Annotated in this window: 50 protein-coding genes and 1 pseudogene (1 of these 51 cut by a window edge); 20 read left to right on the top strand and 31 right to left on the bottom strand. The window is 69.3% G+C overall.

Annotated elements, in window-relative coordinates; translation table 11 throughout:
• A protein-coding gene (locus tag ACIBTM_RS11445) for a transglycosylase family protein (protein WP_395876391.1) crosses the window boundary here: on the top strand, positions 1–237 show its 3' end. The gene continues 393 nt to the left of window position 1, outside the view; the window shows 237 of its 630 coding nt (coding positions 394–630); its start codon lies off the left edge, out of view; it ends in the stop codon at positions 235–237.
• A 217-nt stretch (positions 238–454) separates the two neighbouring features.
• Here the strand turns inward: ACIBTM_RS11445 and ACIBTM_RS11440 are convergent.
• The 5 genes and pseudogenes from ACIBTM_RS11440 to ACIBTM_RS11420 form a co-directional block, all read right to left on the bottom strand.
• Positions 455–1371, bottom strand: a pseudogene (locus ACIBTM_RS11440) (molybdenum cofactor biosynthesis protein MoaE).
• The gene (gene moaC / locus ACIBTM_RS11435; RefSeq protein ID WP_395876390.1) at positions 1368–1838 is read right to left on the bottom strand and encodes a cyclic pyranopterin monophosphate synthase MoaC; all 471 of its coding nucleotides are present in this window, start codon (positions 1836–1838) and stop codon (positions 1368–1370) included. Before moaC ends, ACIBTM_RS11440 begins: the two are co-directional and overlap by 4 nt.
• A 190-nt stretch (positions 1839–2028) precedes the next feature.
• On the bottom strand, positions 2029–3576 hold the full coding sequence (locus ACIBTM_RS11430) for an alpha/beta hydrolase (RefSeq protein ID WP_395876389.1): 1548 nt from the start codon (positions 3574–3576) through the stop codon (positions 2029–2031).
• 306 nt (positions 3577–3882) lie between these two features.
• Complete coding sequence (locus tag ACIBTM_RS11425; RefSeq protein ID WP_395876388.1) at positions 3883–5283, bottom strand: NAD-dependent malic enzyme; 1401 nt, start codon at positions 5281–5283, stop codon at positions 3883–3885.
• A gap of 260 nt (positions 5284–5543) precedes the next feature.
• Positions 5544–5726, bottom strand: a complete 183-nt coding sequence (locus tag ACIBTM_RS11420) for a hypothetical protein (protein WP_016337576.1) — start codon at positions 5724–5726, stop codon at positions 5544–5546.
• Between the two features lie 93 nt (positions 5727–5819).
• On the opposite strand from ACIBTM_RS11420, the gene ACIBTM_RS11415 reads away from it, so the two are divergent.
• Complete coding sequence (locus ACIBTM_RS11415) at positions 5820–8063, top strand: helicase-associated domain-containing protein (protein ID WP_395876387.1); 2244 nt, start codon at positions 5820–5822, stop codon at positions 8061–8063.
• A 37-nt stretch (positions 8064–8100) separates the two neighbouring features.
• Here the strand turns inward: ACIBTM_RS11415 and ACIBTM_RS11410 are convergent, their stop codons facing one another.
• The 7 genes from ACIBTM_RS11410 to ACIBTM_RS11380 form a co-directional block, all read right to left on the bottom strand.
• Positions 8101–8433, bottom strand: a complete 333-nt coding sequence (locus tag ACIBTM_RS11410; RefSeq protein WP_395876386.1) for a hypothetical protein — start codon at positions 8431–8433, stop codon at positions 8101–8103.
• Positions 8434–8850: 417 nt separating this feature from the next.
• Positions 8851–9432 (bottom strand): DUF742 domain-containing protein, encoded by a 582-nt coding sequence (locus tag ACIBTM_RS11405; RefSeq protein WP_395876385.1) that lies wholly within the window; start codon positions 9430–9432, stop codon positions 8851–8853.
• 3 nt (positions 9433–9435) lie between these two features.
• Entirely contained in the window at positions 9436–9855 is a 420-nt protein-coding gene (locus ACIBTM_RS11400; RefSeq protein WP_005156190.1) for a roadblock/LC7 domain-containing protein, read from the bottom strand.
• A 428-nt stretch (positions 9856–10283) separates the two neighbouring features.
• Positions 10284–10892, bottom strand: coding sequence for an ATP/GTP-binding protein (locus ACIBTM_RS11395; RefSeq protein ID WP_007033392.1), 609 nt, complete (start codon positions 10890–10892; stop codon positions 10284–10286).
• Entirely contained in the window at positions 10873–11658 is a 786-nt protein-coding gene (locus ACIBTM_RS11390) for a DUF742 domain-containing protein (protein WP_378371744.1), read from the bottom strand. Before ACIBTM_RS11390 ends, ACIBTM_RS11395 begins: the two co-directional genes overlap by 20 nt.
• Positions 11659–11683: 25 nt before the next feature.
• Positions 11684–12142, bottom strand: a complete 459-nt coding sequence (locus tag ACIBTM_RS11385) for a roadblock/LC7 domain-containing protein (protein WP_085939650.1) — start codon at positions 12140–12142, stop codon at positions 11684–11686.
• Positions 12143–12162: 20 nt separating this feature from the next.
• The gene (locus tag ACIBTM_RS11380) at positions 12163–15273 is read right to left on the bottom strand and encodes a nitrate- and nitrite sensing domain-containing protein (protein WP_395876384.1); all 3111 of its coding nucleotides are present in this window, start codon (positions 15271–15273) and stop codon (positions 12163–12165) included.
• Between the two features lie 649 nt (positions 15274–15922).
• On the opposite strand from ACIBTM_RS11380, the gene ACIBTM_RS11375 reads away from it, so the two are divergent.
• The 5 genes from ACIBTM_RS11375 (at position 15923) to ACIBTM_RS11355 (ending at position 20875) form a co-directional block, all read left to right on the top strand.
• Positions 15923–16954 carry an ABC transporter substrate-binding protein gene (locus ACIBTM_RS11375; protein ID WP_395876383.1) on the top strand — a complete coding sequence of 344 codons (1032 nt, stop codon included), beginning with the start codon at positions 15923–15925 and terminating at the stop codon, positions 16952–16954.
• Positions 16955–17261: 307 nt separating this feature from the next.
• Complete coding sequence (locus ACIBTM_RS11370; protein ID WP_395876784.1) at positions 17262–18206, top strand: ABC transporter substrate-binding protein; 945 nt, start codon at positions 17262–17264, stop codon at positions 18204–18206.
• Positions 18207–18214: 8 nt separating this feature from the next.
• Positions 18215–18985 carry an ABC transporter permease gene (locus tag ACIBTM_RS11365; RefSeq protein ID WP_395876382.1) on the top strand — a complete coding sequence of 257 codons (771 nt, stop codon included), beginning with the start codon at positions 18215–18217 and terminating at the stop codon, positions 18983–18985.
• Complete coding sequence (locus ACIBTM_RS11360) at positions 18982–19815, top strand: ABC transporter permease (RefSeq protein ID WP_395876381.1); 834 nt, start codon at positions 18982–18984, stop codon at positions 19813–19815. The genes ACIBTM_RS11365 and ACIBTM_RS11360 overlap by 4 nt, the downstream gene beginning before the upstream one ends.
• A gap of 190 nt (positions 19816–20005) precedes the next feature.
• Complete coding sequence (locus tag ACIBTM_RS11355) at positions 20006–20875, top strand: ABC transporter ATP-binding protein (protein WP_395876380.1); 870 nt, start codon at positions 20006–20008, stop codon at positions 20873–20875.
• Positions 20876–21791: 916 nt separating this feature from the next.
• Here ACIBTM_RS11355 and mdlC read toward each other — a convergent pair.
• The 3 genes from mdlC to ACIBTM_RS11340 all read right to left on the bottom strand — a co-directional run bounded on the left by mdlC (position 21792) and on the right by ACIBTM_RS11340 (position 26851).
• A complete protein-coding gene (gene mdlC, locus ACIBTM_RS11350) occupies positions 21792–23375 on the bottom strand; it encodes a benzoylformate decarboxylase (RefSeq protein WP_395876379.1) in 1584 nt (527 codons plus the stop codon).
• Positions 23376–23463: 88 nt separating this feature from the next.
• Positions 23464–24141, bottom strand: a complete 678-nt coding sequence (locus tag ACIBTM_RS11345; RefSeq protein WP_395876378.1) for a copper homeostasis protein CutC — start codon at positions 24139–24141, stop codon at positions 23464–23466.
• 16 nt (positions 24142–24157) lie between these two features.
• Complete coding sequence (locus tag ACIBTM_RS11340; RefSeq protein ID WP_395876377.1) at positions 24158–26851, bottom strand: nitrate- and nitrite sensing domain-containing protein; 2694 nt, start codon at positions 26849–26851, stop codon at positions 24158–24160.
• Positions 26852–27042: 191 nt separating this feature from the next.
• Here ACIBTM_RS11340 and ACIBTM_RS11335 point away from each other — a divergent pair, with 191 nt between their 5' ends.
• The gene (locus tag ACIBTM_RS11335; protein WP_395876376.1) at positions 27043–28002 is read left to right on the top strand and encodes an ABC transporter substrate-binding protein; all 960 of its coding nucleotides are present in this window, start codon (positions 27043–27045) and stop codon (positions 28000–28002) included.
• Here ACIBTM_RS11335 and ACIBTM_RS11330 read toward each other — a convergent pair.
• Positions 27999–28634: a hypothetical protein gene (locus ACIBTM_RS11330; protein WP_395876375.1), complete on the bottom strand. Its 636-nt coding sequence runs from the start codon at positions 28632–28634 to the stop codon at positions 27999–28001. The genes ACIBTM_RS11335 and ACIBTM_RS11330 overlap by 4 nt on opposite strands.
• 85 nt (positions 28635–28719) lie before the next feature.
• Here ACIBTM_RS11330 and ACIBTM_RS11325 point away from each other — a divergent pair, with 85 nt between their 5' ends.
• The 3 genes from ACIBTM_RS11325 to ACIBTM_RS11315 all read left to right on the top strand — a co-directional run bounded on the left by ACIBTM_RS11325 (position 28720) and on the right by ACIBTM_RS11315 (position 32248).
• A complete protein-coding gene (locus ACIBTM_RS11325) occupies positions 28720–30366 on the top strand; it encodes a DNA repair helicase XPB (protein ID WP_395876374.1) in 1647 nt (548 codons plus the stop codon).
• Between the two features lie 258 nt (positions 30367–30624).
• A complete protein-coding gene (locus ACIBTM_RS11320; protein WP_395876373.1) occupies positions 30625–31380 on the top strand; it encodes a DUF4253 domain-containing protein in 756 nt (251 codons plus the stop codon).
• 52 nt (positions 31381–31432) lie between these two features.
• Positions 31433–32248: a DUF72 domain-containing protein gene (locus ACIBTM_RS11315; RefSeq protein WP_395876372.1), complete on the top strand. Its 816-nt coding sequence runs from the start codon at positions 31433–31435 to the stop codon at positions 32246–32248.
• Between the two features lie 115 nt (positions 32249–32363).
• Here the strand turns inward: ACIBTM_RS11315 and ACIBTM_RS11310 are convergent, their stop codons facing one another.
• Positions 32364–35186, bottom strand: a complete 2823-nt coding sequence (locus ACIBTM_RS11310; RefSeq protein ID WP_395876371.1) for a BTAD domain-containing putative transcriptional regulator — start codon at positions 35184–35186, stop codon at positions 32364–32366.
• Between the two features lie 57 nt (positions 35187–35243).
• Between ACIBTM_RS11310 and ACIBTM_RS11305 the strand changes: the two genes are divergently transcribed.
• Positions 35244–36188 (top strand): o-succinylbenzoate synthase, encoded by a 945-nt coding sequence (locus ACIBTM_RS11305; protein WP_395876370.1) that lies wholly within the window; start codon positions 35244–35246, stop codon positions 36186–36188.
• A 57-nt stretch (positions 36189–36245) separates the two neighbouring features.
• Here the strand turns inward: ACIBTM_RS11305 and ACIBTM_RS11300 are convergent, their stop codons facing one another.
• The 4 genes from ACIBTM_RS11300 to ACIBTM_RS11285 all read right to left on the bottom strand — a co-directional run bounded on the left by ACIBTM_RS11300 (position 36246) and on the right by ACIBTM_RS11285 (position 39576).
• Positions 36246–37154, bottom strand: coding sequence for a M23 family metallopeptidase (locus tag ACIBTM_RS11300; protein WP_395876369.1), 909 nt, complete (start codon positions 37152–37154; stop codon positions 36246–36248).
• Between the two features lie 157 nt (positions 37155–37311).
• Complete coding sequence (locus tag ACIBTM_RS11295) at positions 37312–37932, bottom strand: hypothetical protein (protein ID WP_395876368.1); 621 nt, start codon at positions 37930–37932, stop codon at positions 37312–37314.
• Positions 37933–38011: 79 nt separating this feature from the next.
• Complete coding sequence (locus ACIBTM_RS11290) at positions 38012–38806, bottom strand: transporter substrate-binding domain-containing protein (protein ID WP_395876367.1); 795 nt, start codon at positions 38804–38806, stop codon at positions 38012–38014.
• Positions 38806–39576, bottom strand: a complete 771-nt coding sequence (locus ACIBTM_RS11285) for a DNA polymerase beta superfamily protein (RefSeq protein WP_395876366.1) — start codon at positions 39574–39576, stop codon at positions 38806–38808. The genes ACIBTM_RS11290 and ACIBTM_RS11285 overlap by 1 nt, the downstream gene beginning before the upstream one ends.
• Before the next feature lie 128 nt (positions 39577–39704).
• On the opposite strand from ACIBTM_RS11285, the gene ACIBTM_RS11280 reads away from it, so the two are divergent.
• Positions 39705–39929: a PspC domain-containing protein gene (locus tag ACIBTM_RS11280; RefSeq protein WP_007033414.1), complete on the top strand. Its 225-nt coding sequence runs from the start codon at positions 39705–39707 to the stop codon at positions 39927–39929.
• 206 nt (positions 39930–40135) lie between these two features.
• Complete coding sequence (locus ACIBTM_RS11275; protein WP_395876365.1) at positions 40136–41830, top strand: hypothetical protein; 1695 nt, start codon at positions 40136–40138, stop codon at positions 41828–41830.
• A 157-nt stretch (positions 41831–41987) separates the two neighbouring features.
• Here ACIBTM_RS11275 and groL read toward each other — a convergent pair whose 3' ends face one another.
• The 5 genes from groL to ACIBTM_RS11250 all read right to left on the bottom strand — a co-directional run bounded on the left by groL (position 41988) and on the right by ACIBTM_RS11250 (position 46988).
• Positions 41988–43616 (bottom strand): chaperonin GroEL, encoded by a 1629-nt coding sequence (groL, locus tag ACIBTM_RS11270; RefSeq protein WP_005164277.1) that lies wholly within the window; start codon positions 43614–43616, stop codon positions 41988–41990.
• A gap of 249 nt (positions 43617–43865) precedes the next feature.
• Positions 43866–45305: a serine/threonine-protein kinase gene (locus ACIBTM_RS11265; protein WP_395876364.1), complete on the bottom strand. Its 1440-nt coding sequence runs from the start codon at positions 45303–45305 to the stop codon at positions 43866–43868.
• Positions 45306–45361: 56 nt separating this feature from the next.
• Positions 45362–45568 carry a cold-shock protein gene (locus ACIBTM_RS11260; RefSeq protein WP_005164266.1) on the bottom strand — a complete coding sequence of 69 codons (207 nt, stop codon included), beginning with the start codon at positions 45566–45568 and terminating at the stop codon, positions 45362–45364.
• A 114-nt stretch (positions 45569–45682) separates the two neighbouring features.
• Entirely contained in the window at positions 45683–46306 is a 624-nt protein-coding gene (locus tag ACIBTM_RS11255; RefSeq protein ID WP_063277719.1) for an AIM24 family protein, read from the bottom strand.
• A 4-nt stretch (positions 46307–46310) separates the two neighbouring features.
• Positions 46311–46988 (bottom strand): TIGR00266 family protein, encoded by a 678-nt coding sequence (locus ACIBTM_RS11250; protein WP_037335581.1) that lies wholly within the window; start codon positions 46986–46988, stop codon positions 46311–46313.
• Positions 46989–47062: 74 nt separating this feature from the next.
• On the opposite strand from ACIBTM_RS11250, the gene glp reads away from it, so the two are divergent.
• Entirely contained in the window at positions 47063–48265 is a 1203-nt protein-coding gene (gene glp, locus ACIBTM_RS11245) for a gephyrin-like molybdotransferase Glp (RefSeq protein WP_395876363.1), read from the top strand.
• 15 nt (positions 48266–48280) lie between these two features.
• Here the strand turns inward: glp and ACIBTM_RS11240 are convergent, their stop codons facing one another.
• Both ACIBTM_RS11240 and ACIBTM_RS11235 read right to left on the bottom strand, forming a co-directional pair.
• Complete coding sequence (locus tag ACIBTM_RS11240) at positions 48281–49525, bottom strand: MFS transporter (protein WP_395876362.1); 1245 nt, start codon at positions 49523–49525, stop codon at positions 48281–48283.
• A complete protein-coding gene (locus ACIBTM_RS11235) occupies positions 49522–50085 on the bottom strand; it encodes a winged helix-turn-helix domain-containing protein (RefSeq protein ID WP_395876361.1) in 564 nt (187 codons plus the stop codon). The genes ACIBTM_RS11240 and ACIBTM_RS11235 overlap by 4 nt, the downstream gene beginning before the upstream one ends.
• Positions 50086–50166: 81 nt before the next feature.
• On the opposite strand from ACIBTM_RS11235, the gene ACIBTM_RS11230 reads away from it, so the two are divergent.
• The 3 genes from ACIBTM_RS11230 (at position 50167) to pssA (ending at position 52629) form a co-directional block, all read left to right on the top strand.
• Positions 50167–50448, top strand: coding sequence for a GlsB/YeaQ/YmgE family stress response membrane protein (locus tag ACIBTM_RS11230; RefSeq protein ID WP_395876360.1), 282 nt, complete (start codon positions 50167–50169; stop codon positions 50446–50448).
• 477 nt (positions 50449–50925) lie between these two features.
• Positions 50926–51654 (top strand): phosphatidylserine decarboxylase, encoded by a 729-nt coding sequence (locus tag ACIBTM_RS11225; RefSeq protein WP_016337612.1) that lies wholly within the window; start codon positions 50926–50928, stop codon positions 51652–51654.
• Positions 51655–51657: 3 nt separating this feature from the next.
• Positions 51658–52629, top strand: coding sequence for a CDP-diacylglycerol--serine O-phosphatidyltransferase (gene pssA, locus ACIBTM_RS11220; protein ID WP_395876359.1), 972 nt, complete (start codon positions 51658–51660; stop codon positions 52627–52629).
• A 310-nt stretch (positions 52630–52939) separates the two neighbouring features.
• Here pssA and ACIBTM_RS11215 read toward each other — a convergent pair whose 3' ends face one another.
• Positions 52940–53581 carry a TetR/AcrR family transcriptional regulator gene (locus ACIBTM_RS11215; protein WP_395876358.1) on the bottom strand — a complete coding sequence of 214 codons (642 nt, stop codon included), beginning with the start codon at positions 53579–53581 and terminating at the stop codon, positions 52940–52942.
• Positions 53582–53662: 81 nt separating this feature from the next.
• Between ACIBTM_RS11215 and ACIBTM_RS11210 the strand changes: the two genes are divergently transcribed.
• Entirely contained in the window at positions 53663–54277 is a 615-nt protein-coding gene (locus ACIBTM_RS11210; RefSeq protein WP_395876357.1) for a nitroreductase family protein, read from the top strand.
• Positions 54278–54290: 13 nt separating this feature from the next.
• A complete protein-coding gene (locus ACIBTM_RS11205) occupies positions 54291–56573 on the top strand; it encodes an AAA family ATPase (protein ID WP_395876356.1) in 2283 nt (760 codons plus the stop codon).
• 59 nt (positions 56574–56632) lie between these two features.
• Here ACIBTM_RS11205 and ACIBTM_RS11200 read toward each other — a convergent pair whose 3' ends face one another.
• The gene (locus tag ACIBTM_RS11200; RefSeq protein ID WP_395876355.1) at positions 56633–57265 is read right to left on the bottom strand and encodes a LytR C-terminal domain-containing protein; all 633 of its coding nucleotides are present in this window, start codon (positions 57263–57265) and stop codon (positions 56633–56635) included.
• Entirely contained in the window at positions 57262–57573 is a 312-nt protein-coding gene (locus tag ACIBTM_RS11195) for a DUF3263 domain-containing protein (RefSeq protein ID WP_005160574.1), read from the bottom strand. The genes ACIBTM_RS11200 and ACIBTM_RS11195 overlap by 4 nt, the downstream gene beginning before the upstream one ends.
• Positions 57574–57671: the final 98 nt, after the last annotated feature.

The raw sequence follows: 57671 nt of genomic DNA, 5'->3' as shown, positions 1-57671 counted from the left end.
AAGGTGACCCCGAAGAAGTCGACCGCGCCGGTCCAGAAGCAGGCCCCGGCCCCGGCCGCGAACGTCGCCAACTCGAACCCGGCGGGTGACTACACCGTCGTGGCCGGCGACACGCTGTCGAAGATCGCTTCCAAGTTCAACGTCCAGGGCGGCTACCAGAAGCTGCAGGAGCTGAACAAGGAATACGTGCCGAACGCCGACTTCATCGTCGTCGGCCAGAAGCTCGCCACCAAGTGAGCTCTTGAGCACCAGTAAGTCGTGATGCCCGCGGGATTCCCGCGCGGCCACGTCGCGACTGACAAGGCCCCACCGCGCCATTCCCCCGGCGGTGGGGCTTTGTCGTGTCCGGGGCCGGATCGCGCCTCCAGATGTCATGAAAGGGTCGTTCAGGACGAAAGACGTCCTGAACGACCCTTTCATGACACTTGACGGGCCCGGCTCACGAACGAGCCCCCTACGGCGAGTTGACCCATTCGTCGCTGCCGTCGCTGAAGTGCTGGTGCTTCCACACCGGCAGCCGCGCCTTGACCTCGTCGACCAGCTCCGAGCAGGCGGCGAAGGCCTGCCCCCGGTGCTCGGCCGCCACGGCGCACGCCAGCGCGACGTCCCCGATGGCCAGCGCGCCCAGCCGGTGGCTGACGGCGACCGCCCGCACGCCTTCCCATTTCCCCGAGAGGTCCTTGACGACCTCCGCGAGCACGTCGGCGGCGCTGGGGTGCCCTTCGTAGGCGAGCCTCTCCACCGACCGCCCGCCGTCGTGGTCCCGGACGACACCGCCGAACGTGACGACGGCGCCCGCGGCCGCGTCGTCCACCAGCCGGGCGTGTTCTTCGACCGAAAGCGGCTCGTCGACCACCGCGATCCGTGCGACCCGAACGCTCACTGCTGTGCCTCCCGTGGGTGGTCGCCGCCCGCCAGCTGGTCGACGGCGTGGTCGAGGATCCCGTCCAGTACGCCCAGGCCGTCCTTCACCCCGCCGCGTGAACCGGGCAGGTTCACCACGAGGGTCCGGCCCGCGACGCCGGCGACGCCGCGCGAGAGCACGGCCGTGGGCACCTTGGGCAGTCCGGCGGCGCGGATCGCGTCCGCGACGCCGGGGAGTTCGTAGTCGAGGACGGCGCGGGTGACGTCCGGGGTGCGGTCCGTCGGCGAGATGCCGGTGCCGCCGGTCGTCACGATCACCTGGACCCCGGCCGCGACGGCGGCACGCAGGGCTTCGCCGACCGGCTCCCCGTCTTCGACGACGACGGGCGCGGGCACTTCCCAGCCCCGTGCGGCGAGCCAGTCCGTGATGACCGGGCCGGTCGTGTCCTCGTAGACGCCCTTCGCGGCGCGGTTCGACGCCACGATCACCCTCGCGACCCGGTTCACGGCCGCTCCCAGGTCCCGGTCTTGCCGCCGTCCTTGCGGATCAGGCGGACATCGTCGAGGGTCGCCGCCGGATCGACGGCCTTGATCATGTCGTGCAGGGTCAGCCCGGCGACGGCGACGGCGGTCAGCGCCTCCATCTCGACGCCGGTCCGGTCGTTCGTCTTCGCGGTCGCGGTGATGTGCACGGCGGTCTCGCCGAGGGTGAACTCGACCTTCACCCCGGACAACGCGATCTGGTGGCAGAGCGGGATCAGCTCGGGCACCTTCTTCGCGCCCATGATGCCCGCGATCCGGGCGGTCGCGAGCGCGTCGCCCTTGGGGAGCCCATCCGTCGCCAGCAGGCCGAGCACCTCGGCCGTGGTGTGCACGGTGCCGCCCGCCAGCGCGGTGCGGGCGGTGGGCGTCTTGCCGGAAACGTCGACCATACGGGCGGCGCCCGTATGGTCGACGTGGCTGAGTTCACTCACGCCCAGCAGGCTAGTCCTCAGTACCTGTTGGCGGAGCCGAGGTCCGCTCGACGAGGCACCCCGCGCGTGAACCCGCTCGGCCGAAGGCCTCGCTATCGCGGTGGCAGGCGCCCTGCCGGCCCACCGTGCGGTGGATTACCGGCCGGCGCCTGCCGACGCCGATCGCGATCGCGGGTTCACCTCGGAAGATTCAGAACATCCGCTGCTTCGAGCGAACCTCGTCGAGGGCCTTCTCCCGTTCCTGCCGCTGCTCCGGGGTCATCGAAGCGAAGAGCCCGCCCTTGTCCGCGGCGCAGGCCGTGTCGCGCACGGGACGCTTGCCTTCCACGAGGAACTGGTTGACGGCGTTGTTGCCGCAAGCGTTCTCCGAGCTCAGCCAGACCCCGTGCCCGCCGTCGTCGACGGACACCATCCGCGCCCGGTCGCCCAGCGCCCGCCGCATCTCCCTGGCCCCGCTCAGCGGGGTGGCCGGGTCACGCAGGTTCTGCACCACCAGGATGTTCGACGGTCCCCGGTCGCCGATCCGCACCTGCGGCTCGATCGGCTCGGACGGCCAGTAGGCGCATGCCCAGATGTTCGCCGCCGCGGCGCCGAACATCGGATACTTCACCCGGTCCTTCTCGACGTTGCGCTGGTAGGTCGCGACGCTCTCCGGCCAGTTCACGTCGTTGCACACCACGTGCAGCTGCGCGGCCAGCAGCTGCGCCACGTCGATCTGCTGAGCCTGGGCGGCCTGCTTCACGACGCCTTCGGTGTCGAGCGCCTGCCACTGCTGCGCCAGCGTCGGGAAGGTACTGGTCGAGTACAGCGAACCGAAGGTGCCCATGCGGAACGCCGCGCCGTCCACACCCGGGACCGCGCCGCCGTCGAGCTTGGCGACGAGTTCGTAGAACTTCGCCGTCACCTGCTGCGGTGTACGGCCGAGCCCGTAGCTCGCGTGCCGTGCCGCCGCCCACTTCGCGAAGTCCGGGAAGCGGTCCTGGAACCCCTCCGCCAGCCGACGGGACCCGGTCGTGTCGAGCCCGCCCGGACCGGTCGCGCTGTCGAGCACGACGCGATCGGTCTGCCTCGGGAACAGCGTCGAATACACGGCGCCCAGGTACGTGCCGTACGAGACGCCGTAATACGAGAGCTTCTCCTCGCCAAGGGCCGCCCGGATGCGATCCATGTCGCGGGCGGTGTTGGCCGTGGTGATGTACGGCAGGTTCGCCGCCGTCTTCGAATCGCCACACTGCTTCGCGACGCCCTCGACGTACTTCGCGCGTTCCGCCACCTCCGCGGCGTCGCGCGCGTACGGCGGAACGTTGCTGACCTGCTGCTCGGGCTTGAGGTCGCAGGTGACCGGCGTACTGCGGCCGATCCCGCGCGGATCGAAGCCGATGATGTCGTACGCGTCGAGCACACTCGACGGCATGCCCGCCGCCCGCAGCCCCGCGGGCATGGTCAGCCCGGGCCCGCCGGGGCCACCCGGGTTGGTGAGCATGATGCCGCGCCGCTTCGCCGGTTTGGTGCTGGCGAGCTTGGAAACGGCGATGTCGATCGTCTTCCCGCCCGGGTCCCGGTAGTCGAGCGGGACCTTCAAGGTGGCGCATTGCACGCCGGGCGCGGCCGCGTCCTCCGGACACGGCCCCCAGCTGACAGCCGAAACCGCGGCGGACGCCGTGACCGGTACGAGTACCGCCATGGTGACCGCCGCGGCGGTGAGTGCCCCGATCCTGCTCAGGACAGAGCGATTCATCCCCAACCCCCGTCATGATCGACTTCTTGGTCGAAGTCGAGCCTATGAGCGGGCCATCGGCGGAGTCGTCACCCTGAAGTCGGCCTCGGGGTCGGTCTCAGTGATGACGAGCCCTCCGAATGGAGCAAGGGACCTTTGCTACCACGCCCGGCAACGGAGTCTCCCCAAGGGCGCCTCGCGCCCGACGGAGACTTCACCGCCGAGCGCCCTCTTTCGGGCCGAAGGCCCACGGAAACACGATGAAGGGGCGCCCTCCGCTCTCAACCTGAGTTGCAAGCGGAACGGCGCCCCTTCGGCGGGTTTTCGTCAGCGCTCGGCAGACTTCACGGCCTTTGCCGCCTTCTTGACGGCATCGGCCACCGCGGGGGCGACGGCGTTGTCGAACACGCTCGGCACGATGAACGAAGCGTTCAGCTTGCCGTTGTCCACGACGTCCGCGATGGCGTCGGCGGCCGCGAGGAGCATCGAGTCGTCGATGTGGTGCGCGTGCGCGTCGAGCAGGCCGCGGAAGACACCGGGGAACGCGAGCACGTTGTTGATCTGGTTCGGGAAGTCGCTGCGGCCGGTGGCGACCACGGCGGCGTGCTTCTGCGCCTCCAGCGGGTCGATCTCCGGGTCCGGGTTGGCCAGCGCGAACACGACGGCGTCGGACTTCATGGTCGCGACCTGCTCGGCCCCGAACAGGTTCGGCGCGGAGACCCCGATGAACACGTCGGCGCCGACGAGCGCCTCGTGCAGCGTGCCCGCCTGCTGCTCGGAGTTGGTGTGCTCGGCGATCCACGTCAGGTTCTCGTCGAGGTTGCCGCGCGCGGAGTGCACGATGCCGTCGATGTCGGCGGCCACGATGTCGCCCGGGTTCTTGCGCAGCAGCAGGCGGATGATCGCCGAGCCCGCCGCGCCGACGCCGCTGACGACGATCTTGCAGTCTTCGATGTTCTTCCCGACCACGCGCAGGGCGTTGCGCAGCGCGGCGACCACGACGATCGCGGTGCCGTGCTGGTCGTCGTGGAAGACCGGGATGTCGAGCTGCTCACGCAGGCGCTTCTCGATTTCGAAGCAGCGCGGCGCGGCGATGTCCTCGAGGTTGATGCCCGCGTACACCGGTGCGAGCGCCTTCGCGATCATGATGATCTCTTCGGTGTCCTGGGTGTCCAGGCAGACCGGCCACGCGTCGACGTCGGCGAATTTCTTGAACAGCGCCGCCTTGCCCTCCATCACCGGCAGCGCGGCGGCCGGGCCGATGTTGCCCAGCCCCAGCACCGCGGAACCGTCGGTGAGCACCGCGACGGTGTTGCGCTTGATGGTCAGGCGGCGCGCGTCCTCGGGGTTCGCCGCGATCGCCTGGCAGACGCGGGCGACACCCGGCGTGTACGCGCGGGAGAGGTCGTCACGGTTGCGGAGCGCGACCTTGGGGCTGACCTCGATCTTGCCACCGAGGTGGATCAGGAACGTCCGGTCGGAGACCTTGCGCACGCGGACGCCCGGCAGCGAGTCCAGGGTCTGCGTGATGTCCTGCGCGTGGTTCTCCGACAGGGCGTTGGCGCTGATGTCGACGACGATCGACTCGGGGTGCGACTCGACGACGTCGAACGCGGTCAGCACGCCGCCGACCCGGCCGACGGCGGTCGTCAGGTCACCCGCCGCGGTGGACGACGCGGGGGCCTCCACCCGGACGGTGATCGAATATCCGGGACCGGGAACCGGCATGGCACTACCCCCGCTGAGGAAAGCTCGAATAGGTCGATCGAAAACCTACTCCCGTGACGACCGCCACGAACCCTCGCAGGGGGTGACTGACGAGTAGCTCGCGCTTACGGAAACCCGCCGAAGGGGCGGTTCGAACCTGCCTCGCGTCTTCGCGCGAGGCGGCCCCTTCATCGGGTTCCCGTGGGCCTTCGGCCCGAAAGAGGCGCGCGAGAGGGCCTGTGCGGGCGTTGGACGCCCTCGGCAGGCCAGGCCAGTAACCTCTACCGGTTGATCTCGGTCTCGGGGTGCACGTACGGCACCGTGTCGAGGGGGAAGGTCACGTCGCCGAACGGGGACAAGGCGCCCTGCCGATCGGACGCGAGCTCGGTGACGGGGTGCTCCCCGTCTTCACCGGGCCACGTGGGGTCGATGCCCGCGCGCTTCTTGTTATCGCCCTTCGCCACAACGTCCTCCAGAGCATGGTCAAGCCGTTCTCGAGGGACAGTCTGCCCGAACGCGGCTGCCGGGCCACCACCCGCCCGGTATCCTGGTCCTCTATGCCCGCGCCATCCCTGGCGGACTGGCTGCGCCAGGAGTCCGACGACGCCCTCGCCGCGCTGCTGCGCACGCGTCGCGACCTGTCCACGCCGCCCCCGTCCGACACCATCGTGCTCGCCACCCGGGCCGGCACGCCGGGCTCCGTCGCGCGTGCCTGCGAAGACCTCGACACCTTCACCCTCGCCGTCCTCGACGCCCTCCTGCTGGCCGGGGCGGACACCGGTCCGGTCGCCGCCGCCGAGGTCGCGCGGCTCGCGGGCACGGAGATCGGCGAGGCGCTGACGCTGCTGCGCAAACGGGCCCTGGTCTGGGGCGAGGACGACGCGCTGCGCGTCCCGCCGTCGGCCCGCGACGCGCTCGGCCCCTTCCCCGCCGGGCTCGGGTCGTCGTCCCCCTCGCTCGCCGGAACGGATATCAAGACCGCGCTCGCGGAGGTCGGCGAGGACGAACGCGCCCTGCTGACGACGCTGGCCGCCGGGCCGCCGATCGGCCGCACCCGCGACGCGTCGGCCGACGTCCCGCTGGAGCGGGCGCAGAACCCCGTCCAGCGCCTCCTCGCCAGGGGGCTGCTGCTGCGCCGGGACGACCAGACCGTCGAGCTGCCGCGCGAGATCGGGATCGCGCTGCGCGGCGGGGTGGTGTTCGAGCAGGCGTCGCTGCGCGAACCGGAACTCCCCGTCCATCCGCACCAGCAGTCCACTGTGGACACGACGGCGGCCGGCGAGGCGATGGAGTTCTTGCGCCAGACCGAAAACATGCTTCGCGCCTGGTCGGAGACACCACCGCCGGTGCTGAAGTCCGGCGGGCTCGGCGTCCGCGAACTGAAGAAGCTCGCGAAGGATCTCGACGTCGACGAGGCACGGGTGACCCTGCTGGCGGAGATCGCCGTCGGCGCCGGATTGGTGGCCGACAGCGAAGCGACCACGCCGGAGTGGGTGCCGACGACGCTCACGGATTCGTGGCTCGCGTCGCCGACCGCGCAGCGCTGGATGACGGTCGCGCAGGCCTGGCTCGAACTGCCCCGGCTACCCGGTCTCGCCGGCGGACGGGACGCGAAGGACAAGCCGATCGCGCCGCTTTCGGAAGACCTGCGCCGTCCGCTGGCGCCCACTTCGCGGCGCCGGATCCTCCTCGCACTGGCGGCGCTGCCCGAAGGCGCCGGCGTGAAGAGCACCGACGAACTGGTCGCCGCGCTCGCCTGGCGCGCGCCGAGGCGGGGCGGACGGCTGCGGGACGAGACCGTGCGCTGGACGATGGCCGAAGGGGCCGCACTCGGCCTGATCGGCCTCGGCGGGCTCACCACGGCGACCCGGGCGCTCCTGGCCGACGATCGCCCCGGGGCGATCGAGGCGATACTCGACGCGCTGCCGCGTCCGGTGGACCACGTCCTGGTCCAGGCCGACCTGACCGTGGTCGCGCCGGGACCGCTGGAGGCCGAACTCGCGGCCGAGATGACCGCCGTCGCCGACATCGAATCGGCCGGGCACGCGACCGTCTACCGGATCACCGAGACGTCCGTGCGGCGCGCGCTCGACACCGGGCGCACCGCGGGCGAGCTGCACGCGTTGTTCGCCGCCCGATCGGCGACGCCGGTGCCGCAAGGACTCACGTATCTGATCGACGACGTCGCCCGGCGGCACGGGCGGCTGCGCGGCGGGGCCGCCGAGTCGTTCCTGCGCTGCGACGACGCGTCCCTGCTCGCCGAGGTCATGGGCAGCCCCGTCGCGACGGAGTACGGCTTGCGCATGATCGCGCCGACAGTGCTCATCAGCGCGTATCCGCTCGCCGAAGTCCTCGACGCGCTCCGCGCCGCAGGGTTCGCTCCGGCCGCCGAAGGGCCCGATGGACGCGTCATGGACATCAGACCGTCCGGACGCCGCCTGCCCGCGAAGGCGCGTGCCGCGCGTCGCGCGCCTGGTGAGCCTGCCGGGCTGACCGACGAGCAGGTCGGCAAGATCGTCGCGCACGTCCGGGCAGGCGACGCCGCTTCGGCGCGCCGCCGGGGCGAGACGGTGCGCGCTCCGCAGGGAGGCGGCGCCGGGGACACGTCCGCGACGCTGGCGTTGCTGTCCCAGGCGACCATGGAACGCCGCGAGGTGTGGATCGGGTTCGTCGACTCACGAGGGACGGCGAGCCAGCGGGTGGTGCGGCCGCTGCGGGTCGGCGGCGGTGTCCTCGAAGGGACCGACAACGAGCGCTACCCGCTGCACCGGATCACGTCGGCCGCCTTGGTGGAGGACTGACCACTCCGCGTTCAGTCCTCTAAATGCGGTATGGCAGCTACGCGAGCTGCTCGGTGCGGAGGTCCTTCAGCACCATCGACATGGCCTCACCGTGTGTCGGCCAATCCGGCGTCCCGATCCCGACCGAATGCAGAGCGGACCGGACGGCGGCGTGAGCCTTCGCGATCGAGTGCGAGAGGTCGTCGCCGGAAACGTCGGCCTCGATCTCCATGACCGCTCGTCCGCCATCCGCGGAGACCGCGCTGTCCACGAATCCGTCGAGGCAGCGTTCTTGCTCGAGCAGCGCTCGCATCACCTTGTCGCAGTAACCGAAGAGATCACCATCGCCGTCGGCGATGAACACCCAATGCGCGTGAACCGTCACACCCATCAGTAACTCCCTTCGATCTGGTAGCAAGGTTGACGAAGCAGCCAGGACACCGCGTTCTTTCCGTAGTTGGCACCGCTCGGCGTCAGGTGGATCCAACGCTGATGCTGCCCACAAGGACATCGGACGGTGTAGTAGGTCGGCGGATCCAAGATCCTCCATCCTGCCCGATGAAAGTGCTCCAGAACAGCTTCCAGATCCTTCCTAGGATGCTTTCTCCAGTACCCCACCGGCTACTCCTCGACCAGGTTAACGCAGATCAAGAAGACCGGCGTCACGCTGAGATCCCGTTCACGGACGATCCTGGTTCTATCGGGAAGCGGCACAGTCTGCTACCAAAAGTGCCAGCACATCACCGCAAAGTAGTCAACTTGAGGGCGACTTGCACCGAAGCGCATTCAGAGGACTGAATGCGGGGAGTCAGAGGGCGCGAAGGCCTTGAAGCACCCGCTCCATGAAGGCGCGCGAAGAGGAATCCCCAAGGATCAGCTCCGTCTGGTGGATCAGCACCAGGCTGGCGTCCGCCATGTCGCCCACGAGCACCTTCACCACGCCCAGCGGCAGCCGCAGATGCGCGGCGATCTCCGCGATCGAGCGGGTGTCCAGGCAGAGGTCGCAGATCTGCCGGTGCTCCGGGGTCCGCACGCCGCGGTACCGGCGGCCGTCCTCGCTGGTCGACACCAGCGCCTCCAGCGCCAGGTCGTGCGCGGTACGGGTGCGCCCGCCGGTGCGGGTGTAGGGCCGGACCCGGGAGCCCGAAGCCGGCACGTAGACCGCGGCGGGCGCGACGTCAGCGGCCACGGGACGCGGAGGCGCCTGACGGATCGGCGAAGGCATCGGCGCGGGAGGCGGCTCCGGCGGCGCGGCCGGACGCCGCGGCATGACCGTGCTGATCGAGCTCAGCTCGAACCGGCTCGGCGAATCGAAGGCCTCGCGTTCGGTGCCCTGATAGAGGGAGTCCCAGCCGGAGGGGTCCGGTTCGGTGAATCCGCTGATCTTCATCGGTCACCCACGTACGCCACCCTGCAGTTGTGCCCGCAGCTCGGGGGTGATCTGCTGGCCGACCCGCTCGACGAGCAGCGTCATCTCGTAGGCCACGGTGCCGATGTCACACGTCGGCGCGGCCAGCACGGCGAGTGACGAGCCGTCGGCGACCGACATGAGGAAGAGGTAGCCGCGTTCCATCTCGACGACGGTCTGGTTGACCCCGCCCGCGTCGAAGCAGCGGGCCGCGCCGGCGGTGAGGCTGATCAGCCCGGAGGCGACCGCGGAGAGCTGTTCGGCCCGTTCCTGCGGCAGCCCGTCCGACGGCGCGAGGAGAAGCCCGTCCGCGGAGACCAGCACGGCGTGTGCCGCACCGGGAACCCGGCGCGCGAAATCCGTGATGAGCCAGCCGAACGAGCTTTGCTGCCCGGATGCCGTCACAAGTCCCTCCTCGCTGCGTCAAGACCACCTGGGCGGCGTGGTCCGGGCGTCTCCCGCCGACCAGCACCGATCCTGGTACCGGCGAGCCGAAAGACGCCTCCACCCAGCGTATTCGTCCCGCCGATCGTGTCGAGCCCGCCACCCGGCCGACGTCGTTAACCGAACGTAAACGTCCAGCCGCTCACCGCGTCGACCCATCGCGAACCACGCATTCGTGGGTCACCCTGTGGTGGCCTGGCGCGACCAGGTGTGAACCGGCGTCCGCGCAGGTCACCGGCGTTCCGACCACTCGATCGGGTGCCACCGGCGCCGGATCGCGTGGAAGGGGTCGCCTCGCGTTCGATCCGACCGGTGACGCCACTCCCCGAAGCGGGTGAAGCCTGCCGAGTTCACCCCAACGGCCGCATCCGCCCCGGGCTTTTGTCCCTTTACCCCGCGCGCAACGCCGAATCGTGTGCGATGGCGTGCTGCACGACCGAGATCAACACCTGCTTGGCGGACTCACGTTCCCGGGCGTCACAGGCCATGATCGGCACGGACGGTGAGATCGTCAGCGCGTGCCGGACGTCCTCGATCTGGTGGTGCAGCAGCCGGTCGAAGCAGTTGATCGCCACGACGTACGGCAGCTTCCGGTTCTCGAAGAAGTCGATCGAGGGGAACGCGTCGGCGAGCCGCCGCGTGTCGACCAGCACGACGGCACCGATGGCGCCGACCGCGAGGTCGTCCCACATGAACCAGAACCGGTGCTGGCCCGGCGTACCGAACACGTACAGCACCAGGTCCGAGTCCAGCGAAATCCGGCCGAAGTCCATGGCCACGGTCGTCGTCGACTTGTTCGGGGTGGCCGAATTGTCGTCGACGCCGGTACTGGCCTCGGTCATCATGGCCTCGGTGGTCAGCGGATCGATCTCCGAAACCGCTCCGACCAGCGTGGTCTTCCCCGAGCCGAATCCGCCAGCGACCACGATCTTGGCCGACGAAGTCGGTCCGGTCACCTGCGGCGCATTCGCGTCGGAGTCAAATTCTCCGAAGCCCACTGAGCACCCTCTCCATGAACTCGATACTCGGCCGGTCACCCACGTTCTGGCTGGCGCTGTGCACCAGGACCAGACCGAGGCCGGCCACGTCTCCGATCAGCACCCGGACCACGCCGAGCGGCAGGCGCAACAGCGCCGCGACTTCGGCGACGGACCGGGTGTCCAGGCAAAGGTCGCAGATCGACCGGTGTTCGGGGACGCGTACCCGGTCGAGCACACGTCCCTGTTCGCTGGTCGAGATCAACGCCTCGATGGCAAGGTCGTACGTCGGCTTGGTCCGTCCCCGCGTGCGGAAGTACGGCCGGACCAGGCCGGAGGATTCGACGTCGGTGGTGTACTGCTCGTCGACGAACTCGTTCTGCGCCTGCTGCGGCAAGGCCGCGGCGAGCGGGTCGGCGGCGGCCGCCGCCGCCCGGCGCTCCTCCTCCTTGTCGAAGGAGAACTTGGCGAACTCGCCCGAGTCGTACAGCGGACCGCTGCCACCACCGAACAGTTCCGCCCCGGGGCCGCCGAGGAGGCGTTCCCGGTAGTCCGAGACGCTGAAATCGGCGGGTCCCTGACCCGCGTTCGAATCGGTCAGCCAGCGGGAGGCCTCGTCCGGGGACACGGGGTCGTTGTCCGACCCCTGTGCCCGTCGCGATCGCCATTCGCGGTCGACCCGGTCCCGGAAGGACGTCCAGTCCTCCCGGCCGTCGTCTCGTTCCGACCACCCGCCGGAGAAGTCGTCACCGAGCCGGCCATCGCCCCTCAAGCGCCCGTCGTCCACGGCATTCTCCTCGGTTCCCGGTCGCTCAGCGGCGGACCGACGCGCCCTGCAGCTGCGCGCGCATCTCCGGTGTCAGCTGTTGCCCCACCCGTTCCACCAGCAGGGTCATCTCGTAGACGACCAGGCCGATGTCGCTCTCCGGCGATCCGAGGACCGCCAGGCAAGAACCGTCGGACACCGACATCAGGAAGAGGAAGCCGTTGGCCATCTCGACCACCGTCTGCGCGACCGTGCCGCCCTCGAACACCTTCGCCGCACCGCGCGCGAGGCTCGTGAGCCCCGACGCGACCGCGGCCAGCTGATCGGCCCTGTCCTTGGGAAGTCCCTTCGAGGATGCCAGCAGCAAACCGTCCGCCGACACCACCACGGCATGCGCCGCGCCCGGGACCCGGTGCACGAAATCCGTGATCAGCCAGGCAAAGCTGCTCGTGTGTCCTTTACCCTGCGCCTGGCCGCCAGGCTGCGCCGGACCACCCGGCTGCATCGCACCCGCCCGTGTCACTGTCACTCCTTACTGCTGTCATCGGCAGAGGTATCCCTGCCGGTCACCGGAACGCCGTTGTCATCCAGCGCATCGAGCGGGCGTTCCTTCAACGCGTGCCGTCCCGACGTGTAGCCCTTCTGGAAGCTTGCCATCCGACTCCGCGCCGCCGTCGCCGAGCGGGCGATCGCGCCCGTGCCCGGCATTCCGGAGGTCTTGTCGGCGAACGAGTCTTCCTTCTTCGGCTCGTTCCCGCCGATCGAGCCGGGGACGAGGTACTGGTTCGGCACCCGTTTGGGCAGGCCCGCCGGGGTGATCTCGTCGTTCCGGTCTTCGTACAGGACCTGCGCCGCCTGCCAGCCGTCGTCCGACGCGCTGCGCCAGCCATTGTCCTGGAGCACCGTCTCCGGCGGAACACTCTGCGGTGTCCGAGTGGGCAATGCCTCCCCGGAAGTGTCCTCGACCGCGGGCTCCGCCGCTTCGGCGCCACCGCTGGGGGTCCGCACGGGCAGCTCGGACCCGACCGGCTCGGTGTAGGTCGTCGGGGTGTCGCCCCCGGCCTCGTCGCCTTCGCTGAACCAGCGCGAGAGCACCGACTGGTAGATCGGCAGCCGCCGGGTGGGGACGTCGTCATCGAGCGCCGACTTGCCCGCGTCCGAAGGCTGGCTGGTCTCTTCAGGCTTGTTCTGCGGCTCGACCGGCGTGTACTTCGGCTCCCGCTTCGGCAGCACCAGCGACGCGAACTGGGTCTCGGTGCCGCTGGAGGCGCCGTCGCCGTTCGTTTGCGTGATGTCTTCGGCCGTCGGCCACGCCGGGGTCTCTTCGACGGGGGCCGCGGGGCTGAGGAACGGACCGGCCGCGTTCTTGCCCGCGACCAGGTCGTCGAGGCTGATCGGCTGGTCGAGCGGGACGAGCCCGCCCTGCTGCGCGACCGGTTGCGGAGCCGGCGGCTTCGACGGCGGCGGCGGGGTCATCTCCAGGCCGCGGTCGGAGGCGGGGATGTTCGGCAGCGAGGTCGACATCTCGGACACCGACGGCATCGAAGGTATCGACGTTTCCGAGCGGTTCGCCGGCGGCGGGGTGTTGCGCGCCCCTGGCCGCATCTGCGTGAGCAGCTCGGCGGGCACGACGACCCGCGCGATCACGCCGCCCTCGATGTCCTCGTTCTCCCGGAGCCGGACCTCGATGCCGTGGCGGCGCGCCAGGCGCGCGACCACGTACAGGCCCATCCGCCGGGTCACCGAGACGTCCAGGTCCGGCGGGTCGGCCAGGCGCTGGTTGACCTCGGCGAGCCGCTCCTCGGTCATGCCGACACCGTGGTCGGTGACCTGGATGGCGAGTGCCTTCTTACGGGTGATCACCGCGCGGACGGTCACCTTCGTCTCCGGCTCGGAGAAGTAGGTGGCGTTGTCCAGCAGTTCCGCGAGCACGTGCACGAGGTCGTGGATCGTCAGGCCCTGGACGGCGACCTCGGGGACGATCCCGATCTCGATCCGGGCGTACTGCTCGATCTCCGAGACCGCGGCGCCGATGACGTCGGCGGCGGGCACCGGCTTGGGCACCGACTTCGCGAGACCGGCGCCCGAGAGCACCAGGAGACTTTCACCGTTGCGGCGCAGCCGCGTGGCGAGGTGGTCCAGTTCGAACAGGCTGGCCAAGTGGTCCGGGTCCTGCTCGTCGGCCTCCAGCCGGTCGATCACGCCCAGCTGGCGTTCCACCAGCCGCTGCGACCGGCGGGACAGGTTCACGAAGATGCCGTTGACGTTCTCGCGCAGGAGGGCCTGCTCGGCGGCCATCTTGACGGCCTGTTCGTGGACGACGTCGAACGAACGCGCCACTTCACCGATCTCGTCACGCGAAGTGACGGGCACCGGCTCGACCGACCGCTTCGAGGCGTTGACCGGGTCCGGGTCGTCCAGGATCGCTTGCACGGTTTCCGGCAGTCGTGTGTAGGCCACGTCGAGCGCCGTCTTCCGCAGCACCCGCAGCGGGCGCAGCATCAGGCGGGCGATGACGAGCATCAGGAACAGCGCCGCGAGCAGGGCCAGCAGCACGACCGCGCCGCCGATCCAGGCCGAGTTGATCGCGTCGGTGGCCAGGCCGTCGGCCTGTGCCCGCAGCTGGCCGAGCAGGTTGGTCTCGACCGCGCGCAGCTTGTCCAGCGCGACCCGGCTGTCGTTGCCGAGCGCGACGTTGTCGATCGCCGGCGGCTCGTTCTGCTGGTGCAGCGAGAACGCCATCGTGGTGATGCGGCGCCGGTCGTCGACCTCGGGACCGGAGAAGGTGTCCGAATAAAGCTGCCGCTGTTCGGGGCTGGCGTTGTTGATGAAGGCCGCCGTCGAGGCGTCACCGCTCGCGACCGCCGAGCGGGCCTGGTCGAACAGGTCGCCGGGGAAGCCGGAGCGGAAGGAGGCGATCAGCAGCGCCGCGTCACCGCGGGCGATGAACTCCTTGCTCTCACTGATGGCCTGCACGGTGACGCCGAGCCGGAGCACGTCGCGGTTGGCCACCGCGGTGGCCACCTCGCGGCCGAGCTGGACCAGCGAGTCGAGGATGCCGGAGTAGGCGATGAGGATCGGGGTGTCGCCCAGCAGCGAGGTGTTCATCGCGCCGCGCAGGGGGCGCAGGGCGTCGAGCCGCTGGAGACCACGCGAATAGCGGTCCCTCGTGTCCTGGTCGTCCGGATTGATCTGGTTCGCCGAGGCACGCAGGTCGTCGACCGCGCGGTCGACCTTGGCGATCTGCGCGTCGAGACCGTTCTGGCGCGACGGGTCACCGGAGGCGATCTTGGCGACGGCGAGCGCGCGTTCGCTCTGCAGCTCGTGCACCACGAGGGTGATCTTGTCGGCGAACGCGACCTGGTCGGCCGTGTCCTGGAACCGAGCCGCTTCGCTGCTGTCGTCGATCACGCGGAGCGTGCCGAGCGCGAGCGCGGTCAGCGTCGGGATGATCAGGACGGCCGCGAGCTTCGATCGCAGACGCCAGTTACGCAGGCCCAGGAACGACCCTGCCTTCCCACCAGGACCGTCTCCGGTTTCCCGCGCAGGGGTCCCTCCCACCCCCGCGGTGTCTTCGTTCGGCACCGCCGCACCACCATCATCTTCATTCGGGCCGGGAAAGCCCATTTTGGACATGCCGTTCTGCTGCTGCCTGGGTCGGTTGTCGGAGACCACTACCCGCACGCTCCTGCCACCCGGCAGGGAGACGTTGGACGCGAGTGCTCACTCTGACGAATGAGGAAGTCGTCTTTGACGCAGTCTCTCAAGTGCACTTGGCCGAAATCCCGCCTGACGTCATTGGTCTATTCGGCCTAACCCGCCAGTGCGCGGGCGCGCACCAGTGAAGCACGGTCGTGTCCGACATCAGGATCGCGTTCGACACAGAGTGCCTTGCACCTCGGGAAAGGTCCAGAGCGTTCGGCCATCCAAGGCACTCTCTTTCACTACATCAGTGGTCCACACCTCACTACCGGTGCATGAGGGTAGCGAACGGGCGGCCCAGATGTAACCCTTCGGTCAAGACATACGAGAAGGCCCCGGACGGCCCTTGACCCGTCGGCGCTCAGTTGTCAACAAGTCCCCGGCGCGAACACGCCCAGTTGTGTTCACTTCTGACAAACAACCTGTTCGGGTGATCGTTACCACTTGGGATCATGGGATGACCACCCATTGTGAGCACAGTGTGTGTTCTCTACAGTGGGCCCGTGACTCGACAAAGAGTCACTTCCGAATTCCACATCAGGCCACGTCATCACGTGGCCTCCCCCTCGATCAGGAGCACCACTTGCTTTCGAAGAAGGCCTTGAGCGCCCGCCTCGGGCGGCCGTCTCGTGGAATGGCGAGGGCGATCGCATTCGCGATGGCGGCCGTCGTCACGACGTCGGTCGGTGGCTGCGGCCTGCTCGGCGGTGACGATTCGTCCTCTTCCGGCGGCTCGGGGAACCTCGAGAAGTCGAAGATCAAGGTCGCCGTGATGTCGACCATCGACCTGGCCCCGCTGCGCCTCGCCCAGGACGGCGGCTACTTCAAGAACGAGGGTCTCGACGTCGAGGCCGTCGAGGCGGGCACCGGCCAGATCTCGCTGACCAAGCTGATCGGCGGCGAGGTCGACATCGCGTACGCGAGCTACACGCCGTTCTTCATCGCGATGAGCAAGAACACCGCCGACATCAAGCTGGTCGCGGACGCCTCCTCCGCCGGTCCGAAGAGCACGATGCTGGTCACCCTGCCGACGTCTTCAGTGAAGAGCGTCAGCGACCTGGCGGGCAAGAAGATCGGCATCACCGCGCCGAACACCGTCTCGGACACCCTGTCCAAATCGGTCATGAAGGACCACGGCGTCGACGCCAGCAAGGTCCAGTGGGTGCCGATCCAGCTGCCGAACGTCGGCGCCGCGCTCAAGAACGGCGACATCGACGCCGGCTTCCTGACCGAGCCGTTCATCACCCAGACCGCGAAGCAGGCGGGCACCGTCCCGGTCGTGGACACCGCCACCGGCGCCACCCAGGACTTCCCCACCGCGGGCTACGGCTCGCTCGGCAAGTTCGTGTCGGAGAACCCGAAGACCGTGGCCGCCTTCCAGCGCGCCATGCAGAAGGCCACCCGGGACGCGGCGGACCGCTCCAAGATCGAGCCGCTGCTGGTCAAGTACGCCAAGATCGACCAGGACACCGCCGCGCTGACCACGCTGCTGACCTTCCAGTCCACCCTGGACCCCCGCCGCATCCAGCGGGTCCCGGATCTGCTCCTGCAGATGGGCGCGATCCCGACCAAGATCGACGTCGGCCCGATGATCGCGGCGCAGGCCACCAGTTGACGACGCGGCATTACTTCTAATAGTCACATTTCTCGGAAATTGATCACTGAAAGTAATGATGTCCAAGCGGGTGATCAGGTGATCGGGCGAATGGCCTAAAATGATCACCCGCTCACGACACCCATTGTGAGCAGGTGGGCAAATCTCTAAGGTGACCGCGTGCCTGGCGGAATGAAGCCACGACACGGATGAAAAAACCCAACGGTGATTCATTGTTTCCGAGGAGCTGGCTTTGTTTCGAAACGCCATGAGCAGGAGCAGCGCACGTAGAGGACGGAGTGCCGTCGGCGTCGCCCTGAGCGCGCTCATGCTGGCCACGTTGGGCGCCTGTGGCGCGCTCGGCGGCGAGGACACGTCCAAGGCGTCGGGTGGCGACGGTGGGCTGGAGAAGACGAAGATCAAGGTGGCCCTGCTGCCCGTCGTCGACCTCGCGCCGCTGCGGCTGGCGCAGGAAGGCGGCTACTTCAAGGCCGAAGGTCTCGAGGTCGAAGCGGTCGACGCGCCCAGCGGCCAGCAGGCGATGACCAAGATGATCGGCGGCGAGGTCGACATCGCCTTCTCCACCTACATGCCGTTCTTCGTGGCGAAGAGCAAGGGCGCGGCCGACATCAGGCTCGTCGCCGACGCGGTTTCGGCCAGCCCCAAGAGCAACGCGGTCGTCACGGTGCCGAACTCCACGGTCAAGACGATCAACGACCTCGCGGGCAAGAAGATCGCGATCACCGACAAGAACACCGCCTCCCACCTGCTCACCGTCTCGGTGATGAAGGACCACGGCGTGGACACCAGCAAGGTCCAGTGGATGCCCATGCAGCTGCCGAACATCGCCGCGGCGCTCTCGTCGGGCCAGGTCGACGCGGGCTACCTGCCCGAGCCGTTCCTGACCCAGGCCTCCAAGGTCGTCGGCGCGACCCCGGTCGTCGACATCTCGACCGGCGCCACCCAGGACTTCCCCCTGGCCGGCTTCGGCGCGCTCGGGTCCTTCGTGGACAAGAACCCCAAGACCCTGGCCGCGTTCCAGCGCGCTCTGGGCAAGGCCGTGCGCGACTCGGCCGACCGCTCCAAGATCGAACCCCTCATCGTCAAGTACGCCAAGGTCGACGCGGAAACCGCTTCACTGCTCACGCTGCCGACGTTCGGGTCCACTCTGGACGCCCGTCGCCTGCAGCGGGTACCGGACTTGCTGCTGCAGACCGGAGTGATCGGGGCCAAGCTCGACGCCGCTCCGATGCTCGCCCCTCAAGCTGGATAAAGGTAAAGGTGCCACGACTTCTCCGTGCCCTTGCCGGTCTGGCCGGTTTCTTCCTCGTCTGGGAAGTGATCGTCCAGGCCGGCCTGGTCCGTAAAGAGTTCCTCCCCCCGCCGTCCGTCGTCCTCGTGACGATCTTCGAACAGTTCGGCGAGACCCAGTTCATCCGGGACCTGATCGCTACGTTCCTCGCGTGGGCGATCGCCCTGCTGATCGCGGTCGCCATCGCGGTACCCGCCGGCCTGCTGCTGGGCAGCATCCCCGGCCTGCGTACCGCGACCGCGGTGGTCATCGAGTTCCTGCGGCCGATCCCCGCCGTCGCGCTGATCCCGCTGGTGCTCCTGCTGATCGGCGGCGGCCCCGAGGCGAAGATCACGCTCGCCGTGTACGCGTCGTTGTGGCCCATCATGTTCAACACGATCTACGCCCTCGGCGAGATCGACCCCGTGCTGCTGGAGACCGCGAAGGCCTGCGGTACGAGCAAGTTCCGGACGATGACGTCGGTGGCGCTGCCGCATACCGCGCCGTTCGTGTTCACCGGGGTCCGGCTGTCCGCCAACATCGCGCTGATCGCGGTGGTCAGTACCGAATTCCTCGCCGGGGCCAAACTCGGCATCGGCAACTTCATCATGCAGGCCAGCACCGGCTCCACCAGGTTCGACCTCGTGCTCGCCGGCACCGTGGTGGTCGGCGCGCTCGGCTTCCTCATCAACGGCGGGCTCGAGATGATCGGCAGGCGGGCGTTCCGCTGGAGCACGGTCGACCGGGAGGCGGTCTCGTGACGACCCTCACGCTGACCAGCCGCGTCGGCAAGCGCGTGGGCCGGGGTATCGGCATCCTGGTCCGCAACTGGCTGCTCTTCTTCGCCCTGCTCGGGATCTGGGAGCTCGCGACCCGGCTCGCGGAAAGCCCGTTCTTCCCGCCGCCGACCGAGATCCTGAACGCCTCGGTGAAACTGTGGTTCACCGGTCCGGCCTCGCAGCTGTTCCTGACCGACACGGTGTTCGACAACGTCCTCCCGAGCCTCGGCCGGACGCTCGGCGGCTGGCTGCTGGCCGGTGCGTTCGGTGTCGCGCTGGGTGTCCTCCTGGGACGGTCCAAGCACGGGATGGACTACGTCGGACCGCTTTTCGCGTTCTTCCGCTCGGTCCCGCCGCCCGCGCTGATCCCGGTGTTCATCGTCCTTTTCGGACTCGGACCGGGGATGCAGACCGGGTCGATCATCTTCGGCGCGATCTGGCCGGTGCTGCTCAACACCGTGGACGGCGTCCGGTCGGTGGACCAGGTGAAGATCGACACCGCGAAGTCGTTCCGGACGCCCCGGTCGTACTGGGTGCGGTCGATCGTGCTGCCCGCCGCCGGGCCGAAGATCTTCGCCGGCCTGCGGCTGAGCCTGTCCATCTCCCTGCTGCTGATGGTGATCTCGGAACTGGTCGGCTCCTACAACGGCATCGGCCGGTCCCTGATGGACGCCCAGCAGGCGTTCGACTTCCCGCTCATGTGGTCGTGGCTGGTCCTGCTCGGACTGCTCGGCTTCGGGTTCAACGCGGCCTTCCTCGCGGTGGAGCAGAGAGTGCTTCGCTGGCAGCCCACCCGCAACGGCCGTATCTAGTTCGGCTGGACAGCGGAGCAGAGGGATGCAGAGGAAATCAGCCACAGGTTCGAAGCCGCCCCGGCCGCAGGCCCCGCTATCGCGGTGGCGGGGCGCCGGACCGCGCAACTCGACAAGCGTCACGAACGAGCGCCCTGCCGACGTCGATCGCGGTCGCGGCTTCGCCTCAAGGACACGAAGGGTCAGCAAGATGTCAACCATGCTCGAAGTCTCCGGGCTGAACCACCGGTACGGCGCGGGAGAAAAGGCGCACATCGCGGTCAACGACCTGTCGTTCACCGTCGAAGCGGGGCAGCTCGCGAGCATCGTCGGCCCGTCGGGCTGCGGCAAGTCCACGCTCCTGCGCTGTATCGCCGGGCTGATCAAGCCGACGTCCGGCCGCGTCAGCCTGCACGGCGACGACGTCTCCGGCGTACCGGAGGATCTGGCCGTGGTGTTCCAGGACTACAGCCGCTCGCTGTTCCCCTGGCTCTCGGTCGCGAAGAACGTCGAGTTCCCCTTGCGGTGGCGGAACTTGAGTCGCGCGGAGCGCCGGACGCGGGCGCAGGAGGCGCTGGAGTCGGTCGGCCTGTCCGGGGTCGGCTCGAAGTTCCCGTGGCAGCTCTCGGGCGGTATGCAGCAGCGTGTGTCGATCGCGCGGGCGCTGGCCAGCCGGCCCGCCCTGCTGCTGATGGACGAGCCGTTCGCGTCCGTCGACGCGCAGACGCGGTTCGAACTCGAAGACTTGACGCGGCGCGTGCAGCGCGAGAACGGGAGCACGGTCCTCGTCGTCACGCACGACATCGACGAGAGCGTCTACCTGTCGGACCGGGTGCTGGTGCTGTCGAAGTCGCCCGCGAAGATCGTCGCGGACCTGCCGGTGGGGCTGCCCGCGGAGCGGGACCAGATCACCACGCGCGAGTCCGCCGAGTTCGTGACGCTGCGCGGTGAGGTCGCGCGGCTGCTGCACGGTGGCGCTCCGGAAGCCGCCGCGGCCGCTTCGGACGCGGCCGAGTACGAGCTGGCGCAGCAGGAGGAGGCAGCTGCCGACGCAGAGCCGGAATCCCACATCCGGAACTGAACTCCGAGCACACAGAACAAAGTTTGCCCGAATCTGCAAGTAGGCGGATTCGGGCAAACTTCTATGACACATATATTATGTATCTGAATGCAGCAATACCCCATATTTCATCAAACAACCCACTCAGGAATGCTATTCACATCCGATTGAATCGGAGTTCACCCATCCTTCAGCGCCATTCCAAACAGCTTTTTGGTAGTACTGGTTACCGACCCACTGTCCGCCACCAGGCATCCACAGTTGGGTACCTTGCACCAGAGTGGCGATCGCACCCGAACCCGGCGACCGCCAAAAGACTCCGTACGCTCCTGAGATGTAACACCAACCACCGTCCATCGAATGCTTCACCGCAGCACGCGAAACACTGCTGCTCACCGAATTACCCTGACCAACTGAGGCATTCGCAGCGTTGGTTGCCAGCAGAGAAAAAGCAGGAACAGCCACGAGAGCAAACGCAGTCCGCGCAATCCGCCTTTTGGAGTTCAAAGATATTCCCCTCACAATACCTAACGGTCCAGCCATTCGATCTTGCACTCGCAGCGTACGGCGAGACATCAGACCGTGTCCATGAACAGATAGTTATTCACTCCCTTGGAGCAGCTAGCACTCAACTCGTACCGCTGCGCACTACCTGAGAAATCCGACTGCGCGAGCAACCCGAATTTCGCCACCCCAACCAGGACCGAAGACGAATACCTCGACCAAAAGCGATACTACGACGATATACGTCGTAAAAGCTGACGGCTTCCACGCATTCAGGCGAAGCACATTGCACACTTTCATCGTTTGGCTGATCACCCTCGAAAGGGCATTATTCGCGACCCGCCCACGCTTCAAGGTCCCTTCATTGCAACTAGCGCAATGAAGGGACCTTGAAGCGGACTCTGGGGCCTCAAGGAGGCCATCACCGGTTTCGTCAGTACAGCGTGCGCGGGTTCGCGTCGATGCGGACGTGCACCAGATGCGGCCGCTCGTCCGGCAGCGCGGCTTCCAGCGCCGGCTTGAGGTCCTCGGCCTTCTCCACGACCGACGTGTTCAGCCCCAGGCTCTTCGCCAGCGCGGGGAAATCGATGCCGCCGAGGTCGACGCCCGGTACCTTCTCGCCGCCCGCCGCCTCGCCGAGGATGCGCACGGCGGCGTACTGCGAGTTGTCGAAGATCACGAACGTCACCGGCAGGTTGTGCTGCGCCGCCGTCCACAGTGCCTGGACGCAGTACATGCTCGACCCGTCGCCGAGGATCGCGACGACCTTGCGGTCCGGGCGGGCCAGCGCGGCACCGACGGCGGCCGGGAGACCGTAGCCGAGGGTGCCGCTGGCGACGGTGAGGAAGCCGGTGTCGGTGGACTTGATCGGCAAGTGGTCGTGCAGGTCGTTGCGGTGACTCGGGGTCTCTTCGACGACGATCGCGTCGTCCGGCAGGACTTCGGACATCACGGAGTAGGCGAAGGCCGGGGTGATCGGCGTGACCGCGGCGGGCTTTTCCAGCCGGGTACGGGGTTTCGGCGCTTCCCGCGGCGCGGCGCGGTCCAGCAGCGCGCGGATCGCGAGCTTCGGCGTCGCGCGGATGCCGGTGCCTTCCGCCGCCCTGGCGAGGATCTGCTCGTCGTCGCTGACCAGGAACAGCGGCGGCAGCGCGGTTTCCGACTCGCCCCGGTACACGTGGTAGGTGAACGCCGGGGCGCCGATGACGACCACGAGATCGTGCTCCACCAGCGCGCTCGCGAGCGCTTTCCGTTCCGGCTGAAGGAATCCGAAGAACTGCGGGTGGTCCTCGGGGAAGGAGCAGCGCGCCCCCATCGGCGGCGCCCAGACCCCGGCACCGACCTTCTCGGCCAACGCGACGACGTCCGGCACGGCGCCTTCACCGTCGATACTGGGGCCGGCCACGATCGCCGGGCGCTCGGCGGCGTCCAAGGCCGACACCAGTTCGTCCAAAGCGGACGGATCGGGCGCGAAACCGCGGATCTGCGGCCTGGAGACGACCGGCTTCGTGGTCTCGACGTCCCAGTCGTCCACGGGCACCGAGACGAACACCGGCCCCATGGGCGCCTGCGTCGCGATGTGATACGCCCGCGCCAGCGCCGCCGGGACGTCCTCCGCCCTGGCGGGCTCGCAGCTCCACTTCACGTACGGCTTGGGGAAGTTCGCCGCCTCGACGGCGCCGAGGAAGGGATCGTCCGGCAGCAGCGACCTGGTCTGCTGACCGGCGAGGATGATCAGCGGGGCGTTGTTGCGGTACGCGGTGAAGATATGCCCGAGCGCGTGACCGACCCCGCCGGCGGAGTGCAGGTTCACCAGCGCCGCCTGCCTGCTCGCGCGGGCGTACCCGTCGGCCATCGCGACGACGGACGCCTCGTGGAGCGCGAGCACGTAGGTGAAGTCGTCGGGCCACTCCGTGAGGAAGGCGATCTCGGTCGTTCCGGGATTGCCGAAAACGGTGGTCAGGCCCAGATCGCGCAACAGTTCCCTGGTCGCGTCACGTACGGTGCGGGTAGCCATGGCCCCACGCTATCTGGTCGATACCGGATGGTTGAAGATGCAACCTCGTATCACCGTGCGTGGTCTGGACCTGACCCGGCGCGCAGGCCTACTCCTTGACCAGCGCCACCCATTCGCGCACGGCGGCGACGTCCACATCGGACTCCCAGCCGCCCGGCCGGACCGCGCCGCCGACGTGGAACGCGCCGACCCCGCCCGCCCGCAGCAGGTGCACCTGCTGCGCGCGCAGGCCGCCGCCGACAAGGAGCCGCGGCCCGTCTTCACGCCGCGCGAGCCGCTGCAGCACGGAAAGGCCGTGCGCCACGCCGTGCGGATGCCCGGCCGCGAGCACCGTGTCGCAGCCGAGCGCGGTCAGCTGGTCGTAGGCGCGCAACGGGTCCCGCGCGCGGTCGATGGCCCGGTGGAAGGTCCACGGCAGCCCGTCGAGTTCCTTGACCAGGGTCTCGCAGGCCTCGACGTCGATCTCGCTTTCCAGGTCCAGGAAACCGAAGACGAACTCGCGCGCGCCCGCGTCGATCAGGCGCACGGTGTCCGCGCGCAGCCCGTCGAGGTCACCGGCGGCGAAGGACATGTTGTCGCGCAGCATGACGCGCACCGGGAGATCGGTGGCGGCGAGTACGTCGCGCAGGGTCTCGACCGACGGCGTGAGACCGTCGCTGGCCATGTCGCTGACCAGTTCGAGGCGATCGGCCCCGCCCTCCTGTGCGCGCTCCGCGTCCACCGCGGTCAGCGCGATCACTTCCAGCAGGCCGGTTTTCGAACTCATGGACCTTCCAATTCGCTTAAGCCGAGGGGTTGTCGTCACCCCTGGCGTGGCGACCGCGCCGGAAACCGCCTTGCAGGCTGGTCATCCGTTCGCGGACCGCTTCGGGGGAAAGTGAGAGTATCGGCCTCTCCCCTCGCGGCTTTTCCGGCCTGTCGTCCTGCGACCGGGCCTCGGGAACGACGGCGGGCAGCACCGGCCAGGTCTCCTCCGCGCCGTCCTCCTGTTCCAGTTCGGCGGGCGTCGGCCAAGCGGGCTCGGGCTCCGGCGCCTTTTCTTCCGGCACCAGAGCCTTCGGTTCCAGCGGCTTCAGCGTCGGCTCGGTCGGCTCGTCCGGATCCTCCGCGGGCGCCTCGGGCACGGCGTTCTTCACCGGTTCGAATGACGGCAAGGAGGGCGGACCGGGTTCGGCGGGCGAAGGCCCTTCGCGCGGGCCTCCGTGGTCGAACCACTGCGAAAGCACGCTCTGGTACTTGGGCATCCGCTCGGTCGGCGAGTCCAGTTCGAGATGGTTGACGGCGTCGTCGTCCGAAGACGGCCACTCCGGCGGGGTCTCGCGCTCGACCACGGGAGCGCGCCGCAGCGGCCCGGGGTCCAGCACGGGCGCGAACCGCGATTCCTCCGCGCTCTCCTGGGGTTCGGGCAGCGGCGGGACTTCCAGCGGCGGTTCGGGTTCCGGTTCCGGCGCGACGGTGACGGTGACGGGCGGGGGTTCCGGCAGCGGGGCGGGCCGGGGCGCTTCGACGATGAGTTCGGCGGGCACGACGACCACCGCGGTGATCCCGCCGCCGTCGGCGGACCGCAGGCGGACGTCGATATGGTGCCGGACGGCCAGTGTCGCGACCACGAACAGGCCCATCCGCCGGGACACCTCGACGTCGACGTCCGGCGGGTTCGCCAGCCGCGTGTTGGTCCGGTCGATCTCCGCCTGCGGCATCCCGGCGCCGTGGTCGGTGATCTCGATCTGCCATTCGCCGCGGTCGGTCTCGTGCCCCTCGACCTGCACCATCGTGCTCTGATCCGAATAGCGGGTCGCGTTCTCCAGCAGCTCGGAGACCACGTGCACGAGGTCGTTGACGGCCTCGCCACGCACCGCGATCCGCGGCGCCGCACCGAGTTCGATCCGCTGGTAGTGCTCGACCTCCGACAGCGCGGCGCCGATGATCTCGTCGGCGACCACGGCGCCGCCGTCTTCACGGACGACGTCGGTTCCGGAGAGCACCAGCAGGTTTTCGCTGTTGCGGCGCATCCGGGTCGCGAGGTGGTCGAGCTCGAAGAGACCGGCGAGGGTGTCGGGATCCTGTTCGTCGGCCTCCATGCGGTCCAATACGGACAGCTGCCGTTCGACGAGATCCTGGCTCCGCTGCGACAGGTTCACGAACATCGCGTTGATGTTCTCCCGCAGCATGGCCTGCTCGCCCGCGAGCCGGACGGCCTCGCCGTGCACCGCGTCGAACGCGCGCGCCACCTGGCCGAGTTCCTCGCGGCTGAACACCGGGACCGGCGCGACGGCCAGCCGCCGCCGCAGGTTCTCCGGCTGCGGTTCGGGATCGCTGAGCAGTCCTTCGACGGCCGCCGGGAGCTGGTGCTCGGCGACCTGGAGCGCGCTGCGGCGCAGGATCCGCAACGGCCGCAGCAGCGACCGCGCGATGATCACCGAAAGCACGCCGGCGACGATCAGGACGGCGAGCACGATGCCGCCGTCCCAGATCGCGGACGTCCTCGCGCGCGCCGCGAGGGCGTCGGTGCGTTCCTGGAGCTGGACGAGCAGCGCCTGCTGCACCTGATGCGCCAGATTGACCGTGTACGTGGCCGAGGTGTCCCACTGGTTCGGGTCCAGCCCGCCGAGTCCCTGATCGTTCTCGGCGCGGATGAGCGCCGATTCCACCATGTCGTTGCCGATGTCGACGATCAGGCCGATGACCGTGTCGTCGTACATCCGCTGCTGTTCCGGCGTCGCGAAGGTGCGGTAGTCGCTGCGGGCGGCGGCGAGTTCGGCCTCCGCGCCGAGCAGCGCGCGGGTCCGGTCCCGGTTGAGCCCGCCCTGCGCGAGCGCGGCCGCCATGATCGCGCGTTTGACCGACATCTGATCCTTGACCCGCGCGAGCGCGTTGCCCGCGAGGCGGAGCTTCCCCAGATCCGGGTCGGAGACGTCGGCCGCGGTGGCGTCGCTGATGTCGAGCAGGCCGGAGATCAGCTCGCTGTAGGAACGCAGCACCGCGTCGGCGGGAAAAGCGGAGTGTTCCGCGGAAAAGCGGAGTCCGGTCAGCACGCGCAGGCGGTCGCTGGTCTGCTGCAGGCTCGTCGCGGCCTTGTCGCCGAGCCTGCTCTTGCTCTCGCCGAGTGTGCGGTCGAACTTGCCGATGGCCTCGTCGGCACGCTTGCGCTGCTCGGTCAATTCGGAGAGGTCACCCTTGCGGTCGCCCGCGACGAACCGGACGGTGAGGTCGCGTTCGCGCTGAAGCTGGTGCACGGCTTCGGCGACGGTGCTGTCGACCCGGCCGCGGGTGGCGAATTCGGCCAGCTGCCGCGCGTCCCGCAGATCCGAGTCGACCCGGAGGCCGACGAGGGCCACCACCGCGAGCGCGGGAATCAGGAGTACCACGAAGAGTTTGGTACGCAGGTGCCAGTTCCGCAGCCGCCAGCGGCCGCCGACACGAGGATGCCGTTCCGCCGCGTCGCCCCCATGGGGACGCTTGTCGCGACGGGCCACCTGGTTTCCTTTTCCCACCACGGGACCCTTTCCCATGGCTGACGTCGGGGACGAGAGCCCGAACCTACTGTAGAGTAACAAGGTTCGAGAACGATCGAAAGCCGCGCCATCGGGCGTCTCCCGCAGGCGATCGTATGGGGCACGGACCATACGATCCAGAAGGAGGAGCACATTCTCTCGGTAGGTGAGCGGTGACGAAGATGCGCGTCTTGGCGATTCCGCTGGTAGCGGCCCTGCTGGCGACCGCCGGTTGCGGAGTGTTTTCGGGTGGTGACGCAAGCACCGACGCGCCACTCGAACGGACGGAACTTCGCGTCGGCGTCGGAAGCCCCATCGACACGGCGCCCTTGCGGGTCGCCGTCGCCGACGGGAGGTTCACCGCGGCAGGCCTTTCCGTGACCCTCGTCGAAGTTCCCGCCGACCAGGCGATCGGCAAACTCACCGCCGGCGAGATCGACCTGGCGTTCGCCAGCGACGTGTCGATCTTCCGCGCCGCCGCGGCCGGAACGGCCCTGCAACTGCAGGGCGAGGCCTACACCGCCGGCCGCAACACCATGGCGCTCGTCACACTCCCCGGCTCCGACTACACCGAACCGACGCTCAAGAAGGCGCCGAAGATCGCGGTGAACATGCTCGACGACGTCGGCGTGCTGGCGGCCCGGTCGGTGCTGGCGACCGCGGGTGTCGACGTGAACCGGATCCAGTTCAAGCAGAACCCCTTCGACCGGATGCCGCAGGCGTTGCAGGCGGGCGAGGTCGACGCCGCGTGGATGGTCGAGCCGTACATCACCAGGGCCGAGAAGGAACTCGGGGCGAGCATCCTCGCCGACGGCGCCCGCGGCGCGACCCTGGACTTCCCGATGTCGTCCTACGTATCGATGGGCGCTTTCGGCCAGGCCAACGCCCGCACGCTCGCGGTGTTCCGGAAGGTGCTCGGCGAAGCGCAGGTGCGAGCGGCCGACCCGGCCGTCGTCCGCGACGCGCTGCCGTCGTTCTCCGACATCGACCGGACCACGGCTTCGCTGATCTCACTCGGGACGTACCCGGTCTCCCTCAACGGCATCCGGCTTCAGCGCGTCGCCGACCTGATGCACAATTCGGGCATTCTCGGCGCCCGGCTCGACGTGCAGTCGATGGTGGCGCGCCCCTAAATGTTCTCCCCGGTCGGCCTGAGACACACGGTGCGCTCGGGCGGCCCGGTGTAGTGCAGGGCGGTGTCTTCCGACGAACAGGCGGCCTCCGACGATCCCCGCGTGACGACCGCCCGCGCCTCCGCGCTGATGTCGGTGCAGCGGACCTTCGCGATCCGCGTCTCGTGCACGACGTCGCGCAGGCAATCCCCGGTCTCGACGTTCAGCGCGAGACAGAGTGTCTTCTTGGCCGTCCGGCTGGACGAAGCCCCGTACAGCTCGAACTGGATGTAGTCCGCGTCGCGGCAGTCGGACGAACCCGTCCTCACCTCGTCGATGCGGAAGGTCGCGCGACTCGAACTGCAACTGGCCGTCGTGTAGCTCTGGTTGCCGCCCGCCTCGTCGGTCAGGTACAGGCACTTGCCCGCCTCGACCGTGGCGAAACTGCTCGACTGCGAGATCCCCCAGGCGGCCAGGCTCCCCAAGCCCAGCGCGAGGACCACACCCAGCACGATCGAGACCCTGGCCGGCACGCTCAGCGGTGCCGGTTTCGGGAACGGCGTCGGCGGCGCCACCTCCGGCATCGGGGGCAGGGGCGCGGGCGCGTTGAACGGGTCGTACTCGGGCGTCCCGCCGGTCGGTGTAGTCGTCAAGGTCCCCTCCAGTCACCTTCCGTACATCCTTCCACCAGCGGTGCCGCGACGGGAGCCGGTGTGGCCGGAACGTATAAAGGAGGATGTGACCGATGGCCCGCTGATCGTCCAATCCGACAAGACCGTGCTCCTCGAGGTCGACAACAGCCAGGCCGACGACGCGCGGATCGCCATCGCGCCGTTCGCCGAGCTGGAACGCGCGCCCGAGCACGTCCACACCTACCGGATCACGCCGCTGGCGTTGTGGAACGCCCGCGCGGCCGGCCACGACGCCGAACAGGTCGTCGACGCGCTGACCACGTACTCGCGGTTCCCCGTACCCCAGCCGCTGCTCATCGACATCGTGGACACGATGGGCCGCTTCGGGCGGCTGCAGATCGCCAACCACCCGGCGCACGGCCTGGTGATGTCGACCATCGACCGCGCGGTGCTGGAGGAGATCCTCCGGCACAAGAAGATCAGCCCGATGCTGGGCGCGCGCATCGACGACGACACCGTCGTCGTGCACCCGTCCGAACGCGGACGGCTCAAGCAGGCGCTGCTGAAGGTCGGCTGGCCCGCGGAAGACCTCGCCGGTTACGTCGACGGCGAAGCGCACCCGATCGCGCTGGCCGAGGACGACTGGGAGCTGCGCGACTACCAGCGCAAGGCCGCCGAGGCGTTCTGGGCGGGCGGATCCGGCGTCGTCGTGCTGCCGTGCGGCGCGGGCAAGACCCTGGTCGGCGCCGCGGCCATGGCGCACGCGAAGGCGACCACGCTGATCCTCGTGACGAACACCGTCGCCGGACGGCAGTGGAAGCGGGAACTGGTCGCGCGGACCTCGCTCACCGAAGAGGAGATCGGCGAATACTCCGGGGAGAAGAAGGAGATCCGGCCGGTCACCATCGCGACGTACCAGGTGGTCACGCGCAAGACCAAGGGCGAGTACAAGCATCTGGACCTGTTCGACTCACGGGACTGGGGCCTGGTGGTCTACGACGAGGTCCACCTGCTGCCCGCGCCGGTCTTCCGGATGACCGCGGACCTGCAGTCGCGGCGGCGGCTCGGGCTCACCGCGACCCTCGTGCGCGAAGACGGGCGCGAAGGCGACGTGTTCTCCCTCATCGGCCCGAAGCGCTATGACGTCCCGTGGCGCGACATCGAGGCGCAGGGCTGGATCGCGCCGGCCGAGTGCACCGAGGTCCGCGTGACGCTGACGGACGCCGAGAGGCTCGCGTACGCGACGGCCGAGGCCGAGGAGCGGTACAAGCTGGCGGCGACCGCGGACACCAAGACCAAGGTGATCAAATCGCTGGTCGACCGGCATCCCGGCGAGCCGACACTGGTCATCGGGGCCTATCTCGACCAGCTGGAGATGATCGGCGACGAACTCGACGCGCCGGTGATCCAGGGCGCGACGCGGAACAAGGAACGCGAGGAACTGTTCGACGCGTTCCGGCGCGGTGAGATCAGGACGCTGGTCGTTTCGAAGGTCGCGAACTTCTCGATCGACCTGCCGGAGGCCTCGGTCGCGATCCAGATCTCCGGGACGTTCGGCTCGCGGCAGGAGGAGGCACAGCGGCTCGGACGGCTGCTGCGGCCCAAGGGTGACGGACGGCAGGCGCATTTCTACTCAGTCGTCTCGCGGGACACCGTCGACACGGAATACGCGGCGCACCGGCAGCGGTTCCTGGCGGAACAGGGGTACGCGTACCGGATCGTGGACGCGGACGACCTGCTGCGCCCGATGTAGGGCCGCCGGCTTTCGGCCAGCGGCTAGAGCATGTCGCGAAAGCCACTTTCGGGACATCAGACGTCGCGAAAGTGGCTTTCGCGACATGCCCCGCTCCGCACCAAAAGTCCACTGTGGACGATCGCGCTGGTGCGCGTGTGACTCCAGCGACGCCTGAGGCGACCGCCCCGGGATCCCGCAAACGGGGTATCGAAAACTGTCGGTGCTTCGAACTAGTGTTCGGTAGAGTTGACCGAACACCAGTTCGAGGGGAAGCCGATGACGATCGCACCGTTCCGACCGGGTACACCGCCTGTCCAGACCCTGCCGCCCGGCCGGTGGCACGGCCGGATCTGGGTTTCCGACCTGCCGTTGGCCAGGCCGGAGCGCTACACCGGCTGCGTCGCCGAATTCGACCGGTCCGGGCTGTGGCCGGTGCTGATCCCGCACGACCAGCGCTTCGCGGCCAACGGCGAGGACTGGATCGACGACCGCGGCAGGCTCGCCCCCGCCGATCACCGGATCGCCTCGGTGGATCCGGCCGAGGTGCTGGCCCGCTGGTGGGACACGTCGTGCTGCGACGGCGCCTGCCTGCGCCCGTTCGGCGCGAAATTCCCCGGCCTCGCCCGCCGTCCGTCGCGCCGGGCGGATCCGCTGGCCGAGGCGGGTAACACCGGATCGATCCTGGCCGCGCGCGGGCAGCACCGGCTGGCACTCGTGCAGACCGAGCGGCCCGCCGACATCCCGGCGATCCTCGGCTGGACGGGCATGATCAAGGCGACCGATCAGGTCCACGAGCTGTCCGCCGTCCTGCGCAGCTGGGAAGACCGTTTCGGCGCGACGCTCACGGTGCTGGGCTTCGATTCGATGGAGCTGTCGGTGGCCGCGCCGCCGCGGACCCAGGGCCGCGCGCTCACGGTCGCCGCCGAGCACCGCTCGTTCTGCCTGCCGTCCTTCGCCGGTCAGCCGGGCAATCTGCGCGAGTTCGCCGCCAGCCTGGTCCAGACCCGCCGGTGGCGGTTCTCATGGGCGTGAGCCGGCGTTTACACCGGGAAGGGAGGGGGAATCAGGGCGACACGGGAAGGCGGTGATCGACGTCGCGGAGCTGCGGATCGGCACTTCGGGCTGGCGCTATCCACCGTGGCGCGGGGACTTCTACCCCCGCGGCCTGGTGCAGCGGCGCGAGCTGGAATACCTGTCGTCCCGGATGAACTCGGCCGAGATCAACGGCTCGTTCTACTCGCTGCAGCGTCCAGAGCGGTACCGCGCGTGGGCAGAGGAGACACCGGACGACTTCGTCTTCGCCGTCAAGGGCGGCCGCTTCATCACGCATATGAAGCAACTGCGCGACGTCGAGACGCCGCTGGCGAACTTCTTCGCCTCCGGCGTGCTGGCGCTCGGCCGGAAGCTGGGGCCGATCCTCTGGCAGCTGCCGCCGCGGCTGGCGTTCGACGCCGAGCGCGTCGAGGCGTTCTTCAAGATGCTGCCGCGCACCAGCCACGCCGCCGCCAAGCTCGCGAAGGAACACGACGGCAAGCTGAAGGCCGAACCGCATACCGATCCGAACCCTCGCCGGAAGCTCCGGCACGCCGTCGAGGTACGGCATCCGAGCTTCGCCGAGCCCGAAAGCCTGGAGCTGTTCCGGAAACACGGCATCGCGGTCGTGGTCGCCGACACGGCGGGCAAGTTCCCGTTCGTCGACGAGATGACGAGCGACGAGTTCGCGTACGTCCGCCTGCACGGCGACGAGGAGCTGTACGTCAGCGGGTACAGCGACAAGGCGCTCGAGAAGTGGGCCCGGAAGATCAAAAGCTGGGGTCGCGACACGTACGTCTACTTCGACAACGACGTCAAGGTCGAGGCGCCGAAGAACGCGATCACCCTCGCGGAACTCCTGGCTTGACCCGCGCACGCTGCACAGTCAGCGCGCAGTGAGCGGTGTCCTGTTTAGTGGTTCATGAGGTCACGGGCGTACTCGCGTGCTGGTTCTGGGGGTCGGCACGCCGGGCGCCCGTGCCTCACTCAGTCTTGACGGTTTCGCCCACGAGCGAGGCCAGTTTGGTGCGGACGTCCTCGGCGTCGGGATGCGCGAGCTCGGTCAGCACCCGCACCGAACGCAGCCAGCACTCACGCGCCGACGAGGGATCACCGAGCCGCAGATGGATTCCGCCGAGCTGGGCCAGTACGTCGGCCGCCTCGTAGAGCTCGCCGTGGGCGAAGAACATCTCGACGGCGCGTCGCATGCAGGCGATGCCCTCGTCGCCGCGGCCGAGCCCGACCAGCGCGGTTCCCTTGGTGTGCAGGGTGAAGCGGGCTTCGTCGGGGAGCGCGTGCGCCTCCAGCGCCAAGGCCTGGTCGGCGAAGTCGAGCGCCTGCTCGAAACGGCCGGCCTGGGTGCAGATGTCGCCGAGGGCCTGCAGCGCGCTGGCCTCCATACCGGCGCCGACGTTGCTCTCCCGGATGAGCCGCAACGCGCGCGTCCCGTAGTCCCATCCCGTGTCCGGGTCCTGGCTGGCCAGCGTGAGGTTGTAGAGGGCCCGCGCCTCACCCTGCCGGTCCCCGACCTGCCGTTGCAGCTCGACGACCTGCTTCAGGTAGGCGATGCTGTCCTCGTATTGGCGGGCGACCCCGCAGGCCACACCGAGTCCGCTGAGGACGGCGGCCTCGCCGGAGCGATCCCCGAGGTCGCGGGCGGCGCGGAGCGCGACGCCGAACACCGAACGCCAGTCATCCAGCCGCGCCCGCACGATGAAGTACGACTGCAGCAGCCACGCCAGCTGCCAGCATTCCCGGTACCGCCGCTCCCGGTACGCGATGTTCACCGCGGCGATGAGGTTCCCGGCCTCCTCGTCGAACCAGTCGAGCGCCTGTTCGTAGTGCCCGAACTTCAGCCCGGCGCCGTCGAACCGCTCCGGCTGGACGAGCCGGTAATGCCGTTCCGGACGCAAAAGCCTCGACGCGTTCAGCGCGGAGGCGAGCGAGGCGTGCAGCAGCCTGTCCAGCACGGCCGTCCGCTCCTCGGGCCCGTCGAGCTTCTCCGAGAGTTCGGCCGCGTACGCGCGGATCAGGTCGTGGAACTGGTACCGGCCCGGTTTGGACCGCGCGATCAGATGCGCGGAAGCGAGTTTCGCCAGATCCTCGTGTGCTTCCGCGATGTCGACGCCGGCCACCGCCGCGGCCGCGGGCACGCTGAAGTCGCCGCCGGTCGGCAGGCCGAGCAGCCGCAGCATCCGCGCGGCCCGCTGGTCGAGCGCCCGGTACGAGTACGAGAAGACGGCCCGGATGTTCGTCTCGTCGCCGTCGGCGAGGTCGAACGAACCCAGCCTGTCCTGCTCGGCTTCCAGCAGCCGGACGAACTCGCCCAGCGTGAGGTCCGGGAACTGCGCCGCCCGCACCGCGAGGATCCGGATGGCCAGCGGCAGCCCGCCGCAGTACCGGACGAACCGTTCGGTGGCCTCGGGGTCCTCGGCGACCCGGTCCAGCCCGATCGTCGACGCGAGGAGGGCGATCGCGTCCTCGTCCGGCAGCTCCTCCAGCGCGACCCGCCGCGCGCCGTGGGTCGCGACGAGCGCCTGGAGCTGCCATCGGCTGGTCACCAGCACCAGGCAGCCGGGTCCGGGCAGCAGGGGCCGGATCTGCTCGGTGCTCCCCGCGTTGTCGAGCAGGATCAGCATCCGGCGGCGGGCGCTGTACGTGCGCCAGGTGGCCGCGCGCCCGTCGACGTCGGCGGGGATCCGGTCGGCGGGGACCCCCACGGAGACGAGCATGGTTTCGAGCGCGGCGGCGGCCTCGACCGGCTCGCCGGGACCGTAACCGCGCAGGTTGAGGTACACCTGCCCACCGGGGAAGCGGTCGCCGACCTCGTGCGCGAAGTGGACGGCGAGCGTCGTCTTGCCGATGCCGCCCATCCCCTCGATCGAGGCGATGGACGTCGACCGCTCGGTGTCCAGCGCCTCCGGGACGAGCCCGTGCAGGGCCTTGAGGTCGCGCTGGCGGCCGGAGAACACCCGCAGATCGGCGGGGAGCTGACGAGGGATCAGCGGTTCGGCGCCGAGCCGGTACCGGGTCAGTTCGGAGTCCAATGTGGTCTCGACGGACTCTTCGCCGGTCAAGATCGCCTGGTGCGCCCGCTGCAGCGACGCGCCGGGGTCCAGGCCGAGCTCTTCGGCCAGCACCGCGCCGATCCGGCGGTAGACGTTCAGCGCCTCGGCCTGCCTGCCGGAGCGGTAGAGCGCGATCATCAGCTGTTCGTGCAGCCGCTCCCTCAGCGGGTTCTCGCGGCACAGCCTGGTCAGCTCGGGAACCGCGACGGCGTGCTCGCCGAGGGCGATGAGCGCGTCGGCCCACTGCTCGCACACTCGTAACCGCTCTTCGCCCAGCTGGTCGGCTTCGTCCCGAAGCAGCGCTTCGGAGTGGACGTTCTGCAGTGCCGGGCCTCGCCATTCGGACAATGCCGAGGCGAACCGGCCCGCGGCTCCGCGCAGGTCGCCGTCCCGCGCGGCCTCCGCTCCGGCCGCGGCGTGCGCGCGGAAGCGGGCCAGGTCGAGCAGGCTTTCGTCGAGTTCGAGCAGGTAGCCGCCCCGTTCGGTGCGGATGGTGACCTCGTCGCCGAGCGCGCGGCGGACCCGGAGGATGTAGGTCTGCAGCGCCCCCTTGGACCGCCGCCGGTCGTCCGGCCACAGCCAGCGGCCCAGCTCCTCGACCGGTACCACCGTGTTCGCGCGCAGCAACAGGCCTGCCAGCACGATGAGCGGCCTGCTGCCGCCCAAGGGCACCGGCAGCCCGTCCGCCGTGACCTCGGTGGGCCCCAGCACGCGAAAGTCGAGTGCCACGTCGCTCATTCTGTCCGGAACCGAGGGAAACGGCACGCGATTCCCGCAGTGGCATGATCGGTGCCGATGGATGTCTACGCTATCCCCCTGCGCACGCGGTTCCGGGGCATCACGGTCCGCGAAGGGCTGCTGGTCCGCGGCGAAGCGGGCTGGGGCGAGTTCTGCCCGTTCTCCGACTACTCCGACGCCGAGAGCGCGCCGTGGCTCGCGTCCGCGCTGGAGGCGAGCGAACGCGGCTGGCCGTCGCCGGTGCGGGACAGTGTCGAGGTGAACGCGACCGTGCCGGTGGTGTCCCCGGAGAAGGCGTACGAACTCGTTTCCGCTTCGGGCTGTCGCACGGCGAAGGTGAAGGTCGCCGACCCTCGGGTGAGCCTCGCCGAGGACTGCGCCCGGGTGGAGGCGGTGCGGGCCGCGCTGGGCCCGCGGGGCGCCGTCCGGGTCGACGCGAACATGGCCTGGGACGTGGACACCGCGGTCAAGGCCATCGGTGAGCTGGACCGCGCGGCCGGCGGGCTTGAGTACGTCGAGCAGCCTTGCCCGTCGATCGACGAACTGGCCGACGTCCGGCGCCGGGTCGGAGTGCGGATCGCCGCGGACGAATCGATCCGCCGGGCCGAGGATCCGCTCAAGGTGGCCGTCGCGGGGGCGGCCGACGTCGCCGTGCTGAAGGTCGCGCCGCTGGGCGGGGTGCGGCGCGCGCTGGAGGTCGCCGAAGCCTGCGGCCTGCCGTGCGTGGTGTCGTCCGCCGTCGAGACGAGCGTCGGGCTCGCCGCCGGGCTGGCGCTCGCGGGCGCGCTGCCCACGTTGGACTTCGCCTGCGGGCTGGGCACGATGTCGTTGCTCACGGGAGACGTCTGCGGCGACTCACTGTCCCCTGTGGACGGACGGCTGCCGGTGCCGTCGCAGGCTCCCGCGCCCGATCTGCTCGCGGCCCACGCCGCCGCCCCGGACGTCCGGGCGGCCTGGGAAGCCCGCCTCACCCGCGTCCGCGCCCACCTCCGGATGTCATGAAAGGGTCGTTCAGGACAAAAGATGTCCTGAACGACCCTTTCATGACACTTCAGAAGATCAGCTGCAGTGTTCGAAAGGCGATTCGTAGCTGGCGGAACCCGCCGAGCCGCCCCACCGGACGCACTTCGCACCGGCGGCCGCGCTCACCGGGCCCGCGTAGTACTCGAAGCTGCCGGAGTCGGTCTTCCTCGCCGAACCCTGCACTTCGAGGAAGGCCGAGACCGCGCTGCCCGTGCCGACCGAGGTGGACTTGATGGTGGTGACGCAGTTGTTCTGGTTCGTGGCGTTGTACAGCAGGTACGCCGTCGCGGCGCTGCCGACCGCCTGCGAGTCGATCACCTTGTAACCGTCGCCGCACACCTCGACGGCGTCGTACGGGTTGGGGTTCCCGCTGCCGCTGCAGGTGTTCTTGGAGGTCACGTTGGCGTTGGGGTAGCCGAACTTCACACCGTTGAAGTAAGCGGGCTTGATGTTGCTCGGCCACGAGGAGTCGTTGGTGCGGACCTCGTAGTGCAGGTGCGGGCTGATGTTGTTGCCCGGCTTGGAGGTGTTGCCGACCTCGCCGATCTTCTGTCCCTGCGCGACCTGCGCGTTGAGCGCGACCGAACGGACCTTCAGATGCGCGTAGTAGGTCGACCATCCCCCACCGTGGTCGATCTTCACCAGGTTGCCGAACCCGTTCGCGGAACCCTGGTGCGCCGAGATGACGACCTTGCCCGCCGCCGCCGCGACCACGGTGTCGCCGAGGTCCGCGTCCGCGGAGCCGCCGCGGTTGAAGTCGATCTCGTAGGCCCGGTGCGCGCTGCTGTTGTCGTTGTCGCCGTTCCACACCTGGTTGCAGGGGAACGGAAGCTGGAAGTTGGGACGCGGCCCGACGGCGGCTTCGGCCGACGTCGCGGTGATCGCCAGCCCGGCCATGCCCAGCAAGGCGGTGGCGGCCGCCGTGAGCACTCGTCTGAATCTCATCGGATGTCCTTTCTCGGCGTTTCGCGAGAAGCGTCCCGAAAGGGCGTACAAGCGAGATACAAACGACCACGAGCCCTCCTGGCCGAGGGGACCAGGAGGACTCGTGCCGCCTCCGCACCGGGTCCGTCCGCGTCTTCCCCGTCCCGGTGCGGGTGTCTCAGCCGACCCGCTCGATGGTGGCGCGGCGGATCAGGAACTTGCCCGGCTCGCGGACCTGCTCGAAGGCCGCGTTGTTCAGGAGCGCGCAACTGCCGGAAACGCCGGTGACCTCGACGGTCGTGGACTTGTCGTTGTCCAGGTTCGTCACCTTCAGCTTGGTGCCCGCCGGGAACTCGCTGCTGGACGCCGCGGGCGCGCCGCCCTCGCCGGACAGCGTCACCGTGGAGCCCGGGCAGACGACCTCGCCCTCCCCGGCGACCGCTTCTTCCTGCGGAGCGGCCTCGTCCTCGACCGCCATGGCGTCGTCCGCGGCCTGCTTCCCGCCGTCGGCCTGCACGTCTTCGGTGCACCCGGCGGCTTCGCGGCGCTGCTGGATGAGGTCGACGACGGCCTGCCTGTTCGCGATCCGCGCCCCGGACAGGGCGTCCGGCTCCGCCTGCTGGCCCGCGATGAAGTTGAGGTTGTTACGGAGGGCGGTATCGAGTCCCTGGCAGCTTTCCGCGGCCTGCCCGTCCGGAGTGCTGATCGCGAACATCGCCGCGGCGATGGCGGCCACCCCGAGAACGGACGCGATGCCGATCGTCGCGCGTTTGCGGTGTTTCCCGGCGCTGTTCATCATCGGTGTCTTCCTCCGGTCTGGTTCCTCCTCACCCACATCCATGGATACGGCTGGATAACGAAAGTGGTTCAAACCGATTTCAGCCGAGCCAGGGTTTCGCGATGCGCGCGTACGTGCCGTCGTTCAGCGCGAGATGCAGCCACTGGTCGGTCCATTCCTTGAACACGACATCGCGCGGCAGGAGGTACGCCTTCTCCGAGAAGGTGAACGGCTCGTCGGGATGCACCGCGCACAAACGCGGGTTCTGTTTAGCCTGCCAACGGGTTTCGGTCGCGTCGGTGATCATCAGATCGGCCCGGCCCGCCAGGATCTCGGCGAAGATCGTGTTGTTGTCCGGATGCCGCACGATGGTCGCGCGCTTCAGGTTGGCGTCGGCGAACTGTTCGTTGGTACCGCCCGGATTCACGATCGCCCGCACCCCCGGCTGGTCGATCTGCTCCAGGGTCTGGAACCGCTTTTCGTTCTCGCACAAGGTGATCGGTGTCTTGCCGTCGCGAAGATAGGGAACGGTGTAGAAGCCCTTCTTCGCGCGGTCCAAGGTCACCGAAACCCCGCCCATCGCCAGATCGCATTTCCGCCCGACGTCGTCGGCGATCGCCTTCCAAGTGGTCTGGACCAGCTGGAGCCGGACGCCGAGCCGCCGGGCCAGGTCGCCCGCGAGGTCGATGTCGATCCCACTCCACGCGCCGGCGGCGTCCCGATAGGTGAACGGCCGATAATCCCCCGTCGAACACACGCGGATCTCGCCGCGGGCCTGAACGACGTCGAGCCTGCTTCGCGCGCCATGGCCTTCAGGCGCGGCACTGGCCGTGCCGATTCCCAGCACGGTCAGCACCGCGACCCCGAACGTGAGCGCTTTCGCCTTGATCGTCATCAAGGCATCTTCCACGCCCTGAGGTAAGCACGCACCAGCCAAGCGTCGGCCCAACCGGCGTCCGGCTCCTCCGGCAGTGGCGACGCCCCGCGCACCAGCTCGTCGAGACGGTGTTCCAAGGACTCGACCGCCTCCAGCGCTTCCTCGCGGGTTTTCTTGCCCTGCCTCAAATCCCGGAGCCAGCCGAGCCACGGTTCGGGGATCGGCAGCGTGATCCGGCCGGTCTCCAGCAGCTCCACACCCTGCACGCCGAGGCGCACCATGTGCATGGCGAACTTCGTGTCGAAGCCGTATTTCTCGATCAGCTCCGGCCTTCCCGCCTTGCCCCGCAGCCCCAGCATCCGCTCGCGCTGAGCGCGGGAGTAGCCGAGGAACCGCAGCCCGGCCCGGCGCGAGACGATCCGGTGCGCTTGCTCGCGCAGCTCGGCGCCGAGCTCGTCGATCACCACGATCTCGGCCTCCGGCACGAACAACGGCAACAGGACGGTCGGGTTCCCGTTGAGCGCGAGCCGCAGCCACTTGCGCAGCGAGTAGACGGTCAGATCGAGGTCACCGGGGCCGGACCGGACGCCTTCGGGCTGCGTGCGGAAGATGTACTGCTCGAACCGCTTCAGGCCGATGACGTGGTCCGGCGGCTCGATACAGATGCCGAGCTCGTCCCGGTCGTCCTGGCCGGACACGGCGGTGCCGTGCAGCCCGGACCCGACCTGGCAGCGCAGGATCGTGCCCTGCTCGGCGATGGCGGCGAATTCGGGGCTGTCGTGTTTCACCGGACAAGTCATACCCGCGGGCGGGTGCGCGAGGCATCCGGTTTTCGGCCCTTCAGGGTCGGATTCCAGGGTCGGGCCGGGGCCGGTCCCCGATGTGCCGGGGGTCGTTCCGGCGCGAACATGGAGCCATGACGAACAGCGTGTACACCCCCCAGGCCACCAAGAAGCTCTACCGCAGCCGCACCGACAAGATGCTCGCGGGCGTCGCCGGCGGCTGGGCCGCCTACCTCGGCGTCGACGCCGCGATCCTGCGCATCGCCCTCGTGGCCGGCGTCTTCTTCACCGCCGGATTCGCGATCCCGCTCTACGCCGCCGCGTGGCTTCTGACCCCGGAACAGCCGGGCGAATCCTGATCGGGGCGGACGCCGTGCGCAGGGGGCGCGGCGTCCGCCGGATCGCGTTTAGCCCGCTAAACGCGATCCGACGGGGGACCAGGGGGATGAAGAAGGGCCCGGACATGGGGATGTCCGGGCCCTTTCCGGAGTTCGGCCGCGAGACCGCGCGTTCGCCGTTACACTTCCCCTGACTTTGTCACAGGGAGCGGGAAGCGGGGGCCTCCATGGCCGGGTATCTGAGCCTCAGCGAGTACAAGCGGATGCTCGAAGGCGCGCTGGACGACTTTTGCCAGGCCCTCACCAAGCGCTGGATGAAAGACGCCGTCAAGGCCATGCTGAAGCTCTCGCCCGCCGTTCCGTGCTCCGCGGAGCCCTGGGCCTGGCAATGGCCGCCCGAATCCTACGGCCACCTCGCAGCCGCCGACGACCTGTGCGGATATCTGACGTGGGTCACGGACGGCATGCACGGCCACTACAAGGACGTTCACTGCGACGGCCACAACCCGCAGCTCGGGAAGAAGGTCGAGTGCCACGTCGAACGGAACCTCGCGCAGATCGAACGGCTGGCGTGGAACCGGCGGCAGGAGGTCGCCAAGTTCGTTCCGCAACTGGAGGGACCCGACCTCGCGAAGCTGGAGGCCGCGCACAACACGTTCCTGAACGTCGCCGGCAACCTCGGCTTCCAGGACAAGAACGGGCGGGTGACCGAACTGCTCGGGCAGGGCGCGGTCGTCCGGAACGTCGAATGGCTGGACGGCGCGACCAGCGCGACCGAGCCCTGGTTCATCTCGTGGACCGGGCTCGCCGCCCAGGAGTTCAGGGAAGGGTTCTTCGCCTCGATCGCGCCGACCATGGCGCACCAGTCGCTCATCCTCGCCAGCCTGTCCACGCTGTACTCCACCCGCGCCTCGACGATCCAGGCCACCCGGCTCAACATCGTCAAACGGCTCAACTGGGCCACCAAGAAGCTGGACGAGAAGGTCACCCTCAAGGTCTTCACCGCGGACTCGATCCTGGAGAAGGTCGACCAGGCGCGAACAGTCCACGGCGTCGCGACCAATCTGCTGTCCGCCGCGGCGAAACTCAGCAAGGTCGTGAAGACCGTCGACGAGGCGGGCGGGAAGGTCCTCGGCCCGGTGGGAGCCGTCCTCGATCTGGCCGGTTTCGTCGGCGGGATCATCAAGGGACTCACCGTCGAGCAGGACGCCATGTCCCTTCAGGACATCCTGCAGAAGCTCACCACCTCGATCCAGGACGAGCACAACGCCTTGTCCGGCCTCGAATCCGACTTCGGCGCGAACGTGCTGGCCCTGCAGAAGGCGATCGCGGGGGTGCACAGCTACAACCTCGAGCTCTACGACCTCACCGCGAACACGCGGCCCAACCAGACCGACCGCGCGAAGTACCGCGGGGTCCAGGTCGAGGTCTACTTCGTGCTGCGGTTGGCGCAGACCTGCTTCGAAGCGGCCGAAGCCTATTCGGCGCAACTGCGGATTCTCGCCGAGGCCGACAACGCCGACCGGCACCTCGCGGGCCGCGACGAGCAGACGTGCACGGGCGACGACACGACGTTGGAGATCCGGGACGCCGTCGAACAGTTCATGAGGACGAGCTGTGCGCGATTCCTTCTCGCCGGTGAGCAGCTCAGGACGGCGGCCGAGGCCTACGCGCGAACGGACGGCGAGCTCTCGGACGACCTCAAGAAGCTGTTCACCGCCTGGGAAAGCGCCAACAAGGACCGCGGGAAGATCGATCCCAATCCCGAGACGGTCGAACGGGAAAGCGCGGCCACTGAGGCGGGCGGAACCGACCGGACGGGCCTTGAGCCGAGGAAGCCTTCGGAACCGAACTCCACCAATCCGTACGAGGCGGACCGTCGGAAGCAAGGGCGTAAGTACGCGGTGGACGGGCAGTCGTAGGCCACGGCTCCCGCGGCCACGACACCTTTGCGCGTGAAGGCCCCCTTCCCTCGGCTCAGCCGAGGGAAGGGGGCCTTCACGCGCCACAAGCGGGCAAAGGAAAAGCCCGGACGCGCGAGGCGCGTCCGGGCTTTCCGGTGGTGCTACAGGCTCGAACTCAGAAGTCCATGCCGCCCATGCCACCGGACGGGTCGGCGGGAGCGGCCGAGGCCTTCTCCGGCTTGTCCGCCACGACGGCTTCGGTGGTCAGGAACAGCGCCGCGATGGAAGCGGCGTTCTGCAGCGCGGAGCGGGTGACCTTCGTGGGGTCCGGCACGCCGGCGGCGAGCAGGTCCTCGTAGACACCGGTGGCGGCGTTGAGGCCGTGACCCTGCGGGAGGGACTTGACCTTCTCCGCCACGACGCCGCCTTCGAGGCCGGCGTTGATCGCGATCTGCTTGAGCGGCGCCTCGACGGCGACCTTGACGATGTTGGCACCAGTGGCCTCGTCGCCCTCGAGCTTCAGACCGGCGAAGGCGGCCTCGGCGGCCTGGATGAGAGCGACGCCACCACCGGCGACGATGCCCTCTTCGACGGCGGCCTTGGCGTTGCGCACCGCGTCCTCGATGCGGTGCTTGCGCTCCTTCAGCTCGACCTCGGTGGCGGCACCGGCCTTGATGACGGCCACGCCGCCGGCCAGCTTCGCCAGACGCTCCTGGAGCTTCTCGCGGTCGTAGTCCGAGTCCGAGTTGTCGATCTCGGCGCGGATCTGGTTGACGCGACCCTGGATCTGGTCGGCGTCGCCCGCACCCTCGACGATGGTGGTCTCGTCCTTGGTGATGACGGCCTTGCGCGCCTTGCCCAGCAGGGAAAGGTCCGCGTTCTCCAGCTTGAGGCCGACGTCCTCGGAGATGACCTGGCCACCGGTCAGGATCGCGATGTCCTGCAGGATCGCCTTGCGGCGGTCACCGAAGCCCGGGGCCTTGACGGCGACGGACTTGAAGGTGCCACGCATCTTGTTGACGATGAGGGTGGCCAGGGCCTCGCCCTCGACGTCCTCGGCGATGATCAGCAGCGGCTTGCCGGACTGGATGACCTTCTCCAGCAGCGGCAGGACGTCCTTGACGGTGGAGATCTTGGAGCCGAAGAGCAGGACGTACGGGTCCTCGAGCTCGGCTTCCTGACGCTCCGGGTCGGTCACGAAGTAACCGGAGATGTAGCCCTTGTCGAAGCGCATACCCTCGGTGAGCTCGAGCTCGAGCCCGAAGGTGTTGCTCTCCTCGACGGTGACGACGCCTTCCTTGCCGACCTTGTCCAGCGCCTCGGCGATGAGCTCGCCGATGGTGCGGTCCGCGGCGGAGATCGACGCGGTGGCGGCGATCTGCTCCTTGGTCTCGATCTGGACGGCGGCCTTGTGCAGCTGCTCGGTGATGGCCTCGACGGCCGCCTCGATGCCGCGCTTCAGGCTGATGGGGTCGGCCCCGGCGGCGACGTTGCGCAGACCCTCGCGGACGAGAGCCTGGGCGAGCACGGTGGCGGTGGTGGTGCCGTCACCCGCGACGTCGTCGGTCTTCTTGGCAACTTCCTTGACGAGCTCGGCCCCGATCTTCTCCCACGGGTCCTCGAGCTCGATCTCCTTGGCGATGGAGACACCGTCGTTGGTGATCGTCGGCGCGCCCCACTTCTTTTCGAGCACGACGTTCCGGCCCCGCGGGCCGAGGGTCACCTTGACGGCTTCGGCGAGGGTGTTCAAGCCGCGCTCAAGACCGCGGCGGGCGTCCTCGTCGAACGCGATCAGTTTGGCCATTGCGGTGTGGTCCTCCGGTATTGGGCGCCGCCGCACGCCTACTACAGCGCGGCGGCAGGACTCTTCCTCGGCCAGGCTCGGTGCCCGCGACGGACGACCCACCCGATCAAGGGTGCGGCCTCACCGTCCCGACCTTCAGGCGAGCGGTCGGTGACCGCTCCGCCTGGCACTCGACGGCGTCGAGTGCCAATGTCGTGTTTAGCACTCCCCAGGGGAGAGTGCAAGAACCGCAGGTCAGCGCGGTGGTATTCAGCTGCTCGGCTTGATGGAGATCGACGACGGCGGAGGCTTCAACGACGAGCCGGGAGCCTGCGACTGGGAGCCGCCGGGGCCGACCGGGATGTTCGGCGCGGTGGTCTGCGGGCCGTTGCCGCCGCTCGAATCACTGAAGATGAGGATGGCGGCGACGATCGCGCCCGCGACCACGAGGGCACCGACGATGATCCAGATCCACTTGGCGCCGCCGCCCTTCTTGGGCTGCTGCTGGAAACCGCCCTGCTGCTGCGGCGGGCCATAGCCCGGGGGCGGACCCTGCTGGAAGCCACCCTGCTGGAAACCGCCCTGCTGCTGCGGCGGGCCGTAACCCGGGGGCGGACCCTGCTGGAAACCGCCCTGCTGGAAGCCACCCTGCTGCTGCGGCGGGCCGTAACCGGGCGGCGGGCCCTGCTGCGGCGGGGGACCCTGCGGTCCCGGTCCCTGCTGGCCGTAGCCCGGCTGCTGCTGTCCTCCGTACGGGTGCACGGGGCCCCCCTCTCCCTGTGGCGGCGTGTTCTGCCGTGGCGCCTGCTGCTGGACGGTCGCGGCCGCCGCCTGCCCGGGCGCGCCGGGAGGCTCGTTCGAAGTCGCGAGCGGGCCGAGCGCGCGCCTGGCGGCCGCGATCATCTCAACACAGTTGGGGTAGCGCTCGGCGGGATTCTTCGCCATTCCCTTCCGGACGACCTCGTCGATCCCGGCGGGCAGGCCGACGATCCGCGAGATGGCCGGGGGCTCGCCGTTCAGATGCCCCTTGATGACCGTCTGCACGTCGCCCTTGAAGGGCGGGCTGCCGGTCAAGCAGGCGTAGAGGACGCAGGTGAGCGCGTACTGGTCGGTGCGGCCGTCGAGCGGCTCGCCGCGCAGGTGCTCGGGCGCCGCGTACGTGGGCGAGCCGAGGAAGTCGCCGCCGCGGGTCCGGTGCCCGGTGGCGCCGCGGCGGGTCAGGCCGAAGTCGGCGACGTAGACATGCTCGCGCGAGGTCTCCTTGCTGGTGACCAGGACGTTCGCCGGTTTGACGTCGAGGTGCACGAGACCCCGGTTGTGCAGGGTGTCGAGCGCGTCGGCGACCTGGTCGAGCATGTTCAGCGCGCGGGCGGGCGCGATCGGGCCGCCGGAGATCAGGCCGGCGAGGTCGCCGCCGTCGACCATCCGCATGGCGATGTAGAGCATGCCTTCGAGCTCGCCGAAGTCGTACAAGGGCACGACGTTGGCATGGTCGATCGCGGACGTGTTCCGCGCCTCGTCGACGAAGCGTTCGCGGAATTCGGCGTCGGCCCCGAGGTGATCACCGATGACCTTCAGTGCCACCTTGCGCCCGAGCCGCACGTCCGTGGCCTTGTAGGTCACGCTCATGCCGCCCTTGCCGAGCACACCGTCGATGCGGTAGTTGCCCAGCCGACGACCCGTCAGGTCCCCCGACTCATCGCCTGTCACGCCGCGAAGCCTAACGCGCCAGTTCCGGACGCCGCCGGGGGTCGCCCGAAGTAGGTTTAGGAGACCTTGCGTACGTCCGCGGCCTGACTCCGCCCGTCACGGCCGGACTGGACTTCGAATTCCACGCGGTCACCCTCGTCGAGCGTCCGGAATCCGTCGGCCTGAATGGCCGAGTAGTGGACGAAGACGTCGGGCCCTTCGGTGGATTCGATGAATCCGTAGCCCTTTTCCGAGTTGAACCACTTGACGGTGCCGACTGCCACGGCGCACTCCCTCAGCACAGGATCCGTCGGCCTTCTCTGCCCCGGCCGGCGGTTTCGAGTGCAGTTCACGCTACCCGAATTACCGGCGTCGGCAATGCTCAATTCGTCCCAAGGTCATCCGCGAGAAAGCCGCCTATTGCGCGCTTGCACGAGGACGCGTCCTGGTCCCGCGAAGTCCAGCGCGAGCCCTTCGCCGGTGCGGACCGACTGCGGGCCGGACTGGTCGACCGCGCGGAGACGGCACTGCACGGTGTCCGGGTAGGCCAGCAGGAAGTCCGGCCGCACGGTGACGAGTTCGCCCGCGGTGAGTTCGAAGGCGTCGACCGGGCCCTGCGCGGCCAGTACGAGCGGCCCGCTTCCGCTGTAGTGCTCCAGGAAGCCGGAATCGGCGCCGAAGAGCTTCTGCAGCGGCGCCCAGCCGGGATCGTGCCGGACGGTCGCCGGCCGGGCGAGGATCGCGTCCCGGCTCACGCACCAGCCTCCGCCGCCGTTGAACTCCAGCGGGTAGACGTCACCGGCGGCCAGCGGCGCGAAGTCGATCCAGCCGCCGCCCTCCGGTGCGTTGAACACCGACGGGGCGGCTTTGCCCGCCCGCGAACCACCGCGGGACGGAACGGTTTCGGTGATGCCGAAACTGCTGGCCAGCATGGTGTCCCCGGCGGCCTGGACGGCTTCGCCGGGGGACAGCAGCACGCGTGCGACCCCGAAGTTCGGGGTGTGCCTCGTCTGGACCCGCATGCGGTCAGCGGGAGGGGACCTGGGCGATCACCCAGGCGGACAGCGCCGACGGGTTGCGGGTCTGGGTGAGCAGCTGGCCAGGCCCGGCGAAGTCGAAGACGAGGCCTTCACCGCTCTTCATCGACTGGATGACGCCGGTGGCGACCTTGCGGATCTGGTACTGCACGGTGTCGGCGAACGCGACGACGTGCCCGGTGTCGATGGTGATCACCTCGCCCTGCTGCAGGGTGACGGTCTCCAGCGCGCCGTAGCAGGCCACGACGAGCGGGCCCTGTCCCGTCGCGTGCGTCAGGAAGCCGCCCTCGCCGCCGACGAGGTTCTTCAGCCCGCCCCATTTGGTCTCGGTCTGCACGCCGTGGGAGGACGCGAGCCACGAACCGCGGGTGACGCACCAGCCGGTGCGGCCGTCGAGGTTGATGATCTGCATGTCGCCCGGCAGGTTCGCGGCGACGTCGACCCAGCCGCCGTTCTGCGGGGCGGTGTAGGTGGAGATGAAGAAGGACTCGCCGGAAAGGAAGGCGCGGCCGAGGCCCTTCATGATGCCGCCCTGCGCCTGGGACTGGACCTGCACGCCGTAACTCGTCGCCATCATCGCGCCCGACTCGACCTGCGCCGGTTCGCCAGGGGCGAGGATGAGCCTCGCCACCGCGAACGATGGCTGGTGACGGATCTGAACCTGCATGTCTTCTTCTCCCCGGATGGTCGTTGTGACGCGCAGAGTCTTGCATGCGGGGCCCGAGGCGGGAGGATGGTCCGGTGATCTCCGTCGACGCCCACCGTGAGACCGTCACCGGCCTGCTCGGAAACGCCCCCGTCATCCGCCTTCCGCTCGCCTCCGCCGCCGGGCTCGTCCTCGCCGAGGACGTGCGCGCGGGCGTTTCGCTGCCGCCGTTCGACAACTCCGCGATGGACGGTTACGCCGTCCGCGCCGCCGACACAGCGACGGCCGACACAGCGCCGGTGACGTTGCCGGTCGCCGAAGACATCCCCGCGGGCCGGGTCGACATCGCGAAGCTGGAGCCGGGTACCGCGCACCGGATCATGACCGGCGCCCCGCTGCCGCCCGGCGCGGACGCGGTGGTGATGGTGGAGCACACGGACGGCGGCGTGACAGACGTCCGGATTCTCAGGACGGCTGTCCTGGGCACGCACATCCGGCGCCAGGGCGAAGACGTCGTCGAGGGCACGGTGGCGCTTTCGGCGGGGACGGTGCTGGGCCCGGCTCAACTGGGCCTCGCGGCGGCCGTCGGGCTCGCCGAGGTTCCCGTGTACCGGCCGTTGAAGGTGCTCGTGGTGTCCACCGGGACCGAACTCGTCGACGCGCCGGAACCCTTGCGGCACGGGCAGATCTACGAGTCGAACAGCATCATGCTGGCGTCCGCGATCCGCGCGCTCGGCGGCGAGGCCGAGGTGGTGCGCAGTGTGGTCGACGACGTGGACGAGTTCCGCTCGGTGATCGAGCCGCGTCTGGCGGACGTCGATCTGCTGGTGACCTCGGGCGGCGTGAGCGCGGGAGCGTACGAAGTGGTGAAGGACGCGCTGACCGGGCAGGGCGTGGAGTTCCGGAAGGTCGCGATGCAGCCGGGCGGGCCGCAGGGCTGCGGCCGCTGGAACGGTGTGCCCGTGGTGACGCTGCCGGGCAATCCGGTGAGCGTGCTCGTGTCCTTCGAAGCGTTCCTGCGGCCGGCGTTGCTCGCGGCGATGGGGCACACGGGTGTCGACCGGCAGAAGGTGCGGGCCCGGCTGACCGAGGCGATGACCTCCCCCGCCGGACGGCGTCAGTTCCGGCGGGGCTTCTACACGCATTCCGAAGGCGAGGTCACCGGGATCGTCGGTCCGCGCGGCGGGCCGGGATCGCATCTGCTGGCGTCGTTCACGCAGGCGAACTGCCTGATCGTCCTGCCGGAGGACGTGGACTCGGCCGAGCAGGGCGACGAGGTCGACGTCCTCCTGCTCTGACCTGCGTTTAGCGGGCTAAACGCGATCCGCCGGGAAGTCGCGGCACCGGCCGATCGGCGTGAACAGCAAGGCGAAGACGGCGACGACCTCGAGCCCGGCCATCAGCCCGAGCGTCTGCCGCACGCCGGCGATCTCACCGAGTAGCCCGCCGAGCAGGCCGCCGAGCGTGATCGCGCCGAGGCTCAGCACGGACATGCTCGCGGTGACCCGGCCGAAGATCGCCGCCGGGACGTAGCGCTGTTTGAAGGTGGCGTTGAGGACGTTCGAGCCGACGACCCCGGCGCTGAGCGAGAACCCGGCGGCGACGAAGAAGGCGAGCCCCCAGCCGCCGTTCGCCAGCGGGCCGAGCAGCATCATCAGCGCTCCGGACCCCTCGCAGAGGATGAAAGCGCGCGCGGTGCCGATCCGTGCGGCGAGTTTGCCGGACAGCGCGGCGCCGAAAACGCCGCCCGCCCCGACGAGCGCGAGCACGAGCCCGGCGGTGCCTTCTCCCACGCCGAGATCACGGACGAGGAACACGACCTCGATCGACTGGTAGCCCATGAGCGCGACATTCGAGATCGCGCCGAAGACCGCCAAGACACGTAAGTACCGGTCGTGGACGACGAAAGCGAGGCCGTCACGGATCTCGTCCCGCAGCCGTGAACGCGTCTTCGCCGGGCGCTCGGGTTCCCGGTGCCGGATGGATCGCAGGCACAGCACGGAGATCCCGAAGCTGACGGCGTCGGCGAACACCCCGGCGACGGCGCCGAACCAGTGGGCCAGCAGCCCGGCCAGCCCGGGTCCGCCGATCTGCGCGGCGGATTCGCTGCCCTGCAGCTTTTCGTTGGCCTCCTGCAGTTGGTCCTTCTCGACCAGCGAAGGCAGGTACGCGCGATACGCGACGTTGAAGAACACTTTCGCGACGCCGCCCGCCAAGGCGACGACGATCAGCTGGGTCATCGTGAGCAGGCCGAACCACGCCGCGACCGGGACGCTCAGGAACACCAGCATGGAAACGCCGTTGCACACCAGCATGACCGGGCGTTTCGGCCGTCTGTCGACCCAGGCGCCGGCGGGCAGGCCGATCAGCAGCCACGGCAGCCAGGCGGCCGCGGTCAGCAGCCCGACCGCGAACGTGCTCGCCTGCAGGGTGACCACCGCGACGAGCGGCAGCGCGACGACGGCGATGGAACTGCCGAGCACGCTGGTCGTCTCGCCGGTCCACAGCAGCCGGAAATCTCTCGCGCGCAGCAGGCCGCCGCGTTCGCGGGTGGTCACGGGCGGGCCGGGACGGCGCGGGTGGAGATGAAGACGGGACGGCGTTCCTGGCCGTCGTCGGGGATTTCACGGCCGCTGTAGGACTTGATCAGCTCGTGGACCTTTTGTTCGAGCTCGGCCAGCTCGGCGACCGACATCTTCGCCCAGCTGTCGGTGGCGAAGGCGGCACGATGCCATTCCTCCGGGTAGGTCTCGCGTTCGGCGAACCATTGGCGCGCCATGGAAACCTGTCGTTCGAGCGCGAGGGATTCGGCGGCGGCCGCGACCGGGTCGTCGGGGAAGTCCGAAGGCGACCAGGAAACCGCGTAGCTCACGCGGCGCCACCAGCGCTCACGGCGGTCTCGGGCGAGTTCCGGTGCTTCCTCGACCAGATCGACGGCGGCCAGCACCTTCAGGTGGTGACTGACGTTCCCGACCGCCTGCCCGGTCCGCTCGGCGAGCACGGAAGCCGTGCACGGGCCGTCGAGGCGGAGGACGTCGAGGAGGCGGCGCCGCAGCGGATGCGACATCGCGGCGAGCACCTTCGAATCGTGGACTTCATGCACTTCGCGATCAGCCATAACGCACAACAGTAGTTGCACAAGAGTTCTTGTACAAGTCTTCTTGTGCGCTACTCCATCCGGGTCGGTAACCTCGATGGCATGGGTTTCTTCTCGTGGATCGTGTTCGGCGCCATCGCCGGCTGGCTGGCCAATGTCGTGGTGGGCGGCCCGGACCGGCGCGGCGGCTGCCTGTTCAGCATCCTGATCGGCGTGCTCGGCGCGGCGCTGGGCGGTTTCATCTACCGCCTGGCCACCGGCACCGAGCGGGCCTTCGAGTTCGACTTCCCCAGCTTCGGCGTCGCGATTCTCGGCTCGATCGTGCTGCTCGCCCTGCTGCGGCTGGTACGTGGCTCCGGGCGGAGCGACTCCTATCGACGTTGATCAACGGAGTGACCGTTGGTAACGGTTTTCTCGCGACCGGTGATCACCGGCGCGCGGGGAACTAGAGTGGGATGTTCGCTCAGTTCCAGTCGCCGCGTCCGGGTGCATGTGCCGTCGGGGGGCATATGCATCCGGACGCGCGTGCTTCGGCGATGACCGAGGCGGCGCGGACGGGATCGACGAGCGGAGGCATCGGCGCCGCCGAAATGTCCCTCTTCCAGGCGCGGAACAGCTCGGCGAGTCGCTCGCCTGCGGGGTCCGGGCTGGCGGGCATTCGAGAGTCCTCAAGGTCTGCTATCGGCGTCAATTACCTAGAGTTATCGCGTATTTCGACCTTGTGTTACCGGGATGTGGCCCCGCCCACCCGGCGCGGGGAAACCCTTCCGGGGGAGGCCACGGCCCGGCTCCGGACAGGGCGGTAGCGTGGTGGCTCTTCCTGTCCCGACCCCCCGACACGAACTGCGGTGAACCCGACCAATGAGCGGCAACCGGCCGGAAGCCACTGGTAACCCCCTCGCGCACGCCGTGAAGCTGGCCCGCGAGACCGTTCCGCCGATGCACCCGGCCGGCAGGCCGTTCGTGTTCGGCGGTCTCGCCGCGACGCTGGTGCTGCGGAGGTTCTCCAAGCGCCTCGGCGTCGTCGGCGCGCTCGCGACGGCCGCCACGGCCGCGTTCTTCCGTGAGCCCAAGCGTGTCCCGCCCGCTCAGTCCGGCCTCGCGGTCGCGTCGGCGGACGGCCTGGTCTCGCTGATCGAAGAGGCCGTGCCACCGCCCGAGCTGGGGCTGCCCGCCGAACCGCGGATGCGGGTGAGCGTGTTCCTGTCGGTGTTCGACGTGCACGTCCAGCGGGTCCCGGCCTCGGGGGTGATCGAGCGGGTCGCGTACCGGCCCGGGAAGTTCCTGTCCGCCGACCTGGACAAGGCGAGCGACGACAACGAGCGCAACTCCGTGCTCATGCGCACCGATGACGGCCACGAGCTCGTCGTGGTGCAGATCGCGGGGCTGGTGGCCCGGCGCATCCTCTGCGAGATCCGCGAGGGGGACAAGGTCGGCGTCGGCGCGACGTACGGCATCATCCGCTTCGGCTCGCGAGTCGACCTGTACCTGCCGCCGGGCAGCAAGGTTCTCGTCTCGAAGGGCCAGCGCACGATCGGCGGCGAGACGCCGATCGCCGAGCTGCCCACGGCGCCGCACCCGGAAGGCTGATCCATGGTCCGCGTGACCACTCCCGGCGTGCGGCTGCTGCCGAACGCCATCACGGTGCTCGCCCTGTGCGCGGGTCTGTCGTCGGTGCAGTTCGCGCTGATCGGCAACTATCCGATGGCGATCGCGTCGATCGGGATCGCCGCGGTGCTCGACAGTCTCGACGGCCGGATCGCGCGGCTGCTGGACGCGACGTCGAAGATGGGACAGGAGCTCGACTCGCTGTCCGACGGCATCTCGTTCGGTGTCGCGCCCGCGCTGGTGCTGTACGTCTGGCACGCGGAGGGCGAGCGGATCGGCTGGGTGGCGTCGCTGATCTTCGCGGTCTGCATGATCCTGCGGCTGGCGCGGTTCAACACGCTGATCGAGGACACCGAGCAGCCGCCGTACGCGGGCGAGTTCTTCGTCGGTGTGCCCGCACCCGCCGGTGGTCTGCTGGCGATGCTGCCGCTGATCCTGGAGCTCCAGTTCGGGCAGGGCTGGTGGTCGCACCAGTACGTGGTGTGGGTGTGGACGATCGCCGTCGCCGCGCTGCTGATCAGCCGGATCCCGACGCTTTCGCTGAAGACGGTGAAGGCGCCGCCCAAGGCGATCGCGCCGCTGCTGGTCGGGGTGGGCCTGCTGGCGGCCGCGATCATCCAGTTCCCGCTGGTGGCGCTGGCGATCGCGCTGGTGCTGTACCTGGCGCACATCCCGTACTCGGTGTACCGGCACCGCTGGCTGGCGAATCATCCGGAGGCGTGGATGGCGCCGCCGCGGGAACGGCGCGCGATCCGGCGTTCTTCGAGCCGCCGCCGTCTCGGCCTGCGGCCGCCGCTGCGGCGCGTGGTGGCCGGCGCCGCTCAGCGCGTGCGGCTGCAGCGCGGCGAACAGCACGTCGCGCGCGCTCCGCGCACCATCAGCACCGACAAGGACCGGGAAAACGGCCGGGGCCCGCGGCGCCGCTCATGGCGCCGGATCGGCCTGCGGAAGCGCTGATTCGCGCACCTGACCGCCCACTCCCAGCCCCCCGCCCATCCCTGGGGGACGGCCCCGCGCCCAGCGTACCGGGGGTGTCCGACGGGACCGGGGAAAACGGGGGCCGGAGACGGGAGTTGTCCACAAGCGGGTGAGGCTGTGAGCAACTGGACGTGGAGGGTGTCGGGGGGGGGGGGGGGGGGGGGGGGGGGGGGGGGGCCCCCCCGGGGGGGGGGGGCCCCCCCCCCCCCCCCCCCCCCCCCCCCCCCCCCCCCCCCCCCCCCCCCCCACACCCTCGCCAGGGCCGAGTCAGAGCCCAGCCCAGCCCGGCTCAGCCCACCGAAGCGCGCAGCCCGCCGATCACCAGGTCCAGCTGGAACTCGAAGTCCTGCAGGCAGTCGCCGTCCAGCAGCGACGGCAGCGCCCGGTGCAGTGAGGGCAGCCCGTCCGCGGTCACCGATCGCTGGAACCACGCCACCACCGGCTCGGCCCGTTCCAGATCCGACGGGTCCGGGACGCCGGAAAGCCCCACCGTCTCGGTGAGCACGGCGCCGAACACGAGCCCGATCAGCGACCGGTAGCCCCGCGCGGCGCCACGTTCGTCGAGTCCGGCGTCCAGCAGCGCGGAGAACATCGCGTCGATGAATTTCAGCGCGCCCGCCGAACGTGGGTTCGCCGCGTCGGTCGCGAGCGCGCGCACCACCACCGGATGCCGCGAAAAGGCCGTGTACAGACCGTGGGTCAGCGCTCGCAGCCGCTCGTCCCACGGCCCGGGTCCGGGCAGCGGCACGCTCTCGAAGACCCGCGCGGTCAGCCCGTCGAGCAGATCGCCCTTGTTCGCGACGTGGTTGTAGAGCGACATCGCCTCCACTCCGACGTCGGCGGCCAGCTTCCGCATCGACAGTCCGGCCAGTCCGTGCTCGCCCGCCAGCCGCAACGCGGCGTCGAGCACCTTCTCCCTGCTCAGCGCCATGTGTCCCAGTTTACCGGCACCCCCTTACGCCGTAAGTACTTACACCGTATGCTTACGTCGTAAGTCACCTGGAGGGATGTCATGGACACCGAAACCCTGCTCACCACCACCCGTTCGGTCCGCCGCAAACTCGATCTCGACCGGCCGGTCGAGGAAGGGCTGCTCGAAGACTGCGTTCGCGTCGCGCAGCAGGCGCCCGCCGCGGGGATGCTGCTCGACGCCCAGCGCTGGGTGATCGTCCGCGACCCGGAGCTGCGCACGGAGATAGCGAAGATCGTCCGCGCCGAAGCGATCCCGACCATGGCGAAGTACGGGCATCTGGCGAGCGAGGCCGTCATGCGGTCGGCCCGCCACCTCGTCGACAACCTCGGCCGCGTCCCCGCCCTCGCGATCCCGTGCATGATCGGCCGCCCGCCGGAGGATCCCGTGATCCAGAACGGGTACTACGGCTCGGTGTACCCGGCGATCTGGAGCTTCCAGCTCGCGCTGCGGTCGAAGGGGCTCGGCAGTTCGATGTGCGCGTACCACCTCCCCGCGCGCGAGGCCGAAGTCGCGAAGCTGCTCGGAATCCCCGAAGACGTCGCGCAGATCAGCCTGCTCGCCGTCGCCTACACGACCCAGCGCGACTTCTCCCCGGCCGCGCGGCGACCCGCCGGGGAGATCCTGTCCTTCGACCGCTGGGAACGGTCCGCGTAGATAGGGTGGCGGGGTGAGCGCACCCCAGATCACGCTGACCGTCCGGCACACCCCGTCCGCCTTGGATTCCCGCCGCGGCGTCGTCCGGCTGCACCCCGAAGTCCTCGACGCGCTCGGCCTGATGGCCTGGGACGCCGTCCGCGTCACCGGCGCCCGGGTCAGCTCCGCGCTGGCGGCCCCGTCGGACGCCGAGGGGATCCCGGGCGTGATCCTCCTCGACGACGTCACGATGTCGAACCTCGGCGTGACCGAAGGTTCGGAAGTGGTCGTCGCGCCGGCGGAGGTGTCGGCCGCGAAAACGGTCACCGTGGCGGGCTCGCGCATCGCGAGCGTGTCGCTCTCCCCGCACACCCTGCGGCTCGCCCTGATCGGCAAGGTGCTGACCGTCGGCGACGCCGTTTCCCTGCTCCCCCAGGATCTCGCGCCCGCGCCGGGCTCCGACGTCTCCGCCGTCCGCGGCCAGCTTTCCCGCGCCATCGGCATGACGTGGACGAACGAGCTGCTCACCGTCACCGCCACCGAACCTTCGGGACCGGTCGCCGTCGGACCGTCCACTGTGGTCAGCTGGCGCGACGGCGCCCGCACCGGCGAGGCCGCGCCCGCCGCCGCACCGGCCCGCGCCGGCACGACACTGGTGCGCAGCACGCCCGCCACCCCGCACGAGGATTTCATCGACGCGGAGATCGTCGAAGACGAGCGGATCGACGACGAGGTGGCCGAGGAATCCGTGCCTCCCCTGTCGGATCTCGCCGGCTCCGAGACGGCCGCGCGCAAACTCGCCGAATGGTTCGACCTGGCCTTCCACCGCCCGGAGCTGCTGGCGAAGCTCGGGACGTCGGCACATCTCGGGGTCCTGCTGTCCGGGCCGGAAGGCGCCGGGAAGGCGACGCTCGTCCGCGCCGTGGCACAGGCCGAGAAGGTGAGGGTGGTGTCACTCGCGGCGCCGAACATCGCCGTCCTCGATCCGAACGTCGCCGCCGCGCGGCTGCGTGAAGCGATCGAGCAGGCCACCCGCGACGAAGACCCCGCCGTCCTGCTGATCACCGACATCGACGCGTTGCTGCCCGCGTCCCAGCCACCACCGCTCGCGACGGTCGTCCTCGACGACCTGCGCAAGGCCTTGCGCAACAAGGGTTTCGCCGTGGTCGCCACCACCGGGCGCGCCGAGTCCACCGATCCGCGGTTACGCGCCGCCGACCTGCTCGACCGCGAGCTCGGCCTGCCGCTCCCGGACGCGAAGACCCGCACGGAACTGCTGCGCGTGCTCCTGCGCCACGCCCCGCTGGAGCCCGGCGTCGACGTCGGCCCGATCGCCGAGCGCACCCCCGGCTTCGTGGCCGCGGACCTCATCGCGCTCCGCCGCGACGCCGCCCTCCGCGCCGCGCTGCGGCAGCGAGACGCCGACGAGCCGCGGATCTCCCAGCAGGACCTGCTCGACGCGCTCACCACCGTCCGCCCCATCTCGATGTCCACTTCGGACAATCTGGCCACCGGCGGGCTGACACTGGACGACGTCGGGAACATGACCGACGTCAAGCAGTCGCTCACCGAGGCGGTGCTGTGGCCGCTGCGCTACCCGGACTCGTTCGCGCGCCTCGGCGTCGATCCGCCGCGCGGTGTGCTCCTGTACGGGCCGCCCGGCGGCGGCAAGACGTTCCTGGTCCGCGCGCTCGCCGGCACCGGCGCGCTGAACGTCTTCGCGGTCAAGGGCGCCGAACTGATGGACAAATGGGTCGGCGAGTCCGAGCGCGCCGTGCGGGAACTGTTCCGCCGTGCCGCCGAGGCCGCGCCGTCGCTGATCTTCCTCGACGAGATCGACGCGCTCGCCCCGCGCCGCGGCCAGTCGTCGGACTCCGGGGTGTCGGACCGCGTCGTCGCGGCCCTGCTGACCGAATTGGACGGTGTCGAGCCGATGCGCGAGGTCGTCGTCCTCGGCGCGACGAACCGGCCGGAACTGGTCGACCCGGCCCTGCTGCGGCCGGGACGGCTGGAGCGCCGCGTCTACGTCCCGCCGCCGGACGCGCACGCTCGTGAGGCGATCCTGGCCGCCAGCGCCAAGAACACCCCGCTGGCGTCCGATGTGGACCTCGCCGCGTACGCGGCCACTTTGGACGGTTACTCGGCGGCGGACTGCGCGGCGCTGATCCGCGAGGCCGCGCTGACCGCGATGCGGGAGTCGCTGGAGGCCAAGGAGGTCACCGCCGCGCATCTGGCGAAGGCGGCCGAGACCGTGCGTCCGTCGCTCGACCCGGCCCAGCTCGCGGCGCTGGAGGCGTACGCGCAGACCCAAGCCTGAGTACGTGAAAGGGCCCCGCTTCCTCGCGAGGAAGCGGGGCCCTTTCACGTACTGGGGGCCTAGGAGCCGTCCTTGTCGTTGGTCTTGTAGTCCTTGGTGAGGATGACGATCACGCCGGGGCCGATGTTCTCGATCTCCTTGAACCGGGGCTCGGCTCGGAAGCCGAACTCCAGCGCCAGCGCCTTCGCGGCCGCTTCCTCGTCGGTGCCAGGGCGGTAGTAGGCCACGGTCTCGGGGAGCCTGCCCGGGTAGCCCTTGACCTCGGAGACGTTCCAGCCGGAGGCGCGGAAATCCTTCGCGGCCTGCTCGGCGAGGCCCTGGATCGTGCTGTTGTTGTAGACGCGCACCGTCACCCACTTGTGCGACGCCTGCTGGTCGCCACCGGGCTGGCCGGGCTGACCGGTCTGCCCCGGCTGGCTGGCCGGCGGCGCGGAGCTCGCGGGCGCGCTCGACGGCGGCGCCGACGACGACGCGGGCGGCGTGCTGGCCGAAGGTGAACTCGGCGCCGGGGACGAAGGCTGCGTCGCCCCGTCCGAGGACGTGGGCGTGGTGCCGGGCGGCGTCGCGGTGTCCGAGTCACCGCCGCCGCTGGTCAGGGTGATTCCGCCGATCACGGCGGCGATCACGGCGACACCGACCAAGGCCAGTCCGGCGGCCTTCATCGGCCGGGACAGGCCCGAAAACAGACTCATGAGAGATCGATCCCCAGTCGCCGGGCCGCGCGATTGCGCTGCCGGGCCGCTCGCGTCTTGCGCAGGCGCTTCACCAGCATCGGGTCGGCCTGCATGGCTTCGGTCTTCTCGAGCAGCCGGTTCAGCAGCTGGTAATAGCGCGTCGACGACATAGAGAAGCGTTCGCGGATCGCCTGTTCCTTCGCGCCGGCGTACTTCCACCACTGCCGTTCGAACGCGAGCATGTCGAGCTCGCGCTCGCTGAGGCCGTTCACGGTCTCCGACGGGGACGGCTGGTCGGGCTCAGCCATCGACTCCGCGGCGTCCATCCGACTCCTCGCAATCAGGTCAGTGCTCGGCGGGCGTGAAACCACAGGCTTGTCATTCCGCGGCGCCATTAGACCACGGATGCGGCGCCCGGCCTCGG

Origin of the sequence: Amycolatopsis sp. NPDC049868 (assembly GCF_044461365.1) — a bacterium.
Classification (GTDB): Bacteria; Actinomycetota; Actinomycetes; order Mycobacteriales; family Pseudonocardiaceae; genus Amycolatopsis.
The sequence above is the reverse complement of the archived record's forward strand: the minus strand, read 5'-3'. Positions and strand labels throughout refer to the sequence as shown.

What these genes read in the sequence shown, in the direction of transcription:
- ACIBTM_RS11215 (WP_395876358.1), bottom strand. Translation starts at nt 53,581, where the DNA reads ATGGCGCTGAGCAGGGAGAAGGTGCTCGACGCCGCGTTGCGGCTGGCG.
- mdlC (WP_395876379.1), bottom strand. Translation starts at nt 23,375, where the DNA reads ATGGCTACCCGCACCGTACGTGACGCGACCAGGGAACTGTTGCGCGAT.
- ACIBTM_RS11300 (WP_395876369.1), bottom strand. Translation starts at nt 37,154, where the DNA reads ATGAGATTCAGACGAGTGCTCACGGCGGCCGCCACCGCCTTGCTGGGC.
- ACIBTM_RS11320 (WP_395876373.1), top strand. Translation starts at nt 30,625, where the DNA reads ATGACGATCGCACCGTTCCGACCGGGTACACCGCCTGTCCAGACCCTG.
- ACIBTM_RS11235 (WP_395876361.1), bottom strand. Translation starts at nt 50,085, where the DNA reads ATGGCTGATCGCGAAGTGCATGAAGTCCACGATTCGAAGGTGCTCGCC.
- pssA (WP_395876359.1), top strand. Translation starts at nt 51,658, where the DNA reads ATGGTCCGCGTGACCACTCCCGGCGTGCGGCTGCTGCCGAACGCCATC.
- ACIBTM_RS11370 (WP_395876784.1), top strand. Translation starts at nt 17,262, where the DNA reads ATGCTGGCCACGTTGGGCGCCTGTGGCGCGCTCGGCGGCGAGGACACG.
- ACIBTM_RS11250 (WP_037335581.1), bottom strand. Translation starts at nt 46,988, where the DNA reads ATGCAGGTTCAGATCCGTCACCAGCCATCGTTCGCGGTGGCGAGGCTC.
- ACIBTM_RS11415 (WP_395876387.1), top strand. Translation starts at nt 5,820, where the DNA reads ATGCCCGCGCCATCCCTGGCGGACTGGCTGCGCCAGGAGTCCGACGAC.
- ACIBTM_RS11280 (WP_007033414.1), top strand. Translation starts at nt 39,705, where the DNA reads ATGACGAACAGCGTGTACACCCCCCAGGCCACCAAGAAGCTCTACCGC.
- ACIBTM_RS11405 (WP_395876385.1), bottom strand. Translation starts at nt 9,432, where the DNA reads ATGAAGATCAGCGGATTCACCGAACCGGACCCCTCCGGCTGGGACTCC.
- ACIBTM_RS11430 (WP_395876389.1), bottom strand. Translation starts at nt 3,576, where the DNA reads ATGAATCGCTCTGTCCTGAGCAGGATCGGGGCACTCACCGCCGCGGCG.
- ACIBTM_RS11255 (WP_063277719.1), bottom strand. Translation starts at nt 46,306, where the DNA reads ATGCGGGTCCAGACGAGGCACACCCCGAACTTCGGGGTCGCACGCGTG.
- groL (WP_005164277.1), bottom strand. Translation starts at nt 43,616, where the DNA reads ATGGCCAAACTGATCGCGTTCGACGAGGACGCCCGCCGCGGTCTTGAG.
- ACIBTM_RS11425 (WP_395876388.1), bottom strand. Translation starts at nt 5,283, where the DNA reads ATGCCGGTTCCCGGTCCCGGATATTCGATCACCGTCCGGGTGGAGGCC.
- ACIBTM_RS11295 (WP_395876368.1), bottom strand. Translation starts at nt 37,932, where the DNA reads ATGATGAACAGCGCCGGGAAACACCGCAAACGCGCGACGATCGGCATC.
- ACIBTM_RS11200 (WP_395876355.1), bottom strand. Translation starts at nt 57,265, where the DNA reads ATGAGTCTGTTTTCGGGCCTGTCCCGGCCGATGAAGGCCGCCGGACTG.
- ACIBTM_RS11305 (WP_395876370.1), top strand. Translation starts at nt 35,244, where the DNA reads ATGGATGTCTACGCTATCCCCCTGCGCACGCGGTTCCGGGGCATCACG.
- ACIBTM_RS11275 (WP_395876365.1), top strand. Translation starts at nt 40,136, where the DNA reads ATGGCCGGGTATCTGAGCCTCAGCGAGTACAAGCGGATGCTCGAAGGC.
- ACIBTM_RS11225 (WP_016337612.1), top strand. Translation starts at nt 50,926, where the DNA reads ATGAGCGGCAACCGGCCGGAAGCCACTGGTAACCCCCTCGCGCACGCC.
- ACIBTM_RS11290 (WP_395876367.1), bottom strand. Translation starts at nt 38,806, where the DNA reads ATGACGATCAAGGCGAAAGCGCTCACGTTCGGGGTCGCGGTGCTGACC.
- ACIBTM_RS11355 (WP_395876380.1), top strand. Translation starts at nt 20,006, where the DNA reads ATGTCAACCATGCTCGAAGTCTCCGGGCTGAACCACCGGTACGGCGCG.
- ACIBTM_RS11230 (WP_395876360.1), top strand. Translation starts at nt 50,167, where the DNA reads ATGGGTTTCTTCTCGTGGATCGTGTTCGGCGCCATCGCCGGCTGGCTG.
- ACIBTM_RS11195 (WP_005160574.1), bottom strand. Translation starts at nt 57,573, where the DNA reads ATGGACGCCGCGGAGTCGATGGCTGAGCCCGACCAGCCGTCCCCGTCG.
- ACIBTM_RS11345 (WP_395876378.1), bottom strand. Translation starts at nt 24,141, where the DNA reads ATGAGTTCGAAAACCGGCCTGCTGGAAGTGATCGCGCTGACCGCGGTG.
- ACIBTM_RS11410 (WP_395876386.1), bottom strand. Translation starts at nt 8,433, where the DNA reads ATGGGTGTGACGGTTCACGCGCATTGGGTGTTCATCGCCGACGGCGAT.
- ACIBTM_RS11210 (WP_395876357.1), top strand. Translation starts at nt 53,663, where the DNA reads ATGGACACCGAAACCCTGCTCACCACCACCCGTTCGGTCCGCCGCAAA.
- ACIBTM_RS11380 (WP_395876384.1), bottom strand. Translation starts at nt 15,273, where the DNA reads ATGTCCAAAATGGGCTTTCCCGGCCCGAATGAAGATGATGGTGGTGCG.
- ACIBTM_RS11385 (WP_085939650.1), bottom strand. Translation starts at nt 12,142, where the DNA reads ATGCAGCCGGGTGGTCCGGCGCAGCCTGGCGGCCAGGCGCAGGGTAAA.
- ACIBTM_RS11310 (WP_395876371.1), bottom strand. Translation starts at nt 35,186, where the DNA reads ATGAGCGACGTGGCACTCGACTTTCGCGTGCTGGGGCCCACCGAGGTC.